The sequence below is a fragment of the Pontibacillus salicampi genome (assembly GCF_042434395.1).
GTDB lineage: Bacteria > Bacillota > Bacilli > Bacillales > BH030062 > Pontibacillus > Pontibacillus salicampi.
Genome location: NZ_JBHLTP010000012.1, coordinates 1 through 57671, shown reverse-complemented (window position 1 = coordinate 57671; position 57671 = coordinate 1). Strand labels below are relative to the sequence as shown.

At 39.6% G+C, this 57671-nt stretch carries 49 protein-coding genes (1 of these 49 running past the window's edge); 15 read left to right on the top strand and 34 right to left on the bottom strand.

The genetic code is table 11. The features are described 5' to 3' along the window. The 5 genes from ACFFGV_RS15010 to ACFFGV_RS14995 all read right to left on the bottom strand — a co-directional run. Positions 1-1813, bottom strand: the 5' portion of a protein-coding gene (locus ACFFGV_RS15010; RefSeq protein ID WP_377349438.1) for a tetratricopeptide repeat protein. The gene continues 887 nt to the left of window position 1, outside the view; only the first 1813 of its 2700 coding nucleotides appear in the window; it begins with the start codon at positions 1811-1813; its stop codon lies off the left edge, out of view. Between the two features lie 303 nt (positions 1814-2116). Beyond that, positions 2117-2305 carry a hypothetical protein gene (locus ACFFGV_RS20880; protein WP_512700588.1) on the bottom strand — a complete coding sequence of 63 codons (189 nt, stop codon included), beginning with the start codon at positions 2303-2305 and terminating at the stop codon, positions 2117-2119. Between the two features lie 157 nt (positions 2306-2462). Next, entirely contained in the window at positions 2463-2714 is a 252-nt protein-coding gene (locus ACFFGV_RS15005) for a TM2 domain-containing protein (RefSeq protein ID WP_377349436.1), read from the bottom strand. A 270-nt stretch (positions 2715-2984) separates the two neighbouring features. Then, positions 2985-3890: a VanW family protein gene (locus tag ACFFGV_RS15000; protein WP_377349434.1), complete on the bottom strand. Its 906-nt coding sequence runs from the start codon at positions 3888-3890 to the stop codon at positions 2985-2987. Positions 3891-3957: 67 nt separating this feature from the next. Continuing rightward, entirely contained in the window at positions 3958-5325 is a 1368-nt protein-coding gene (locus tag ACFFGV_RS14995; RefSeq protein ID WP_377349762.1) for an FAD-binding oxidoreductase, read from the bottom strand. A gap of 392 nt (positions 5326-5717) precedes the next feature. Here ACFFGV_RS14995 and ACFFGV_RS14990 point away from each other — a divergent pair, with 392 nt between their 5' ends. After that, entirely contained in the window at positions 5718-6419 is a 702-nt protein-coding gene (locus tag ACFFGV_RS14990; protein ID WP_377349432.1) for a class I SAM-dependent methyltransferase, read from the top strand. A 198-nt stretch (positions 6420-6617) separates the two neighbouring features. On the opposite strand, the gene ACFFGV_RS14985 is transcribed toward ACFFGV_RS14990, so the two are convergent. Further along, positions 6618-7457: a DUF2268 domain-containing putative Zn-dependent protease gene (locus ACFFGV_RS14985; RefSeq protein WP_377349430.1), complete on the bottom strand. Its 840-nt coding sequence runs from the start codon at positions 7455-7457 to the stop codon at positions 6618-6620. Positions 7458-7603: 146 nt separating this feature from the next. On the opposite strand from ACFFGV_RS14985, the gene ACFFGV_RS14980 reads away from it, so the two are divergent. The 4 genes from ACFFGV_RS14980 to ACFFGV_RS14965 all read left to right on the top strand — a co-directional run bounded on the left by ACFFGV_RS14980 (position 7604) and on the right by ACFFGV_RS14965 (position 11094). Beyond that, positions 7604-7855 carry a hypothetical protein gene (locus tag ACFFGV_RS14980; RefSeq protein ID WP_377349427.1) on the top strand — a complete coding sequence of 84 codons (252 nt, stop codon included), beginning with the start codon at positions 7604-7606 and terminating at the stop codon, positions 7853-7855. Positions 7856-7985: 130 nt separating this feature from the next. Beyond that, on the top strand, positions 7986-8087 hold the full coding sequence (locus tag ACFFGV_RS14975) for a YjcZ family sporulation protein (RefSeq protein ID WP_377349424.1): 102 nt from the start codon (positions 7986-7988) through the stop codon (positions 8085-8087). 380 nt (positions 8088-8467) lie between these two features. Beyond that, a complete protein-coding gene (locus tag ACFFGV_RS14970; RefSeq protein ID WP_377349422.1) occupies positions 8468-10630 on the top strand; it encodes a peptidoglycan D,D-transpeptidase FtsI family protein in 2163 nt (720 codons plus the stop codon). A 179-nt stretch (positions 10631-10809) separates the two neighbouring features. Further along, the gene (locus ACFFGV_RS14965) at positions 10810-11094 is read left to right on the top strand and encodes a phospholipase (protein ID WP_377349420.1); all 285 of its coding nucleotides are present in this window, start codon (positions 10810-10812) and stop codon (positions 11092-11094) included. Between the two features lie 34 nt (positions 11095-11128). Here ACFFGV_RS14965 and ACFFGV_RS14960 read toward each other — a convergent pair whose 3' ends face one another. Beyond that, positions 11129-12151: a DUF3179 domain-containing (seleno)protein gene (locus ACFFGV_RS14960; RefSeq protein WP_377349418.1), complete on the bottom strand. Its 1023-nt coding sequence runs from the start codon at positions 12149-12151 to the stop codon at positions 11129-11131. A 124-nt stretch (positions 12152-12275) separates the two neighbouring features. On the opposite strand from ACFFGV_RS14960, the gene ACFFGV_RS14955 reads away from it, so the two are divergent. Together ACFFGV_RS14955 and ACFFGV_RS14950 are read left to right on the top strand one after the other, a co-directional pair. Then, a complete protein-coding gene (locus ACFFGV_RS14955; RefSeq protein ID WP_377349415.1) occupies positions 12276-13346 on the top strand; it encodes a DUF3900 domain-containing protein in 1071 nt (356 codons plus the stop codon). A gap of 113 nt (positions 13347-13459) precedes the next feature. After that, complete coding sequence (locus ACFFGV_RS14950) at positions 13460-13894, top strand: DMT family transporter (protein ID WP_377349412.1); 435 nt, start codon at positions 13460-13462, stop codon at positions 13892-13894. Between the two features lie 36 nt (positions 13895-13930). Here ACFFGV_RS14950 and ACFFGV_RS14945 read toward each other — a convergent pair whose 3' ends face one another. The 6 genes from ACFFGV_RS14945 to ACFFGV_RS14920 are packed head-to-tail and all read right to left on the bottom strand — an operon-like array spanning position 13931 to position 19821. Then, positions 13931-14902: a Gfo/Idh/MocA family protein gene (locus ACFFGV_RS14945; RefSeq protein ID WP_377349410.1), complete on the bottom strand. Its 972-nt coding sequence runs from the start codon at positions 14900-14902 to the stop codon at positions 13931-13933. Beyond that, positions 14902-15669 (bottom strand): IolE/MocC family protein, encoded by a 768-nt coding sequence (locus ACFFGV_RS14940; RefSeq protein WP_377349408.1) that lies wholly within the window; start codon positions 15667-15669, stop codon positions 14902-14904. The genes ACFFGV_RS14945 and ACFFGV_RS14940 overlap by 1 nt, the downstream gene beginning before the upstream one ends. An 11-nt stretch (positions 15670-15680) precedes the next feature. Beyond that, positions 15681-16571, bottom strand: a complete 891-nt coding sequence (locus ACFFGV_RS14935) for a helix-turn-helix domain-containing protein (protein WP_377349406.1) — start codon at positions 16569-16571, stop codon at positions 15681-15683. A 41-nt stretch (positions 16572-16612) separates the two neighbouring features. Further along, entirely contained in the window at positions 16613-17440 is an 828-nt protein-coding gene (locus tag ACFFGV_RS14930) for a carbohydrate ABC transporter permease (RefSeq protein WP_377349404.1), read from the bottom strand. A gap of 26 nt (positions 17441-17466) precedes the next feature. Further along, positions 17467-18432 carry a carbohydrate ABC transporter permease gene (locus ACFFGV_RS14925; RefSeq protein ID WP_377349402.1) on the bottom strand — a complete coding sequence of 322 codons (966 nt, stop codon included), beginning with the start codon at positions 18430-18432 and terminating at the stop codon, positions 17467-17469. Positions 18433-18468: 36 nt separating this feature from the next. Next, complete coding sequence (locus tag ACFFGV_RS14920) at positions 18469-19821, bottom strand: ABC transporter substrate-binding protein (RefSeq protein WP_377349400.1); 1353 nt, start codon at positions 19819-19821, stop codon at positions 18469-18471. A gap of 165 nt (positions 19822-19986) precedes the next feature. Between ACFFGV_RS14920 and ACFFGV_RS14915 the strand changes: the two genes are divergently transcribed. Both ACFFGV_RS14915 and ACFFGV_RS14910 read left to right on the top strand, forming a co-directional pair. Then, a complete protein-coding gene (locus ACFFGV_RS14915) occupies positions 19987-21828 on the top strand; it encodes a sensor histidine kinase (protein WP_377349398.1) in 1842 nt (613 codons plus the stop codon). Between the two features lie 5 nt (positions 21829-21833). Continuing rightward, positions 21834-22886, top strand: coding sequence for a response regulator transcription factor (locus tag ACFFGV_RS14910; RefSeq protein ID WP_377349396.1), 1053 nt, complete (start codon positions 21834-21836; stop codon positions 22884-22886). Between the two features lie 918 nt (positions 22887-23804). Here ACFFGV_RS14910 and ACFFGV_RS14905 read toward each other — a convergent pair. From ACFFGV_RS14905 to shc, 4 genes are all read right to left on the bottom strand, one after another. Then, positions 23805-26564 carry a CBM96 family carbohydrate-binding protein gene (locus ACFFGV_RS14905; RefSeq protein WP_377349394.1) on the bottom strand — a complete coding sequence of 920 codons (2760 nt, stop codon included), beginning with the start codon at positions 26562-26564 and terminating at the stop codon, positions 23805-23807. A 124-nt stretch (positions 26565-26688) separates the two neighbouring features. After that, positions 26689-28713, bottom strand: coding sequence for an alginate lyase family protein (locus tag ACFFGV_RS14900; RefSeq protein WP_377349392.1), 2025 nt, complete (start codon positions 28711-28713; stop codon positions 26689-26691). A gap of 148 nt (positions 28714-28861) precedes the next feature. Beyond that, a complete protein-coding gene (locus tag ACFFGV_RS14895) occupies positions 28862-29059 on the bottom strand; it encodes a hypothetical protein (protein ID WP_377349389.1) in 198 nt (65 codons plus the stop codon). A 53-nt stretch (positions 29060-29112) separates the two neighbouring features. Next, on the bottom strand, positions 29113-31002 hold the full coding sequence (shc, locus tag ACFFGV_RS14890) for a squalene--hopene cyclase (protein ID WP_377349387.1): 1890 nt from the start codon (positions 31000-31002) through the stop codon (positions 29113-29115). Positions 31003-31137: 135 nt separating this feature from the next. Between shc and ACFFGV_RS14885 the strand changes: the two genes are divergently transcribed. Further along, positions 31138-31572: a YaiI/YqxD family protein gene (locus tag ACFFGV_RS14885; protein ID WP_377349385.1), complete on the top strand. Its 435-nt coding sequence runs from the start codon at positions 31138-31140 to the stop codon at positions 31570-31572. Between the two features lie 91 nt (positions 31573-31663). Here the strand turns inward: ACFFGV_RS14885 and ACFFGV_RS14880 are convergent, their stop codons facing one another. Beyond that, the gene (locus ACFFGV_RS14880; RefSeq protein WP_377349383.1) at positions 31664-33148 is read right to left on the bottom strand and encodes a glutamate synthase subunit beta; all 1485 of its coding nucleotides are present in this window, start codon (positions 33146-33148) and stop codon (positions 31664-31666) included. A gap of 17 nt (positions 33149-33165) precedes the next feature. Further along, positions 33166-37725: a glutamate synthase large subunit gene (gene gltB / locus ACFFGV_RS14875; RefSeq protein ID WP_377349381.1), complete on the bottom strand. Its 4560-nt coding sequence runs from the start codon at positions 37723-37725 to the stop codon at positions 33166-33168. A 140-nt stretch (positions 37726-37865) separates the two neighbouring features. Here gltB and gltC point away from each other — a divergent pair, with 140 nt between their 5' ends. Then, positions 37866-38768, top strand: coding sequence for a glutamate biosynthesis transcriptional regulator GltC (gltC, locus tag ACFFGV_RS14870; RefSeq protein ID WP_377349379.1), 903 nt, complete (start codon positions 37866-37868; stop codon positions 38766-38768). Positions 38769-39151: 383 nt separating this feature from the next. Here gltC and ACFFGV_RS14865 read toward each other — a convergent pair whose 3' ends face one another. Continuing rightward, a complete protein-coding gene (locus ACFFGV_RS14865) occupies positions 39152-40054 on the bottom strand; it encodes a formate/nitrite transporter family protein (RefSeq protein WP_377349377.1) in 903 nt (300 codons plus the stop codon). An 83-nt stretch (positions 40055-40137) separates the two neighbouring features. Continuing rightward, the gene (uvsE, locus tag ACFFGV_RS14860) at positions 40138-41103 is read right to left on the bottom strand and encodes a UV DNA damage repair endonuclease UvsE (protein WP_377349761.1); all 966 of its coding nucleotides are present in this window, start codon (positions 41101-41103) and stop codon (positions 40138-40140) included. A gap of 149 nt (positions 41104-41252) precedes the next feature. On the opposite strand from uvsE, the gene ACFFGV_RS14855 reads away from it, so the two are divergent. Further along, positions 41253-42320 (top strand): nitric oxide synthase oxygenase, encoded by a 1068-nt coding sequence (locus tag ACFFGV_RS14855; protein ID WP_377349759.1) that lies wholly within the window; start codon positions 41253-41255, stop codon positions 42318-42320. Positions 42321-42411: 91 nt separating this feature from the next. On the opposite strand, the gene ACFFGV_RS14850 is transcribed toward ACFFGV_RS14855, so the two are convergent. The 3 genes from ACFFGV_RS14850 to ACFFGV_RS14840 all read right to left on the bottom strand — a co-directional run bounded on the left by ACFFGV_RS14850 (position 42412) and on the right by ACFFGV_RS14840 (position 44045). Next, positions 42412-42996 carry a hypothetical protein gene (locus ACFFGV_RS14850; protein ID WP_377349375.1) on the bottom strand — a complete coding sequence of 195 codons (585 nt, stop codon included), beginning with the start codon at positions 42994-42996 and terminating at the stop codon, positions 42412-42414. 216 nt (positions 42997-43212) lie between these two features. After that, positions 43213-43740 (bottom strand): type 1 glutamine amidotransferase domain-containing protein, encoded by a 528-nt coding sequence (locus tag ACFFGV_RS14845; protein ID WP_377349372.1) that lies wholly within the window; start codon positions 43738-43740, stop codon positions 43213-43215. Positions 43741-43895: 155 nt separating this feature from the next. Continuing rightward, on the bottom strand, positions 43896-44045 hold the full coding sequence (locus ACFFGV_RS14840) for a hypothetical protein (protein ID WP_377349369.1): 150 nt from the start codon (positions 44043-44045) through the stop codon (positions 43896-43898). Positions 44046-44301: 256 nt separating this feature from the next. Between ACFFGV_RS14840 and exaC the strand changes: the two genes are divergently transcribed. Continuing rightward, entirely contained in the window at positions 44302-45822 is a 1521-nt protein-coding gene (exaC, locus tag ACFFGV_RS14835; RefSeq protein ID WP_377349367.1) for an acetaldehyde dehydrogenase ExaC, read from the top strand. 1 nt (position 45823) lies between these two features. Next, complete coding sequence (locus ACFFGV_RS14830) at positions 45824-46162, top strand: DUF779 domain-containing protein (RefSeq protein WP_377349365.1); 339 nt, start codon at positions 45824-45826, stop codon at positions 46160-46162. Between the two features lie 75 nt (positions 46163-46237). On the opposite strand, the gene ACFFGV_RS14825 is transcribed toward ACFFGV_RS14830, so the two are convergent. The 10 genes from ACFFGV_RS14825 to ACFFGV_RS14780 all read right to left on the bottom strand — a co-directional run bounded on the left by ACFFGV_RS14825 (position 46238) and on the right by ACFFGV_RS14780 (position 56087). Continuing rightward, the gene (locus tag ACFFGV_RS14825; RefSeq protein WP_377349363.1) at positions 46238-46429 is read right to left on the bottom strand and encodes a YfhD family protein; all 192 of its coding nucleotides are present in this window, start codon (positions 46427-46429) and stop codon (positions 46238-46240) included. Positions 46430-46547: 118 nt separating this feature from the next. Next, positions 46548-47531, bottom strand: a complete 984-nt coding sequence (locus ACFFGV_RS14820; RefSeq protein WP_377349361.1) for a LysM peptidoglycan-binding and 3D domain-containing protein — start codon at positions 47529-47531, stop codon at positions 46548-46550. A 205-nt stretch (positions 47532-47736) separates the two neighbouring features. Continuing rightward, positions 47737-49170 (bottom strand): sodium/pantothenate symporter, encoded by a 1434-nt coding sequence (panF, locus tag ACFFGV_RS14815; protein WP_377349359.1) that lies wholly within the window; start codon positions 49168-49170, stop codon positions 47737-47739. Beyond that, a complete protein-coding gene (locus ACFFGV_RS14810; RefSeq protein WP_377349357.1) occupies positions 49167-49439 on the bottom strand; it encodes a YhdT family protein in 273 nt (90 codons plus the stop codon). The genes panF and ACFFGV_RS14810 overlap by 4 nt, the downstream gene beginning before the upstream one ends. Before the next feature lie 148 nt (positions 49440-49587). Continuing rightward, entirely contained in the window at positions 49588-51384 is a 1797-nt protein-coding gene (locus ACFFGV_RS14805; RefSeq protein ID WP_377349354.1) for an ATP-binding protein, read from the bottom strand. A gap of 215 nt (positions 51385-51599) precedes the next feature. Beyond that, a complete protein-coding gene (locus ACFFGV_RS14800) occupies positions 51600-52451 on the bottom strand; it encodes a DUF1206 domain-containing protein (RefSeq protein ID WP_377349351.1) in 852 nt (283 codons plus the stop codon). A 241-nt stretch (positions 52452-52692) separates the two neighbouring features. After that, entirely contained in the window at positions 52693-54312 is a 1620-nt protein-coding gene (locus ACFFGV_RS14795; RefSeq protein ID WP_377349349.1) for an ABC-F family ATP-binding cassette domain-containing protein, read from the bottom strand. A gap of 165 nt (positions 54313-54477) precedes the next feature. After that, entirely contained in the window at positions 54478-55266 is a 789-nt protein-coding gene (locus ACFFGV_RS14790; RefSeq protein ID WP_377349346.1) for a sulfite exporter TauE/SafE family protein, read from the bottom strand. A 59-nt stretch (positions 55267-55325) separates the two neighbouring features. Next, positions 55326-55805, bottom strand: a complete 480-nt coding sequence (locus ACFFGV_RS14785; RefSeq protein ID WP_377349344.1) for a DsrE/DsrF/DrsH-like family protein — start codon at positions 55803-55805, stop codon at positions 55326-55328. A 54-nt stretch (positions 55806-55859) separates the two neighbouring features. Continuing rightward, positions 55860-56087 carry a sulfurtransferase TusA family protein gene (locus ACFFGV_RS14780; RefSeq protein ID WP_377349342.1) on the bottom strand — a complete coding sequence of 76 codons (228 nt, stop codon included), beginning with the start codon at positions 56085-56087 and terminating at the stop codon, positions 55860-55862. A gap of 263 nt (positions 56088-56350) precedes the next feature. Between ACFFGV_RS14780 and ACFFGV_RS14775 the strand changes: the two genes are divergently transcribed. Beyond that, entirely contained in the window at positions 56351-57442 is a 1092-nt protein-coding gene (locus ACFFGV_RS14775; protein WP_377349340.1) for an FAD-dependent oxidoreductase, read from the top strand. The last annotated feature ends 229 nt before the right edge of the window (positions 57443-57671 follow it).

Genomic DNA, 57671 nt, shown 5'->3' with positions numbered 1-57671 from the left:
GGACACTCGCTTCTTCTAACTCCATCGCTCCATAAGTCGAGAATAGATGTAATGCGTTCTGAAAGTAAGTAAGAGCTTGCTCGTATTGACTTTGATGGACCATTAATTCTCCTAGAAGAACACGTACCGAGGCATAAGATCCAATTGTCCCTTCCGTTTTTTGTAAAATGTCTATCGATTTAGAGTACAGTGTCTCTGCGGTATGATATTCCCCAACTAGAGCAAAAGTTTCTCCGAACAGTTTATATACCTCTCCGTAAATAGAAGAAGCAATGTCATTCGTAAGGTATTCCTCGATAATCGGAAAAGCTTCTACCAGTACAAGAAGATCTCCGTTATTTTTAAGATTTGTTCCTTCTCGTAGGGTCCATTGAACAGCTTGTTCTATAGGTTGATTCTGAAAAGCATGGAACATTCCTTCCTGAAAAGGGATACTCTTGTGCTCCACTGTACGTAGTTGATTTTCGTAGTACTGAAGCAGAAAATCATGCACTTTCTGATATAATATAGGCTGGTGTTGTTGAAGAGATTTCCGTAAGCTTTCCCTCATTATCGTATGCATAGACCAGGCTTGATTTTCCCTTTCTGAAATGAAGGAGAAACGAAATAATTCAGTATAAGAAGTAATGGGATAACCTGTATTAAATGTATTGACTAGGGACTGAAATAGATCTAAATCCCAGAAACGTGGCAGTGCGAGGAGCTTTAAGGTTTCCTGTTCTGACTTACTAAGATATTGGAGTAATCGTTGTGTCATTTGTGCTCTTGTGGCAGTTAATTCATTTTTAGTGGGGGTATGAGTGGCTTTTAGGACAAAAAACGTATCAATTAATACATCAAGGTAATAAGGAAGTCCCTTACTCGTATCCATTATAGTATTCCGAATGGCTGGATCCTCAATCCCGCAGGAAAGCAGAAACTGTTCACTGTCTACTTTAGATAATTCTCCAATTAAATGCTGTTCAATGTACTCTTCCCATTCCTCGTCTAAACGCCCCCATTGGATTTTATCCCTTCCACATATGACCCATAATACTTCCGGCAGCTGCAACACTAATTGCCTTATCCACTCATCCTTGTCTAAAAAATGACCCTGTTGATTAGTGTTGTCCAAAAGAGCTTCATAGGTGTCAATAAATAGCACAGCGGGCTTAGGTTTTTGCTGAAGGTAATCCTTGAGGTCTAAAGCCCAATATAAGCTTAATCGTTCTTCTATCTCTCCAGGAAGCATTTCCTCTAATTGCTCCAGTACTTGTTTTCCCCTCCCAAACCACCAATTTATGCTTTCTTTATACTTCGACAAGCCATGTATAAGCTTTAACGTCTTTGGTAGCCAATGGGCAAGTGGTATATTCTCTAATTGATTGATCAAATCCCCAACAAAGCTTCCTTCTTCAATAAATGGGAGCTCTTTAGATTGGGATTTCAGACTCATTTCAGGATGAAGCTTCTTCCAGTACACAGCATAAGCTAGGTCGAATGTTGGAAACGTTACTCGATGAGATGTCTTCAATTGCTCTCTTAAATGAATTAATGATCTAGAAAGAGAATGATGGCTAACTTCTTTAAAGTCCAGAAAAGCATTCATACTATTAGGATAATACTGTTGTGATTGCTGTTTTAATTCCTTAAGCAGTCGACTCTTCCCTATGCCACCTATCCCATAGTAAACGAGCACACGAGGGTTATCATCCTTCTCTTGCATTGCTCTTTTAAATGTGCGCTGCGGCTCTTCACGGTCTGTGAATTGCCGAACGGCAATATTTTTGTTTAGTTTTAATGTATGCAAAGAATGCTTTGGTTTTAATGTCACTTGCGTATCCCCCTTTGTAGGAAAAATGACACTTCTTTTCTTCCTTTATACCATATTTTTCAAAGGAATAGTTGCATGATCTTTTAGAGGATTGATAATATTTGTGAGTAAGAGAATCTACAAACGATTTCTTGCCTGCACACAAGGATGATATTAACACCTGACACATAAGCAGCATTTCTCGAATAGGAACATCCCTACCAAAGAAAGCTCCCCTCCCTCTGGAAAAAGTTGGGGAACTTTCTTTTGATAATGGGAGTTTCTTGAACAATCGAAGAGGATAAACAACCTCCTCTTTCCTTCCTAATAATAATAAGGATAATTATAGTATGGGTACGGTGGTGGATATGGGTAATACGGATAGGGATAATTTTGACTCCCAATTGATGCACCAACTAATCCCCCTGCAAAACCACCCAGAAATGGATAACCTGGTCTAGGACGTGGTCGGGGGCGCGGTCTAGGTCGAACCACTACAGGCCTCCTTACCATATTCATGCTTTGTCCCTCCTTGTATGACTTTTCATTTCCATCATTAGAGCAAATGCCTACCATTCATCCTATTCAATTGATTATTTTTGGTTATTCATAACAAAAAAGAAACCTGTATGTAGTAACAGGTTTCTCAAAGCAGCATTTATGTATATGATTAAAAGCGAAATTGACTTTTTCCTTTTCTAGCCTGTATGATGGCATGCATAACGCTAATGAGCCAAATGATAACAGCGGCTATACCAAATACACCATTTATAGTCAGTTCAATTTGTGGGAGTCCGCTCATAACTAAACATGCTATGTACCCAATAAGAAAAATAATGCCTAGAGCAGTTTTTCCTAAGTAGAATTGACCCAGACCAGGAAGTAGAATGGATAAAAAACCAGATATCCAAGGATTTTTCATGATGATACTCCTCTCTTTCCACATTTCTTTTTATTAATCATAACAGGAATTGCCCATTAAACTAAATCGTAATCCCTATATTGGTAATATTTGTTTGTTATTTTCGCTACCGATAACGATAGCAAAGGATTTGTACGATTGTACTAGAATGTGTGGGAAATTATCCTAAGTGCAGTAAGTATAATAAACATAGGTGTCCTTTGATGTACCGTTTAGGTACACATAAAAAAAGGAACCAGCTGCTCTAAAATAGTTCCTTTTTTCACCTTTTTAACGAACGTTTAGTTCCTTCGGCAATCCAGTCTTTGCTTTAGGAATCTCCCTCGATTTAACGTTAATACCATTGGCAGAATGAATCGTTATCATTAATTGGCCACCCTTTACTTTAGAACGAAGCAAAAGAGGATGATTATACGGATTGGTGAAGGTAAAGTCAGGGCCATACCAGCTAACCGTTGCATCCCTTCCCTCAGGAACATATGGTACTCGCTTACTATGTGAGTATCGCTGCCCAATATCCACTCCAGCGTTGTCTACAGCATTAAACAGAGTAGATGATACTTGGCAAATTCCTCCTCCGATGCCTTCTGTTACCTCTCCTTTCACAATGACAGGTGCAGGCATATATCCCTTTTGCTTGGTTCTCTTCCCTACAACTTCATTGAATGAGAAGGTTTCCTTTGGAAATAAGACGTAGCTGTCGATCGCTTTGGAGGCGAGGTGAATATTGTGCGATCGCTCCTTATTACGATGGTTGAAATAGGTAACATAATGTCCTATCTGATGGGAACGAACACTTGCTAGCAATTCACTATCAACCTTTGGATACACTTTCATTTTGGGAACTTCTATAGTCTTGGAACGCTGCTCGAATAAATATTCGTATAAACTCGTTCGAAACTTTTCTTGAGACAGTTTATACCCTACTTTTCCTGGAACAATTTCTTCTCGTTTATTAATCCTAGCATTTTCGGGTGATTGTAGTACTTTTTCGGAAAGCTTCTCCATAAATAGCTCTACTTTATCTCCTTTTACGACTGGCTTTCCAAGGAATGGGTCCATTAAATCGTTTCTGTTGATACTGGCAATTGTCTCCCCATTTTCCTGTATAAATAAATTGTCATTTGTAATATTTGGATAAATCATGAAACATATTGACAAGATAATCGGTAACATACTAAGACCTCCCGAGCTTAGTATGAGTTACAGGCGCTTATTACATGATGGTAATTAGAGGGAATGCTCACATCGTAATTAATTTATTCGGATTCATAATTCCTTTGGGGTCGATAGCTTTTTTTATTTGTCTCATTACTTGAGTTGCTTCCCCGTGCTCCAATTCCTGGTATTTCATTTTCCCTTTTCCTACCCCGTGCTCTCCAGTGCAAGTCCCACCACAATTAATAGCATATGTGACAATTTCTTCATTGAATAGCTCAGCTCGAGACAACTCTCCTTCCTTCTCCATGTCAATCATCAATAAAGCATGGTAATTGCCATCTCCTACATGGCCTAAGATTCCACCATTTAATTGATGAAAGTTCAATCTTTCCCGCGCGTGCTGAATAGCACCAGCAAGCGAAGATATAGGAACGCATACATCGGTCACCATTAGCTTTCTTCCAGGGTTTCCGTGTACATATGCATAGGCCAGATTATGTCTAGCTTCCCATAGCTGAACCATGGCAGTATGGTCCTCTTCAAAATACATCTCTTCACATAAATGGTCCGAAACAATTTCCTTCGTAAAATCAATATCATGACGCAAGCCAGGCTCATTACCATGAAATTCTAGAAATAAAGTTGGCTTTTCCCTATAGGTTCGATGATGAAAGGAATTCACTTGTCTAATTGATTCTTCGTCTACAAGCTCTACTCGTGCAATTGGGATACCAGCCTGAAGAATAGATACTACAGCATCAACAGCATCAGTAATGGTTGGAAAAGATGCTCTGGCAGCCATAGAATACTCTGGTATGCCATAAACCTTAAGGGTTAGCTCTGTTATACAGCCAAGCGTACCCTCTGAGCCAACATATAAGCCATTCAGGTTATATCCAGATGATGATTTCTGAGCCAGGTTCCCCGTATGTATTATTTCTCCTGAAGGAGTTACTACTTCTAAGCTCCTTACCTGATCCCGCATAATCCCATATTTTACAGATGTGGTTCCACTAGCATTCGTTGCAGCCATACCGCCAAGTGTGGCATCAGCACCAGGGTCCACAGAGAAAAAGAGGCCATGCTTCTTCAACTCTTTATTTAATCTAGACCGAGTTACACCAGGTTGTACTTTAACGAGAAAATCTTCATTCCGAACTTCAATAATCGTGTCCATAAGGGAGAAATCAATTGTAATTCCTGAATCATAAGGGATAACATGCCCCTCTAAACTAGTACCAAGACCATAGGGGATAATGGGGATAGAATGCTGGCACGCAGCTTTTACAATCGCTTGAACCTCCGTTGTTTTGTTGGGATACACTACAACAAAAGGAGGAAATACACTATGATAGGACTCATCATGACTATGCTGATCAAGTGCTGTTTCATTTTGGCTAACCTGATCTGGGTGTAAAAAGGAGGTCAGCTCCTCTATTACTGCCCCCATTAATTCATCTGTAACCCTCACCTTATCATCTCCTTTGATTTTTCGTAATCACGTTACAGGAAATTATACATACAAATCAGAAAATTACAATAAATCATAAAAAAAAGAGTCCAATATAATGTTAAATAGACACTCGTAAACCAATATTAAGTGTTCATTTCTTTCGACAGTAAATGGATCTATTCTGGAAGTTTTGAACTGAAACGTTAAGTGGTAATTCTGACATAGCTTTACCTCCCACTTTGTTTCTTTAATTATATATGCTGCTCCTTTATAAATCGAACCATATGAGCCTCTTATAAAGACAAGGACATCAACTCGTTCGAGTACTTTCTTGTGCGAACGTACATATATTAGAAAAGGAATGGAAGCAACAAGAAAGGAGTAATTGCATGAAACCAACGTATTTGGATGTGCTTGCATCATTCGGTATTGGAGGCGCTCACCCAGGAGGGTTTGATTTAACGAAAAAAATCATAAATTCCTTCCAGTTAGAAAAGCATCATTCTGTCTTGGATATTGGATGTGGCACAGGTCAAACAGCGTCTTATATACATGAACGTTATGGAAGTGACGTGATTGGGATAGATAATCACGAAATTATGTGTGATAAAGCTCTTCATCGAATTCAGCAGCTTGGTTACCCGGTAGAAATTATTCAAGGTAAGGCAGAGCAACTTCCCATCGAGGATGAGATGGTTGATTTCGTCATAGCTGAATCCGTTTTGACATTTACAGAAGTTCCAAAATCCCTTAGAGAATGTAAAAGGGTATTAGCCCCCAATGGGACTCTTTATATGGTTGAGATGACTATGAACCTTCCGTTAACTGAAGGAGAGAAAAAGTCTATGGAGCATATCTATGGTATTGATGCAGTTTTGTCAGAATGGGAGTGGAAAGATCAGCTGCTTCAAGCGGGATTTCAGCATGTAGTGATTCAGGATCCTTCCATCGCTGGCTTAACTCCATCTGCTATAAACGATATGCTGCCATCTCATGACATCTCAAAAGAAATGTATGATGTAATGGATGAGCATGTTGCTTTTACGCAATCTACTTCATCCCTTGGGTATAGAGTATTCATATGTACCTAAACCTTAAATTTCTAGAACAAAGGGCCGTGTCACATAAATGTGATTCGGCCCCTAGTTATGTAAATGGACTCTTAGCCTTGTGCACACAATCATTTCCTTAAGGAAGGAAAATCTCTACCTCTTTATTAAGCACAGCAAGTGATTAGTAGTAACGTAAATCACTCCGTTTCTACTTGTCGCTATGCTCTTAAGTTTTCATTACAAGGAAAAAGCAGAATGCTCCACAATATACTTTGAGTCCAGACTGAATAACTCTGTCCAGCTAAAGGAGTGCTGATTAAGGAAGCTTGTGATAATCGAAAAACCAATTGCATAACCTGCATGTTCAGGTATGTTCCGTGTGCCGCCTCCAAACATATATTCCAGCTGTTCCTCCTCCCTTTTTATTCCAAGATGGTCAATGTAATGGTCTGTCCACAAAGCTTGGAGCTCGTTATCACTATACATATGAATCCAGCCAGCATTCCATTTAGATCCATATCGTTTACCAACAGCATACTCTGCCATGCCTTCTAGCAGTATAACGTCTAACAAAGACATATCATGCCGATGGTTCTGCGTATGAAACAGTCTGCAGGAATGGTTGTATTCATGAGCTAATACCGCAAACACTTCTTGCTTTAATATAAACGGTGAAACGAATAAGAAAATACCCTCCTCTAATGAAACGCCATTCTTCTCTGTAGGTTTTTGACAGGAAGGTTGATTGGAAAGGGTTATTGGAAATATAAATACAGGCACAGAAGGACCCCTCCACTCTTTCTGTAAGTGTCTATATTCCATGTTTAGAGCATTCCATATCCCAAACTGGTCTAATGCGTGGACACTATCACAAATATCCTGTGTATCTTCTGTCGGGTGAAATAAACCATATTGGAGTAATGCAAAGTGTAATTCTTCAGCTGACATATCTCTTATATAAGATTCTATAGGAAAGCATAACGTCTCACATTGGATTCTATAATTATCCAGTGAGGCTTTTTTTTGATAGGTTTTACAGTAATTTCGAAGCCAGCTCTTCGTATCAACCACCGTCATATTCATTCTCCTTTATTGAGTGAGTAATTCGGGTTAAACTTTTGCCTATTATCCTCTTCTCTATGCTACTGTCTATTTCGAAACCCTTATATTCGCATATAGTAATAGTACATCCCGTCATGATAATGACAAAAAGGAGGATATATATGTCTGGTCCGGATATGTATCACGTTTGCCGAAGATATGTGGGGCGCCCTGTACGTTTAACGTTACGTGGTGGAAGATCGCATGTAGGTGAAGTGACAAGAGTTTCAAGAAGTCACGTGTGGGTCCGTCCTCTTGGTAACCAAAGAGGATTTAACTATGGGTTTTATGGATATCCATATGGTGGATTTGGAGTACCATTTGCTTTAGGTGCCATTACTGGAGTAGCTTTAGCTGCAGCATTCTTCTGGTAATAAAGAAAGAGATTCTCATCACAAAGAATTCTATGATTCACCCATCATTTTTAGAACAGCTTTCACTCCTTGGCATATGGTAATAAGAAAGGTTTACCCTTTCTTTTTAATTGGAAAGGAGGTGAACTGGATGTCTAAAGGTTATGGTGGCGGATTCGCCTTGATCGTTGTATTGTTCATTCTTTTAATTATTGTTGGTGCTGGTGCACTTGGTGGCTACGGCGGTTATTAAAAGTCCAGAGTAAGAGGTCTCCCCTCTTGCTCTCCTTTTTGTTAAATCGAGATTGTTCATGAGCAAGACAGATGGATCCTTTTAGAGGGATAGGATGAAGCGTTACCCCTTTTGACATGAGCTTAGAAAGATAGAAAAGAATGAGAGTAAATGCAGCCAATCCTTCTCTCCCTTTACATAAAGATTTAACTAGATTAGGCCGCAAAACGTAAAATAGCAATAGGTACAAAGCAAGCTAATAACAATACTACATATGTTTATCGTGTACTAAGTTAAAATCTAGTAAAGGTAGTCATTTATGGTAGTGAGCTTTTTGGAATGATGGTATAATCTGGGTTGTAATCATTTTTTAAACATTTCGTCATATAAGGGGGAGGATTATGGGGAAAAAGAAAAAGCATAAGAAATCACATCTTCCCTTCCGGTTAAATGTGTTGTTTTTTGTTATCTTCCTGCTGTTTGCTGGACTCATACTGCAGCTAGGTGTAGTGCAGATTTTGTTTGGGGCAGATGCTCAAGAGGAAATTGATAAGACAACGAATCAGACAGTAAGTGCACCAGTGCCGCGAGGGAAAATGTATGATCGGTTTGGAAATGTCCTGGCAGATACCAAGCCACTATATTCTATTACATATACACCAATGCAAACTCCGTCTCAGGACTTTCACTTACAGTTGGCAGAAAAATTAGCCAAGTTAATTGATATGAGTGAAGATGATATGGATAGCATTACGTTAAGGGATAAGAAGGATTATTGGATTTTGAAGCATCCAGATGCATATCAGGACCGTTTGACAGAAGAACAATTAACCAATAATCCAGAAGAAAATTCAGACGAAAAAAGCCCGTATGAATTACTGCTGGATACTATTTCGGAAGAAGATTTATCCTTTGGAGATAAGGATAAAGAAATAATGGCCATTAAGCGCAAGCTAGATCGCGCAACTGCCTTTACCCCTCATGTAATTAAAAACGAAAATGTAACACAGGAGGAATATGCTCGTGTTGCAGAACACCAGCATAACTTAAAGGGTATAAATGCCTCCACAGACTGGGAACGAACTTACCCAGAGGGGTCCCTTTTTAAAGATTATCTCGGTAAGGTCAGTAACGATGGAATCCCGAAGGAAGATATAGAATTTTATCTAACGAGAAATTACAAACCTAATGATCGAGTTGGTACAAGTGGTATTGAACAAGAGTATGAAAACCTTCTAAAAGGTGAAAAGAAGAAAATTCAATACACCACGGACAGAAGCGGAGAAATAGTTGATGAATCGGTTGTCCACGAAGGTAGTCAAGGGAAGAATCTGGTTTTATCTTTCGATACGGAATTTCAGAAAGCAATGGAGAAATCACTGCGCAATCATTTAGGTAAGGCACGAGCTAAATACCCTTATCCAAACCGATTTATGGACGAGGCTATGGCTGTAGCTATGGATCCGAATACTGGGGAAGTTCTAGGGATTGCTGCTCAAAAATGGGATAATGAGGAACAGGAATTTGTGGATCGTAGCATTCATGCTGTTACAGCACCAGTAGCACCTGGCTCTGCCGTCAAGGGAGCCACGCTCCTTGCCGGATATGATTTTGGTGCTGTAGGAATTGGTTCTGGCTTCAATGACCAGCCGATTAAATTGGCAGGTACCCCACAAAAGGCTTCCTATAGAAATCTAGATTATGTTAATGATATTGAAGCATTACAAAAATCATCTAACGTGTACATGTTCCATATTGGCATGAGAATAGCTGGCGACCCTTCCTATCAGCCTGGAGAAAAGCTATCCTATGAGCCGGGAAGGTTTCAGATGTTCCGTAACTACTATGCTCAATTCGGCTTAGGAACTAAAACTGGTATTGATATTCCAAGTGAAACAGAAAGCACGGGATTAAAGAGTGACAACTATAAAGCTGGTAACATGCTCGACTTGGCCATTGGCCAGTATGATACTTATACGACCATGCAGCTGGCTCAATATGTATCTACCATTGCTAATGACGGCTACCGGGTACAGCCGAGACTTGTAAAGGAAGTGCGCGAACCAAGTGTACAGAAGGAGCAAGAAGAGCAGCTTGGTCCTGTTATGGAATCTTATAGCACAAATGTATTGAATCGAATTACGATGGGTCAAAAATACATTGATCGAGTCCAGCAGGGCTTTTACCAAGTATTTAATACGACTGGTGGCACAGCAGATGATGAATTTGCAGATAAGTCGTACACAGCTGCCGGAAAAACTGGAACAGCACAAATTAACTACTATGAGCCTATCCGAAATAATGGAGAAACGGTACGCTATGAGCCACGTCCTACTGAAAATTTAACGCTTGTCGGCTACGCTCCTTATAATAACCCGGAAATCGCCTTTGCTGTAGCTGTTCCTTATGGAGCAACAGGTGAGCAAATTTCCAATCAATACCCAATTAACAAAGAAATTGGCGGCGATATTCTTGATACGTATTTTGATTTGAAAGAGAAGCGTGCGAAACAAGAAAAAGATGAAAAAGATAATGATAACAAGTCTGAACAGAAAAACAATTAAAATAGAAAGGGTGCAGCCGAATGCTGCACCCTTTCTTGTATGGTAATGGAGGATGAAACTCCACCTCTCACCTGATCTGTCAACACTAGTTTTGTTGAATAGCTAGGCTTCTATATATTACTCTCCTCATGACTACTGCATATTATAATAGTAACTTATAAAAAGGATGTGTGATGTGTATGCGTAGCCACCCTACCAACCCATCCATTCGCCCCCGCTTATGTATTTTTCCAGGATATCGTTGGTGCGGTCCTGGCTGTACTGGACCAGGTGCTCCTATCAATGCAGTAGATGCTGCATGTCGAGCTCATGATCTATGCTATCGGAATGAAGGACCAAGCTGTAGATGCGATCTCCTCTTTATACATCGACTGGAAAGATTGGTGAATGAGCCTGGTAAAGAAGGCAGTCATGCCAGAGTCATCTATCATTATATGAAATTACAAACTTCCTTCAAATGCTAAGAGAAAAGCAAGGCCCCTCAACTTAGTTAGCAAGTTATACTTTAAATAAGATACCATCTGGATGGAATTGAAGCCATGGTTCTTGAAAATGCGGATAACAGGGTAATGCCTCAAGCTTCTTTCCCTGTAAATATCCTTTTATACAGAATCCATCCCTATTCCAAAAGCTTTTCGTTTCCAAGTCAACTATCTCCCCCTCCTCGTTAATCATAAAATGGAGATTAAACTTGTCCACTTGTCGTTTAAATATAGAGGCTTGTCCTCTCATCCCCACTGGTTCAATCCCCATTTCCTTCATTTGATCGTTAAACATTATAACGAGACCTTCCTTCTCCGTTTCAACCTCTACTATTTTTTCTTGTTTAGCCTTATGAAAAGAAATTGCTATCGGTTGATTATGAACGATAGTAGCAAATACCTTTTCTGTATTTACCATCTTTGGACCACGTTTTTTAAAATCTCCTGTTTGATGGGAAGGTGGAATAGGATCCTGTTCGGTTTTTTGAAGAACGTAACTGTTAGGGAATTGTTTCTGGACAAAGGAAAAGCTCTTAAGCTGGCTGGGGATTACGTCTAAAGCGCTGCCTGTTGCTTCTCCCATGATGGCTTCCCCCGTAAATTGCTGCCACCAGGAATAGGTTTCATCGTCCCACATAATTAAATCGTTATGACGAAGCATACCGCTTACCCCTAATCGAATTGTCTTGCCTTTATACACTCTTTTATACACTATGGCACTGTTACATAAAGGACAAAATGTGATAGCGATTGGTACATCTGCTATCGTGTCATTAACAATTTCGTGGAGCATAACATCATCCACCCTATAGGCTTTGGCGTGTTCCTTTATAGAAACCACTATCATGGCTTCCTCATTCTCAAAGGCAGCCTCGTTTGCTTGGACAAAATGGGGCGAATCCAGCGGTGGGATTCCATCTTTTTCTACCCCCGGAGATTGAAGAGTCTCCCATAGATTCTCAACATGCTTTGTAAAATCAGATTGCTTCCATTTTTCCTTTACCTCTTCTTTATTATATACTCCTTTAGGAAATGGCATAGGGTCCCTCCTTTTTCTACCATTCTATCATGGGAATAACTAAATATATTCATCATTCATAGATTGACGTAATTAGTCCTCTTCTCTATACTGATATCACTAAAACAATGTTTAGGGTGAGTATATGGATTTTACTATTAGTTATCTATCCTTCTTTGTCATTCACGTGGATGGCAAAGGGGAGCAATTGAACAAGCATTATCAGCATTTCCAGACTATAGATCAAGCAGAGTATGAAGAGAACGCGCTGAAGGACTTCTTGGATGGGGAATTAAAGAAAATTGTAAACCGCAAAGTAGAACGACATCCAAAAGCAGAGCAGGTTCCGACCAAGCTTGGATATTTTATTGTGGAATCAGGCTATGATTTAGATTCGAATCCAAACTATAATGTGTTTAGACAAGCACAGCTAACGAGAAATAAAGAAGAATTCCAGCAAATCAGTGAAATGTTTGTAGAAGCGTATGTCGATGCTAGCGCCATAAGAGGCGGCGCATTTGTTGTAGTATCGGCTACTTTGCCAAAATACTTTGACGAGCCATTTATATTCCTATTGAAATGTGATTTTGAACCAAAGGTAGCTTCTATCTCGGATGAAAATACGCTGATTCAAACAGTTGAAATGGCCATAACGACAAAAAATATGAAGTCTATCCAATTTCCACATATGCCTGAAAAGGGGGAGTTGGATTATGAGGAAGTAAAAATACATCAAGCTTCACACGCACGTTATTTTGAGGATTTTCTAAAGTTTGTTGGATATGGAAAGCCTATGCCAGAGATTCAAAAGAATCAGGTTAAAACGATGGTGGAGGAGCAAGTGCAGGAAGTGATGGAAGAGGATAGTGAAGAATGGGAACAATTTGCTGAGGAAATGGAGATTTGGGAGACTAGTGAAAAAAGGGAGTTAAAGGAACATCTATCCACAGAACAAGTGATAGAGGCAACCAATCAAATGGTGGAAGAAACTCCTGACTTGGAGCTGACTATGAAAATGGGAGAAACGTCCATTAAAGGAAGACTAGCAGACTATGGAGAACACATTCATTTAGCAAAAGTAAACGGAAAATACGTTTTGTTGTTAGAATCTGATTTTATTGAATTTGATAAAGGTGTTTCCCCTATTGAATTTCACAAGCCTGGGGATATAGAGGAAGTTATACAACAGATTCAATCGAGAGAGGATAAAAATTAATCACAAGGCTCATTTAGGGTTGGTTCATTCTGAATGAGTCTTATGCGTATTTCCACACTTTTACTTAGAAATGCGTTATTTTAGAAGAGTAGAATGGATGAAGGAGGTACACCATGCAGTGGATTATGATGGTTTTAGTGTTCATTGGCGGAATAGCGGTAGCAATTCAATCGTCCGTCAATGGCAAACTAGGTCAAAAAATCGGGGTGTTTGAAGGGGCATTCACTTCTTTTCTCGTTGGAACCGTCACCTTGTTTCTTGTTATGTTATTTTTTGGGAGAGGAAACCTTGGATACATATTCGAAGTACCGAAATGGCAGTTGATTGGTGGAGTATTAGGAGCTTTTTTTGTTTCGACAATGGTCTTGTCTGTACCTAGAATTGGTGTTGGAGCGGCTATCTTCACGCTAATTTCCGCTCAATTAATTATGAGTTCGCTTATCGATCACTTTGGTTGGCTAGGAATGAAACAAATTCCTCTAGATGGTCAACGGCTCCTCGGAATGGGATTAATGATAGTCGCTATTTTCCTCTATACGAAAAACTAATAGCTAGAACCAAAGGAGCCATCCTTTGGTTCTCTATTACACCAAAATGGTAGCTTTACGATGATGAGATTCATAAATCTTCTCGATTACATTAATAATGGAAGCGGCATACTCCCCTGTGCATTCTAGTGGCTTCTCCTTATAGATGGCCTTTACTAAATCAGAAAGCTGGCCTTGAAATAAGGAAGACTGGCTGGGAAGTACATACGATTTGTATTGATTCCCTTCACTGATCCATATCCCCTTCCCTACCTCCATTTTCATCATTCCATTCGAAAAGATAAATTCCGTTTCGTGTCTAGGCACCCCTTCATATCCTGATATGGTTATGCAAATGGGGATATTTTTGGTTGTAGTACACCAAATCATCCCACTTCCCTCAATATCAAAATCAGGAGGATATGTTAGATGAGCCGTAACAGAAGTGATGTTACTATTGGTAATCCACTGTATTTTATCAATGCAGTGAGACCCGAGGTTCATCATAATTCCGCCCCCAGCCTTCTGATTTTCTAAAAACCAAGAAGGCCGATCCTCCGTAAAGTAAGGTAAATGTCTTGTCTCGTTAATACTTAACAATTTCCCTAGTCTTTCGGAAGCAACTATCTCACGGGCTGCTTGATTTTCAATAAAATAGTGCTGGGTATGTCCGACCATAAGCTCTATGTTGTTCTCATTGCGAGCTGACAGGATAGTGCGGCATTCTTTTTCATTTATACCCATAGGCTTCTCTAATAGGATGTGAGCATTGTGTTTAGCACAAAAAAGTGCTGCGTCTTTATGAAGATGATGCGGTAAGGTAATGACGACAATGTCGGGTTTTTCCACTAATACCATTTCCTCATAGAACGTGTACCCTCTTATTTCATATTGCTCACATGTCTGTATTCTTCTGCTATTATGAATTTCTGCAATGGCAAGCACCTCTAATTCATCCATCTGCATCGCTGCTTTAAGGTGTTCTTGTGCAATAATACCTGCCCCAATAACGCAAACAGTTAATGGCATTATACGTCCTCCATATCCTTCCATCGTGATTCCAAATATGCTTTATCCTCAATAGCATTGGTATATAGTCCAATAATAGATTCGGAGGCTGTGGCCACCCCTTCTGTAAATTCCAATGAGAAAGTGCCTTGAAATCCAAAGCGAGATAATTGATTTAGACGTTCCTGTATTAAGGAAGGCTTATCAGCTAACTTATAAAACTCCCCTTTCATAAATAAACTTACATGTGCATGAGTTATGCTATCACTTGTATGTTCAAACCATTCAGATAATGAGGTGCTGGCATGAAAAGGGTGGATAATGACAGAACATGGTACAGAAAGCTCCTCCAATATAGCTCTAGCCTGTGCCGGTTCCTCCATAATAGTGCCTGGATGACATTCACATAAAAGAGTACAGCCATCTGGAAGGTTAGCGTGAAATTCAGTAAGATTTTTTATATACTCCTCTTTTCGTTGGATATCTCCGCCCATATTGAATTTAACCGAGGAAGGCTGTAGTAGTTGGATAATTTCTAAAGCATTTTGCCGCTGTTCTAAAGCATTATTCTCTAAGGAAATATAGGAATTGTATATTGTAATGGGAAGAGGCGCATTCTTAATTGCTTCTATTTCGTTTTTACCAGCCATTGCTGCATGATTTTCCCATAGTTCAATACCTGTAAAGCCATCCTTATGAAATTGATTTACCCATTCACTGACTGCAAAGGAAGGGATCCTTCCTTGATTCCATCTATTTCTTTCCAGTAATACAGTATTGATCAGCACATTACTCCTCCTTACGAGTGAATCATATGTTTAGATAATGATGAAGCGGATTGGGTGGCTAAGGAGAAGTCTAAGCGATATACATATCTAGGTCTTCCTCTTTCCTTAACCTGTTCTTCTCCTGTTATAGTAGCTAACTGATGGGTTTCCAACGTTGTAAGTATTCTGCGAGCGCTTCGAAGTGTAATAGAAAAGTGGTTAGCAAGCTCTGCTGCAGTTATTGTCTCCCTGCCAAGCATCTGACATAGACGATATAATCGCTGCATTGTAGTAAGACTTATACCTTCCTTTTTCGTGTGGGGGAAAGTCAGCCCCCTCGGTTGGGTATTCGTTGGTGGACTGGATGGTAAAGACACTTGTTCTATGAGCATGGTAGATAATACTTCCTTCATACAGGTAATGGTTGGTTTTAAAACAGATACTGGAACTTTTAGCTCAAGCAGAGAGCGGTACACTTCTTTCAAAGATGTAGCGATATGGATATGTTTATTGGTTGAGTAATTGATATAATGCTTCTCCACAAGTTCCTGTATGGATGTATCTGAATCATATAAATGAATGTGCCCCTGAGGAACCTCATCTCCCTGTATGTGAGTTGAAACAGCTGTGGCATTAGGAATGTCTAGACTCCATTGTCCACCATGGCCAAGTAATCTTTGTTTGAGCAATAAGGAATAAACAGCTGCAGCAGTTGGGTTCACAACATATTCTGCTTTATTATAGGTAGCTCTAGCACTGAGCGGTTTTGATGAAGGGCTAGAGTAGATAATAGCCGTTGTGTGTTTTGGTGGAACAAAAGAGCAATCCTGATAATATAGTTCACAGGATGGGATCCTCTCTGCGAGTTGTTTCATTTGGTGAAAGGAATCCCTATCACCAATAACCAAAGCATTTATTGTCATACAGTTCATCCTTTCTTGAAAAGGAATAGCCCTCCTGGGAATTATTTAAGACCAGAAGAGCTCGCTCCTTTAACAAAGAATCTTTCTGTAAATAGAAATACTATTAGAATTGGGACGAGCGTCAGTAATGCTGCTGCAATGAGATATTGTTCTTGCCCAAACCAGGCTCCCTGTAGTGATAATACACCAATCGGCAACGTAAATTTCTCTTCTGAAGATAGGTAAATTACAGGTGCCATTATTTCATTCCATTTCGTCATAAAGGTGAATATCGTTAACGTGGCAAGCTGTGGTTTACACATAGGTAAAAAAATTCTCCAATAGGTTTGAAATGGACTGCATCCATCCAGTTTTGCTGCTTCTTCGTATTCCTTAGGTATTGATAAGAATGCTTGTCGCATCAGGAAAATTCCGAATGGCTGGGCAAGCCATTCCAAAATCCACAAAGGAACGAGTGTATCTAAAAACCCCATGTGCTTGAATATGATAAATTGAGGAATGATCATCACGACAGGAGGAATCATTAGCGTTCCAAGTACCATGAGAAATAACGAATTCTTAAAAGGAAATTCCAAGCGAGCAAAGGCATATGCAACCATGGAGCATGACAATAGCGCTCCTAACACAGACAGCACCGTTACGATAAGACTGTTAATTCCATATTGTCCAAGGTCTGTAAGCTTCCATACCTCTAAATAATTTTCCCATTTAAATGGATTAGGTATCCATTCTACAGGTATCGCTGTATATTGTTTATAGGTTTTCAGAGAGTTCAATGCTGCCGTAACAAAAGGAGTAAGCATAATGATAGAGCTTAAGATAATAATGACATAACTGACAACTTTGCGTTTTTTATTTGGATTTCTCATATTTAACACCTCTTACCAGAGTTGCACTACTTCTCATAGTGGACCCACTTGTTTTGTAGTTTTACCTGGATAAGCGTAATCACAAATAGGATAATGAATAACACCCAAGCAATTGCAGAAGCATATCCCATCTTCAAGAAGGCAAATCCTTGTTGGAATAAATAGAGCATTAATACCATACTAGAATTATCCGGGCCACCTGCAGCAGTGATATCTCCCCCATTTCCAGTCATAACGTAAATTTGTTCAAATGCCTGGAAGGTTGTGATAGTAGAAAGAACAAGAACTAAAAATGTAGTTCCGGATATCAATGGTATGGTCACATGTCTAAATTTCTTCAGTACGCCTGCGCCTTCAATTTCTGCTGCTTCGTAGAGATCCTCTGGAACGTTTTGTAATCCTGCAAGGAAAATGACCATCATGTACCCTATTCCTTTCCAAACAGCAACAACTACTAAAACAGGAATAACAAGCATTTCATCGTTCAGCCATTGTTGTGACGACATCCCAATTTTGGTTAAAATAGCGTTGGCTAAACCAAAACGGGGGTTGAAAATTGCATCAGCAACGTATAACACAACTGTCCAGGATGATATTACTGGGATAAAGTGGGCCATACGATATAGCTTTAATCCTTTTAGCTGCTGATTTAATGCTACAGCGAGGATTAATGCTAAAACGGTTTGTGCAGGTACAAACAATACAGTGAAATATACAGTATTCCATAATGACTTCCAGAATACTTGATCGTTTACCAGTTTGGTATAATTCTCTATCCCGATAAATTGGGGTGCATTCAACATGTCATATTTTGATAAGCTGAAGTAAAAAGAAGCCAGTAAGGTGAACGCGATAAAAACAATAAAGTGAATAAGGTAAGGGGAAATCATAATGAGTCCCCATTTCCCCTCGTGAGATAATCCCTTATTCCGCTTTCGCTTAGATTGAATTCGCGCTGGCTGATATTGTTCTACTTTCGAGTTATTTGCCATATTAGCCACACACTTTCTTTTCTAATTATCTAGCGATTATTTATCGTAAAATTCATCTAGTACTTTTTGCACTTCTTGGTCCGCATCTTCCAACGCTTCATCCACACTGGTCTCGCCAAGGAAAGCTCGGTTTACATTATCACCGAATACCTTAACCCATTCGGACCAAACAGCATTTACATCGAGCGTACCAGCGAATTCAAAGCTATCAAGGAAAGCCTGTTTATTAATGTCCTGTCCCTCAGAATCCAAGAATAGATCTGAGTTAGCTACAGATTTTTTGACAGGTACTGCTTCTCCAAGTTCTGCCCATTCTTTTTGTACTTCATCTTCTGTTACCCAGTACTTCACCCATTCCCAGGCAGCTTTTGCTTTTGCATCACTAGCACTCTCACTAATAATCCAGGAGTTAGCAATAACAGGAGAGAACCGTTTGCCATCTGGACCTTTTGGTAATACTGTCACGTCATAATTCACACCAGTTTCATTGGCTGCTAGGACACGAGCATAGATTCCAATTCGCATAGCTGCAGTCTGACTCGGGAACGGAGACATTGGACTTTGGAATGCTTGTAAATCAGATGGATCTGTTAGAATTCCTCTTTCCATTCCATCTACAATCCAATTCATGGCTTCTTTATTTTCTGGAGAATCTACAATAGAGGATTTTACATCTTCACTAAGGACTCCGCCTCCGTAAGATTTAAGAACAGGCATCCAGCCTTCTGTAATATTGAAGAACGTAAGTCCATATTGCTTAACTGTACTAGGGTCGAAGGAAGAATCAGCTGGCTTGTTATCACTTGCATCAAGTGTCAGCTTTTCCCCTGCTTCTTTCAAATCATCCCACGTCCAGCTTTCATCAGGATAATCTACTCCAGCTTTATCAAACATATCTTTATTGTAGAATAAAGCACCAATCTGAATTCCTTGTGGTACAGCCCAGTACTTTCCATCACTATCCTTATTGAAATCAAGTCCATAATAATCATCTTTGTTTAAGTCCTGATTAATCCAATCAGAAAGGTCTTTTGCTGCCCCTCGTTCAGCGTATTTTTGAACAAACACTCCGTCTGATAACCATACATCTGGAGCAGTACCTCCAGCAATTTGTGTGTCAAGTTTCTGGAAGAATTGGGAATATGGTGCATTTTGAGTTTTGATGGTAATATTAGGATTATCCTCTTCAAACTTGTCGATCAGCTCTTCCATTTTCTGATCTGCACTACCAGAAGAATAGTATCCTAGAGTAATCTCTACCTTTTCATCTGAGTCTTCGCCATCGGTTTGTTCAGCTTCCCCCTCTGTTTCATTGGAGCAAGCTGCGAGCATAAGAGCTATAAGTACAAAAAGCGACAACATCCAACGGGACCAATGGACCTTGGTCATGATAAAACTCCCCCTTTAGAAATAGTAAATAAGTATTGTTAACGCTTACAGGTTTAGCTTAATATGTAATAAGAAAATGGAAAATGTAAATTCATTTGATTGTTTGTGTTTTTTTCAATAAAATGAAAATTAATAATATTCTGTTATTTTTGTTGGAGGAGTAATATGAGGATTCCATTATTGCGTAGAACATCTATTAAATCGAAATTAGCATTCATTATCCTTTTTTTTGTTTGTACTCCACTCATCGTTTTCGGTTATTTTTGGTACGAAAAAACGACAACTTCCATTGAGACAAATGCTATTGCATATAGTCAGCTGCTGCTAAAGCAAACTAACCAATATTTAGATTTCTATCTTGCGGACTTAGAGCAAGCCACTGCACCTATTCAATCCAATCCCCTTGTCCAACGATATATGAGCCTGGAACCTCAGCCAACGGAAAAATATAAACAATTTCAGCTTTCCAAACAAATTCAAGAAGAGGAATTTTCCAATATTCTTAATGGCCGATCGGATATTTTCGGAATATCCCTTATTAACAAAAACGCTATGCAGGTAAATAATTATTCAAAAGTAAATAAGTTTCTTGATATGAATCAAGTGAGACAACGAACGAATGAGCTTTGGAGAGAGGTAGACCAATTAGACACCTATAAGGTTATGGGTGTAGAGTTTGTCCAAAACACCCCTGTATTAACAGTGGTAAGAAAGCTATACGATAACACAACCTATGAAACATCTGGTCTATTAGTCATACACCTCCAATTAAATCAAATTGCTAAGATAATGAATGATATTACGTTAAGCCATTTTAAGGATGTATGGATTGTCGACAAGGAAAATAAGATTATATACCACCCTGAAGATAGTCGTTTAGGTACCACTTACACTTCTGATGTGTTTTTAAATAATCAGGAGGAGCCGTTCTATATAGACAAGGAAGAGAGTCAAAGTATGCTAATGGTGCAGCACACTCTTCCAAGCGAAGAAATGGACTGGAGAATCATTGCAGGTGTGCCGATGAGCTCCATTATGGAAAATCTAATTCATCTCCGCAATTCGACTATTTGGATAGGGCTTATATTAATCGGAGCTGCTCTGTTCTTTGTAGGAGGATTTTCATACTCCTTAACCTACTCTCTGGAAAACCTGCAAAAGCTCATGAAAAGAGCCGAGAAAGGTAACTTAAACATAGAAAGAAAGAAACCATTCCCCCTGTATCAAAATGATGAAGTTAGTGATTTATACGACAGCTTTTACTCTATGACGCACAAATTGGATCATCTCATTGAGGAAGTTCACCTTTCCAAATTAAAGGAAAAGGAAATGGAATTGAAAACAAGAGAATCAGAGCTCTTGGCTATGCAGTCCCAAATAAACCCTCATTTCCTCTATAATACGTTAGAAATTATTAACTCTCACGCCATTATCGAAAATCAGATGATGATAAGTAATATGACTACCTCCCTTGCAGACATGTTCCGATACAATGTCAGCAATACCAAAAAAGTTGTCCCTCTTCAGGAGGAAATAGCACATATTAAAGCATACTTAGCTATTCAAAAAGAAAGATTTGAAGAGTTGCAGGTTATATTAGACATACCAGAATCCGATAGCAAGGATGTTTGGACTGCCCGTATTACCCTTCAGCCTATTCTCGAGAATGCATTTGTCCATGGCTATGAAGAGCATTCGTTATCCCCTCAATTTATTGGGATATATGGGAAGAAAACCAAGCATTATTATCAAATATATGTAGTGGATCGAGGAATGGGAATGGACCCAGATGTGAAGGAAGAATTCAACTATGCCTTTATGCATAATGTGGATGTAAAATCTACGTCTAAATCAACGAGGAGAATTGGCCTGTTAAATGTCCATAAACGCTTAAATGCTCACTTCGGTTCTCCTTACGGCTTAAACATTTATCAATCTAGTGAGCTCGGCACGGTCATTCAAATCAGCTTACCATATCACGTAGAAGAGCAGAAAAAGGAGGCGTAAAAACTATGTATAGAGCCATTATTGTCGATGATGAGACGCTTATTAAAAAAAGTATAACTGCCATTGTGCAAAAGGAGTTTAGTGATTTTTCTATTGTTGGCCAAGCAAAGGATGGTGTTGAGGCTTTGCAGCTATGTAAGAAGCATGCCCCCCATCTTATTATTACCGATATTAGAATGCCTAAAATGAATGGTCTTCACTTTATTGAGAAAGTAAGAGAAACGAATCAGCATGTGAAGTTTATTATTATTTCAGGATATGATGAATTTGAATACGCTCAGCGTGCCCTTCGTAATGGTGTGGTCGATTTTCTATTAAAGCCAATTAAGCCATCCCAGCTCGTTACTACCATGAAGAAAGTAAGGGCTTTGCTCATCGCAGAACAATCTACTAGTGATCAAAGGACAGAATGGCTCTATGAGGTTAAATCCTACGCGGAAATGATTGCTGAGCATATATGGATGCTGGAGGAGGATAAAGTAGACTTCATACTGGAGGATATACATCAATCATGGATGGGGCAGCTGGAGAACGAAGAAATGAGGAAGCGATTATACAAGGATTTTCTAACTTATGTTGACAGAGAACTGAAGATGAAAGCCCAGCATCTTTCCGTTCTCCTTTTGGAAGGATTAGAATTCCCTTCCAATACACAGTATATTAAAGACTATATAAAAAAGACGATACATGACGTAATGAATGTCATTAAACAAACGAGAAATTACGGACACCACCAAAACATATTAACCGCTGTCGCTTATATTAATGAGCATTTTATGAAGGAAAACATTTCCTTACAGGAGGTTTCCGGTACAGTAGGCATGTCCCCTTCTTACTTCAGTACGGAATTCAAAGGAGAAATGGGAGTAAGCTTTAAACATTACATTACTTCCATGCGAATGCAAAAAGCAAAGGATTTATTACATAATCCTATCTACAAGACATATGAAGTTGCCCATTCTGTGGGCTATCCTGATTATCCACACTTTACCAAGACATTTAAAAAGCATGCAGGGATGACCCCCACTCAATATCGAAAACGGCTTGGTGTAAACTAATAAAGGCAGTAATAGTTGAATGCATTCTATATATCATTAATGAGATGGTTGGCAGCTTGTAGACAAATATATCTTACTTTTGCACAATGTAAACTGACTTTTCTCCTTGGTGCATAATGGTAATGCTGAGTAATATTTTTTGATAAGCGCTCATATGTGGAAGACTTGGATTCGAGATAATGTTGGTCCGTTGGTGAAAGGCGAGTTGATTGATCAGAAATAGCTCCGCTTTCCTGCGGCCCCACACGACGTGGGGTCGTTCACCGTTGCTACAGGATTTAGCGCTTTTAGGTGAACTTCCTTACTTGCGGCTGAGCCTCCTAGGACAGCAAAAGACGTTTTCTGCGGGGGCTAGGCTCATCCATTTTTCAGACCACACCTTTGCCGTATTGGGAGAAACGGACTTCTCAACTTTCTTGATTCCATTATGATTTTTTGTCAATATATCAACCATACTGAGGAGGCTCAGCCGTTCGTCCGTAGGAAAGCGGAGTGATGCCAGCCCAATCAACTACTCTTTCTATACTCCTTCCAAATTATCTCGAAATCAAGTCTTCCACTATCTCCCCATATTATGGAACAACCGTACATCATTATTGTTCAATATCTGTTTTGTAATAGTCGTTTAGCTTAATATTAATATTATCTCTGTTGATAGAGCTATAGTAATTTGCTTAGTTTTTATTTACCTGTGCCTATAGGTACAATGCCAAACAAAGGGAGTAATCTTCGAATAGCCTCAACTCTTCAAGTTATAGGGTAACTTCTTATTAAATGTTAGGCTAATTCAGTTTAGAGAGAAACTTATCCAAACTATAGTGTACTTAATTCAATAACCAGCAAAAAAGCCGTCTGTTATTTAGACGGCTTTTTGGAGTATTACAACAGCTGTTTCCATTACCTAACATCAGTAAATTTTTACTGTATTTCCAAGAAGCTGCTCGATTGATTCTCTTTGCTATGGACTTTTACACTTCGATCTGTACCTGTGGTGTCAGAAAGTTTGATTGTTACTATTTTATCTTGGAGCTGCTCCCTTACAAATGGAGTGACATCGATTGAATACCAACCTTTACTCGTAACATGAATGTTGCCGATGATGGTGTCCCCTTCTCCATCTGGTTTATCTGCGTAGGTAATATCCTCTTCGGTCCAGTTGTCATTATCTACTCCTGAAATCGTAATGGGAACGTTGGAAACGGTACTATCGGTTACGGTACGATCCACATAAATATGGAGTAAAGCTCTTTGGACTGAACTGGTTTTTACAGTCGAAAGGTCGTACTTCACATAGGAAAGGCGGTCATATTGCGTGCTCTTGGAATCCTCTACATCTTTAATTTCGAGTAATGGGCTGCTGCCATAGTTCTCATTCTGGTAGCTTCCGCTTCTTACGTGAGCATCCTCCAATACTTGGATTACTTGCTTACTCCACTCAGTTTCGAGTGTGGCATAGCTATCGTAAGCAGAGGCCCAATAATATCCTGCTGCATTGATACTATTCACTTTAAAGCCAAGCTGACCCTTTTCGTTAGATAGATTCTCAGAACTAAAAGTAGTGATGCCTTTTTCATTTGTTGAAGTGTTGATATATTTACCACTTAGCTTCGTAAATCTGCCTCCAAGGGATGTGCTAAGTCCTTCATTTGTTTCCTTGTCTACGACCTTGATAGAAACATTTCCTTTAGTACCATCATACGAAATCGAAGCCTCATTAATTATGAGCGGCTTTAATGTTGTGTTTGCAGTTGTGGCAGAAGCTACCGTTGATACTTCTCCAATATTACCTGAAACATCGACAGGTGCTACTTGATAATAATAGGTGGTTTTTGGTAATAATCCTTGGTCAGAGTAGTCCAGTCTTCTAGAATGACCAACGAAGGTGCTTTCATCAGCTTCAAAATCTTTCTCAGTACTACGATAAATGTTGTACCCCTCAATTTCTTGATTATCAAACGCACGACCGTATGTTAAATAAATGGTCTGATAATTGAAGGAATGAGCGGTCAGTTTTTTACTTATGCCAGTAGGTGCTTTTTCATCCATAGGTGGCTGCCAATAAACGGCATCAGGACTCCACTCGGTTGGAAGATAGCGGATAGTATCATAGTGGTGCAAGGCAATACCACCATAGGAAGAATCATCAACGAAAGCGTTTTCAACTTTATCTAATTCCTCCTCCATATAGGTACGACCCTCTTCACGGAAGGAAATGACTTCTGGGTCTCCACCATCCGCAATATCCTTCGTCTCGACACCGATTACAACAGAATTTGGTTTACCAATCTGCTTAGCATAATCGATTTCTCCTTGTGCTTGTGCAATAATTCCTGCTGATCCATCTGCTTGATCTCGATAATCCATAATGGAAATATAGTCTAGAATGTCTTGAACATGTTGAGACAACCACTTTGTTTCTTTTGGCTCTCCTTCTGGACCCCATGTTATATTTTCTGCATATGGAGATGAGTCATACCATCTTGGTATTGCCGCACCTACATATATTCCAGAGCCTGCTGCTTCTTTTCTATCCATAAAAATTTGCAGCAAGTCTAAATATTGTAATTGTAAAGAAGGTTTATCTGTCTTGAAGTCCGGTGCAATATAAGGCTCAATATCTATATTTACTCCATCAAATTGTTCTGTTCTGTCAGACGAGAGGTTGTAATTTAAAATATTTTCAAATTCACGAATAGCCTTGTCATGGTGCTGCTCATAGGCACCGAAATATGGAGGTCTAGTTCCTCCTGCAATTAATGCATGAACCTTGTATCCGTTGTCATGTGCCCATGATACAAAATCCCTTACCTTTTTCCGTTCATCTTCTAGCATATCCACACCAAAATATTCATCCACCCCGAAATATAGTGTTGTTATCTCCTCCTGTTGAAAGGTAGTAGTATCCTTTGCCATGGCATCAAGAGTGTTTCTCGATCCTTCGTTATATAGTAAATTATAGGAGGCATTTTCCCAAATCCACATTGCTCTATCCTGTTTCACAAACTGTGTTTCTTCATTGAATCCATTCCCTATATCAGCATAGGTGGTGGAACTATAGCCTGTGTTTCCATATTTATCTTTTGCTCTTGCTTCAATACTAACCGTTTGGTCCTCCATTTTATTATGTTTGATTTTCCACTTAAACTCGTAGGAGCCTTTCTTGCTTTTGGCATCGATCCACTGTGATCCATTGATTCTAACTTCAACGGCTTGGATATGGTTAGTTGCTTCCACATCAATTTCCATTTTGACATTATTCTTGTCTATTTGTTCACCATCAACCGGGCTGACAATGGTTACAACAGGAATATTTGCTTTAGGATTTTGAACAGTTGCTACCACTTTATTGGACCATACTGTGTATCGATTAACTGCATTAGATCCTGTGGCGACAAGTTCGATCTCTCCGCTATATTCCGAGGTATCCAAATCATAATACCATGTGCCTTGATCATTATTGGCCGTGTCTGTTTTAACTGGCACTTTTTCTTTTGCATCAATCAACAAATGAATATCATTTACCTCTTGATAGCTACCAGTGACACGAACGACATCTTCTGTTAATGCTTCCCCTTCTTTTGGTGAATTAATGGTTATGCCAGCCTCTGCCTGAACACGTTGAGTGAAGGACAATAGCAAAATTGGCAGCAATAAAGCCCATACGAAATACAAACTCATCTTTGTTTTTCCCCTCATACCTATCACACCCTTATATTTGTTTTAATCTTTATCACCTTTCTTTTCATACATGAAAATACTATTTTATAAAAGGAATCATCACACAGCGTGATGATTCCTCTTGTTAGACTTTAATAATAAACTCTGTTAATTCTTCAAAATCCTTAATAAACAATACTTCACCAGTTAATTGATAGCCTCCCATTTGAAAGCTGTTAGGACCATGGTGAGAAAAGAGAAGGGTGTCCTTCCCTTCCGGCGTATCAACCTGTAGTGCTGTTACATCGTCTTTAGAGAAAAGGTTATTTCTCGTATCAAATACATCCACATCCTTTATCGTCCAATCCTTATCCATGCCACCAGGAAAGAAGAATGTGATAAAGGTAGTAAGTCCAGAGCCTCTCGTATGCGATACAACTTTCGTAGAAGGATTCTTTTCATTGTAATGACGAGAAACCCAGCAAGTTTCTGTTGACCATTTGTTATTTGTAACTGAAACCATGTCAAGGCAAGCTCCATTACTAGCCCTTGCTTGAATATGTCCTTCATCATGTACCGTAACAAGATTGTCTTCGCTAAAATGGAAGTGTTGATGAAAATCATGTGCATCTTTTGATTTGCACGTATCTACAATGACCCAATAATGGGGCTTGCGATATAGAATTTTTCTAGATATATCAACAGGATCATCTAGCCTGTGATACCCATTGTGACTACCTTCTACATAGTCAAAAGAATTAGTTGATTTCCAATAGGAATGAACGGGCTTTGCCACGTCTTGCCACGTCCATGAATCTACATAGGTTGAAATAGTCTGATTATCTACACTAATTGTGTTATGGTTGATGGATTCTTTGAAGTAACGACGCTCTTCATTTTCTTTATAAGTGAACCGTCCGGTGTCTATGAGAAAATCAGCTCCAAGCGCATGAAGGTCCACATGCAGAAAATCATCATGACCATGGGCACGGACGATATCCATATGCCCCCCATCAAATAAAAGGTAATGCCCATCACTGTCCCACGAATTACGCATGATGGCATAGCCAGATTGTTCGTAGTATAACGATTGATACGAAGGCTCAGAGGCTTTTATGTGATTATAGGCAGTAAAGCCTTGTTCACCAAAATACCAAATCCCTTCAAAGTCTAGAGTTGTGTATCCTTGATGCTTCAAATCTCCTCTTTCAAGCAGCACAGCTCCTCTTGTTAAAACATCTCGAATATTCGTATCATCGCTATCGCTAAGCATTGGCTGACGACCGTTAGGCTTTATCATTCCTAGTGATGCAGATAGCAATTTATCCAATGAGGAGGTTAAGGATTCAGGCAAGGTTATTTCATTCTTTCGCGCTAATGCCACAGGCTCAAACAAACAATGTAATACCTCGTGATGATACATTGGGCTCTGTTCGTTATGCATACCATCATTGAATACTTGGAGAGAACACATTTTCTCTAATCGGTTTATTGCAGTTTGAAGCCATGTTGATGAGTTGGATAGATTAGGAAATAGTAACCCGATTTGAAATAAACCATTAGTTTCTAGAAACCCCCAATTACTCTGTTTATCATGAGGAAGGTAAGCGATATGTAAGTACATACCGTGCAGGGATAATGCTTTTTGGAAAAGGGATTCCTCTTCTTTTCCCCACCGAACTGATTCCCGGACACAATAATATCCTTTTATCCAATTGGTTATGCGAATCCCGCTATCCAGCTTTCTCCATGTATCTTTTACATTGTAATGTCTTGCTTCACTGTCATGAATCTCTTGCTCCGTAAGAGGGTTCTGTTCCATCCAATCCTTCATTAATTTAATAAATGCTTCTGCGTACTTTTCCTTATCCGTTAGCCAGTATGCCTGACCTAATTCCGCCATGAAACGCCCTCTATTCAGGTTCACAGTCCATTCAAAATCATTTTGGTACTGATATGTCCAATCCACTTTGTCCGGGAAGGAAACAGGTGTCTCACAGCGTTCCATATCCCATCTATGGGTAAAAATGAAGGTTTGATCTGTCGCTAGATCTGCGCGGTATATAACCTCTCGCATTTCTTCCTCCCAATGGACTTTACAGAGGTGCCGGATGGATTGTTTCGACGAATTGGTATAAAAAAAGGTTGGAGATTTCACTCCTATATTCATGTTTATCCTCCTTCCATTTTCAGTATATTCTATAAGTAAAAGTGTACACAGATACAGTCCTATCTGCCACGACCTTTTCATGTCCTTTAATGCAAACCTACTGCAATTGCCGAAAAAAAAGACCCGAGTGTTTACTCGAGTCCTGGTTCTAATCCAATATTCCTATTGCTTTTAAAATAACTACGCCAAATGCTGCTGAAATACCGCCTGCACTAAAGGTTAAGAAGAAGAACAGCCAGCTTGATTGTTCTTTCTTCTTAACATATATGGCATATATGAGTGCGAATACGATACCTATTACCATAGCACCTGTGGTTGTAGTTGGGGATAATATTTCTAGATTCATTACTCACTTCTCCTCTACCTGCTTTCAAAGGGTATTGTAACATGAATCTTCTACTAGGAGGAACGTTTACCTCCCTTCCCTTTTACATATTTAGCTTGATAATGGGCCAATGTCTTTAGGGGCCAAATTTTATTGTAGCTATGATAATAAATATAGAAAAAACCAGGTAGACCAGCACCTGTTGGGTACGTATGAGTCCAATCTGGGTGCTGTAAGGATGTAAGAAGTGATGACATTCCCTTATCAATTGGTGAGGAAGCTCTTCGTTCAATAGAAATTAGAGCATCAAGAGCCCAGGATGTATGAGAAGGAGTGCTGGCATGTAACGGAGTATATAATTTATTTACATCGCTATAGCATGACTCGCCCCATCCGTTATCAAGGTTTTGAATAGATAAGAGCCAGTCCTTGGCTCGTTGTATAGTAGGATCAGTTGGAGAAAGTTTACTAGCCATAAGTCCTGTTATCGCTGCCCAAGTACCATATATATAACAGACTCCCCATCTCCCATACCAGGAACCATCTTGTCGTTGATGTTCCCGTAACCAACGGATTGCTTTTTGTATGGAGGGATGCTCTTTTGGCAGGTTTGCGTAGGCCGACAAGAAATATAATGTCCTCCCGGTTAAATCTGCTGTGGAAGGGTCAATAGCGGCTGCTTCTGCTCCGTCCATCGGGACAAGAGTTAATAGTTGCTTATCTGTATTTTTTTCAAAAGCAGGCCAGCCTCCATCCCTGTTCTGCATAGATAGTACCCATTTCAGCCCTCTGTTCCATGCCTCCTTCCTTTTCGGGTTGTTAGATATAGTTGGGTAAAGGGCAATAAGGGATGCAGTTGTATCATCAATATCTGGCTGCATCGTGTTAATATCGGAAAAACCAAACCCACCAGGTAATGTTGAAGGATTATGGAGAGACCAATCACCGTATCGGAAGTGCTGCCTGGATTGTAAATATTGTTGGGCATTATCGATTGCTTCTTTAGCAGCTTCTACATCAGCCTCTATTAATGCAGAAGTCAACAAAGCGGTGTCCCATACCGTAGAAGAAGAATTCTGAACATGTATGGACTTTTCTGAAGAGTGGCAGAGCAAGGTCACTATCCCTTGTAAAGCGTTAGTAATAATGGAATCCTTCTTCGAGTACCCCTTTGCTAACAAGGCCAATATCATAAAGAAGCTACAGCTAAAATAGCTATATAGCAATCCGTTTGGTTCTATCCGAGCCAGCATGTATGCTTCAGCTTTGTCAAAAGCACGCTGTTCCAATTCTTCCGGAAGCTCTTTTAGGTGTCCAATCGCATCTTTTACCATATTTAACACTCGGTAATCCTCACCTGAATTTTGGGTTCGAATTGTAATGAGGTCTGATAAATCTGGTGTGGTTCCGTGCTTTAGTACATATTGCGTGTTACGTAATAAAAGCATGGGAGCGAGGTGAACCCTTGCATACCCACTAAAGTCATAAAAGCTAATTGGAAAGCTATTCGGTATTAGTATTGCTTCTATTGGCGCAAAGGGTAATGAAGACCAGGGAAGCTGACCAGTAGACGCGAGCATTACTTTCGTCATTGTCCCAGCAGCATCTAGTCCACCATTCTCTTTAATGAATGAGGCAGCCTTCTGCATGGATGGATCATCTTTTGAGCATATACCGGCATATATTAACGCATAGTAGGCTTCCACCGTTGCAGACAAATTTCCCTTCTGTTCATCTTTAAATAGTCTCCAAGCTCCATTTTTTTGCTGTTTATCCTTAATTCTTCTGCCTAATATACCAACTAAAGTGTTATCTTTAATTTGGAGAGCCTTCCACAAGATAATGGTATAAGCGTCTGTCATTAGGCTGTTTTCAAAGCAAAATCTATAGGATCCATCCTCTTCTTGATCCGAGATGATATCGGTAATGAGACTGCTCATTTCATTTCTAAACGATAAGCCCATTCTTTCCTTCCCCCCTATTTAAAGGATACTTTACAATATACGGGAGTTGCAGGGGGACTATGAACTAACTAACCGTTATATTGACTGGAGTTCAAGAAACCTATATGCTACCATCGAATGGAAAAGAGGTGACGTATGAAGATATATGTAGATGCGGATGCATGTCCCGTAAAGGAAATTATTATTGAAGAAGCCCAATCATCTAACGTATCGGTCTTTCTTGTTAAAAGTATTTCTCATTATAGCTCCACGAAAGATCCAGAGGGGGTAGAATCGATTTATGTAGACACGGGTGCAGATGCTGCTGATTATCGGATAATGAAAATGGTTTCCAAAGGCGATTTAGTTGTAACGCAGGATTATGGGTTGGCAGCACTCGCCCTTAGTAAAGGCTGTGTAGTGCTGCATCATAAAGGTTTTCAATTTACCCAACAAAATATAGACGGACTGCTGCAAAATAGACATTTAAGTGCTCAAGCAAGGAAAGCGGGTAAGAAAACAAAAGGACCTAAAGCAATGAGTATGGAGGATCGAGCTACCTTTCGTGAATTGCTTCAATCCTTCCTCTAGCCATCAAGCCTACATAGTATCGTTGCTGGAAACATAACTAATCAGGCTGTTGAGATGACTCAACAGCCTGAAAGGAAGGGTTTTAAACTATTTATGGTAACACTGTGGCTCCCATTAGATATTGATCTACTTCTCTAGCTACTTCTCGACCTTCATTAATAGCCCAAACAATTAAACTTTGTCCTCTTCTAGCATCCCCTGCAGCAAACACGCCTTCCAGATTAGTTGTGTACTCTCCATATTTCGCTTCTACACAGCCTCTGTTCGTAGTATTCACCCCAAATTCTCGTAAAATTGGCTGTTCAGAACCTTCAAAGCCAATAGCAATCATAACGTGCTGTACTGGCCACACTTGTTCAGTACCTGGTACCTCACGATAGGTATAGCTTCCGTTTTCATCCCGTACCTTTTCGGTTTGAATAGTGTGCAGCTCCTGTAGGTTGCCATTTGTATCGGATACAAATTTTGTCGTTTGAATGGAGTAACGACGTGGGTCCTGCCCTTTCGTTTCAGCTGCTTCTTTGTATGCATAATCTAACGTAAATACATCAGGCGGTTCTGGCCACATATTATCATCTGGACGCGTTTTGGGTTGTTTAGGATGTTTCCCAAACTGGGTTACGCTCTTACAATTTTGTCTTAGAGCAGTCGCTACACAATCTGCGCCAGTATCTCCTCCTCCTATAACTATTACATCCTTGCCCTCAACATTAATATATTCGTCCTGTTCAAGCTTTTCATCTAATAGCTTCTTAGTAGAAGCTGTTAGATAGTCCATAGCATAATGAATTCCTTTGGCTTCTCTTCCTTCAATGGTTAAGTTTCGTTGTTTCTGGGCTCCTGTGCACAAAATAACCGCATCATATTGTTCCCTCAGCTGGTCAGCGGAAATATCCTTGCCAACCTCTGTGTTTGTAATGAAATCAATACCCTCTTGCTTTAATAGATTAATACGGCGTTCAACAATATATTTTTCGAGTTTCATATTAGGAATACCATAGGTTAATAATCCACCTGGCTTATCTGCACGTTCGTAGACAGCTACCGTATGACCGGCCTGATTCAGCTGATCTGCACTTGCAAGTCCGGCTGGTCCAGAACCAACTATAGCAATCTTTCTACCGGAACGCTGGTCAGGAATCCTTGGTTGTATCCATCCGTTTTCAAAACCTTTGTCGATAATGGTTCGCTCAATATCTTTAATAGCGACAGCAGGATCAGAAATTGCAACAGTGCATGCTCCTTCACATGGCGCCGGGCAAACTCTCCCTGTAAATTCAGGGAAATTATTAGTCTTCTCTAACCTTTCTAGTGCTTCTTTCCATTTACCCCGATAGACTAGGTCGTTCCACTCTGGAATAAGATTATTGATGGGACAGCCTGATGCTGTCCCTTTAATTTCAATACCTGTATGGCAAAATGGTATGCCGCAGTCCATACACCTTGCCCCTTGCCTTTTTAGCTCTTCCTCCGAGAAAGGAGCAGTATATTCATTCCAATCTTTTACTCTTGTTTGCGGTGATCTTTCTGATGCTTCTTCACGATTTATATACATAAACCCAGTGGATTTATCCATCACAACTCTCTCCTTTCTTATTCGGCTGCTACTTGAGGTGCTTTGGAGTAATCTGCCATACGTTGCTCTGATGCAGTAGGAAGACCTTTAAATGCGTTCATAGCAGCCTCCTCCTCTGATACCCCTTCAGCAAGGTGGGCATCTAGGCGCTTAAGCATTTGTTTATAATCCTTTGGAATTACTTTGACAAAGGAGTCTGCAGCAGATGGCCAATTCTCCAGCATATTACCTGCTTTAAGACTACCTGTATAGCTGTAATGATTCTCAATCATTTTACGAACCTCTTGCTTTTCCTCTATATCTTCTAATCCTTCTAATTCAACCATTCCTTTATTGCAAAGAGAAGTAAAGGTATGTTTATCTTCTGCATGCACATAAGCTACTCCACCAGACATCCCTGCCGCAAAGTTAGGTCCGACTTCTCCTAAAACAACTACACGGCCACCGGTCATATATTCACATCCGTGATTACCGACGCCTTCAACAACGACGTCTGCTCCACTATTCCTAACGGCAAATCGCTCCCCAGCTACCCCATTGATGTAAGCTTCTCCTTTAGATGCACCGTAAAACGCTACATTTCCAATAATGACATCCTCACTTGCACCTGGACTATTATTAGGTTTAGCGACGACTAGCTTTCCACCTGATAGCCCTTTACCTACATAGTCATTGGCGTCTCCCTTAAGATAAAGGGATAAACCTTTCGGTACAAAGGCACCGAAGCTTTGACCAGCTGAACCTTGGAAGTGAAGCTGGATAGTGTCTTCTGGTAAACCATCCTCCCCATAAAGCTTTGAAATTTCGCTTCCCACTATCGTTCCTACTACTCGGTTTGTGTTGCGAATTGGATAAGAAAGTTGAATTGGCTTCTTGGTCAGAATAGATGATTTAACAGCTGGAAGAATGGTAGTTACGTCTAAGGATTGTTCAATCTTATGATTTTGCTTCTTCTGACAAGTACGAGTACCCTTCGGTTGATACACAAGGTTGGTTAAGTCTAAGGAACTGGCTTTCCAATGTGACTTTGTACGGTCGCTAATTTCTAGCACGTCTGTACGGCCAACCATTTCTTCTACTGTACGGAATCCTAGCTCTGCCATTATTTCTCTTAATTCTTGAGCAACGAAGGTCATGTAATGAACGATATGATCTGCATTGCCTGTAAATTTCTTTCTTAACTCTGGATTTTGCGTAGCAATACCGACAGGACACGTATCCTTGTGGCAGACTCGCATCATGACACAACCTAATACTACAAGTGGTGCTGTAGCAAATCCGTATTCTTCTGCGCCTAGTAAGGCGGCCATCGCTACATCTCTTCCTGTCATCAGCTTTCCGTCGGTCTCTAGTACCACACGATCTCTTAAGTTATTTAGCATTAAGGTTTGATGTGTTTCTGCAAGACCAAGCTCCCAAGGTAGCCCTGTATGCTTAATACTGGTTTTAGGCGATGCACCTGTACCGCCATCATAGCCACTCACAGCAATAACATCAGCTGCACCTTTCGCAACACCAGCAGCAATGGTACCGATACCAGACTTAGCTACCAATTTCACGCTAATTCGAGCGCCCCTGTTGACGTTTTTCAAATCATGGATAAGCTGTGCTAAATCTTCAATGGAATAAATATCGTGGTGTGGAGGTGGTGAAATTAGTCCAACTCCTGTGGTAGATCCTCTGACATTCGCAACCCATGGGTACACCTTCTTACCTGGCAGCTGACCACCTTCTCCTGGCTTGGCACCTTGCGCAACTTTAATTTGTAATTCATCAGCATTTACTAAATAGTGACTTGTAACCCCAAACCGTCCGGACGCCACTTGTTTGATGGCACTTCTACGGAGGTCCCCATTTTCATCTGCGTGATATCTATTAGGGTCTTCTCCACCTTCACCGCTATTACTCTTCCCTCCAATACGATTCATAGCAATAGCTAACGTTTCATGTGCTTCCTGACTTAATGAGCCAAATGACATTGCTCCTGTTTTAAACCGTTTAACAATAGACTCTACAGATTCTACTTCTTCTATATTAATGGAGTGTCCCTTTTTAAATGAAAACAGATTGCGTAAAAATCCAATTCGTTCTTTATTAGCCGCTTCTGAAAAATCTTTAAACAGACTGTAATCATTTTGACGACACGCCCACTGAAGAGTATGGACAGTTTTCGGATTAAAGGCGTGATGTTCCCCGCCTTTTCTCCATTGAAAATCACTGCCAGGCTCTAATGAATTATGGAACGTATCTCGATAAGCTTTGTCGTGAAGAATACTCGCTTCCTTGGCAATAGTATTTAAATCGATTCCACCTAGCTGCGAAACAGTTCCTGTAAAATATTGATTAATCACTTCTTTACTTATGCCTACTGCCTCAAATATTTGCGCACCTCTATAGCTTTGAATAGTGGAGATACCCATCTTGGACATTACTTTCACAATACCCGTTGTTACCGTATCACGGTATTTGGCGATTGCTTGAGAAGCTTCCATTTCCAGGTCGCCATTTGCAATGACCTGGTTAAATGTTTCATAGGCAAGGTAAGGGTATATGGCCTCTGCACCATAACCTATTAAGGCAGCAAAGTGGTGTACTTCACGAACCTCTCCGCTTTCTACAATGATACTAGCTTTCTTGCGGTTTCCTTCTTGCACTAGAAATTGATGTAAAGCGCTTGTAGCCAATAAAGGAGGTATAGCTACGTGACTAGCATCCATATTTCTGTCAGATAGAATGAGGATACTGTACCCTTCCTCTATAGCATTCAAGGCGTCTTGACATAACGTTTGTACTGCCTGTTCCAAGTTTCCTGTAAACACAGCATCTAATACTTTACTTTGAAAGAAATCACGATCTTGATGGCGCAATTCCTTCATTTGGTTAGCAGTCAAAACCGGGGAATCAATTTGTATCCGGTGGCTGTTCGTTTCGTCAGGATGCAGTATATTTCCTTCCGCTCCTAATAGAGTTGTAGTCGATGTAACCATTTGCTCTCGTATGGAATCGATTGCTGGATTCGTTACTTGAGCAAATAGCTGTTTGAAATATAAGAATAAGGATTGTGGATTTTCAGAAAGAACAGCTAACGGTGTATCAAATCCCATTGCACCTACTGGATCTTTACCTTCTGAGACCAATGGAATTAAATACTTGTGAATATCTTCATAGGTGTAGCTAAATGTTCGTTGGCGAACAAATGCATCTGAAATCGGTTCTTCATCTATTTCCTCTGGTTTGGCTTCTAGTTTCCATAGATTTGTATCAAGCCATTCTTTGTACGGGTTTTCTTGAGCCATTTCTTGCTTAATCTCTTCGTCTGATATTATGCGGTGTTCATCTAAGTCGATAAGAAGCATCTTACCAGGACTCAGTCTGCTCTTATATAGAATATTCTCTTCCTCTACATCCACAACTCCTACTTCAGATGAATAGATCAGCATATCGTCTTTTGTTACATAGTATCTTGCTGGTCTTAATCCATTTCTATCTAATATCGCTCCAATTTGATGTCCATCGGTAAACGTAATCGAAGTTGGACCATCCCAAGCCTCCATCAACGTACTATGATACTCATAAAATGCCTTCTTCTCTGGAGTGATATGCTCATTCTCACTCCATGGTTCAGGAATAAGCATCATCGCAGCATGTGCCGGCTTTCTGCCTGCCATTACGAAGAATTCTAAAGCATTATCCAAGGCAGCAGAATCACTGCCTGCGTCATCAATAATCGGCAGAATCTTCTCTAAATCATCTCCAAAAGCCTCTGACGCCATTTGCTTTTCTCGAGCGCGCATCCAATTTACGTTTCCTCGTAATGTGTTAATTTCACCGTTATGGATTAAATACCGATTAGGGTGTGCTCTTTCCCAGCTCGGGAACGTATTTGTACTAAAGCGGGAATGTACTAAAGCAAAGGCAGAAACAAATTCTTCATCCCCTAAATCATCATAAAATGTATCAACCTGTTCAGGTGTTAACAGCCCTTTATACACAATGGTCTGACTAGAGAAACTTGCAAAATAAAACTGTCTGCTATTCTCATAGCCCCAATGCTCTGCCTGCTTACGAATGACATATAATTTCCGTTCGAAATCTGTTTGATCCCGGAGCTCATTATTTGCTTCTACAAAGACTTGACGAATAATAGGACAGCTGTTTTGTGCATCTTTTCCGATTTTTCTGACATTTACAGGTACACTTCTCCAGCCAATGACACGCTGACCTTCTTGTTCTATCAATGTGGAAATATAATCCTCTTCTTGCTTCCGTTCTTCCTCATCGGAGAAAAACAGCATTCCCACTCCATATCGTCCGTTTTCTGGTAAATCAAAATCAGGACATTCTTTTCTAAAGAACTTATCAGGTATTTGCATTAGAATGCCAGAACCGTCTCCGGTATGTGGGTCACTACCTTGACCGCCTCTATGATCTAATTGACAAAGCATGTGCAATGCTTCTTGAACTATTTCATGTGTTTTAATCCCTTTTAGTGATGCATAAAGCCCAATACCGCATGCATCATGTTCTAATTGAGGGTGATAAAGACCCTGGGGGTTTGGAATTTGGTTGTATTTCATCTGTTACATCCCCTTCTTTTTACAAAATAGAATCCGTTTTCCTGTTATTTCTATTGTAAGTTTTCAAATTGTTTCAAACAATATATAATTTAGATAGAATTAATCTAATATTGATATGAATTGATCATGGGGGACTGAACATGGAGCTTAGACAACTATATTATTTTATGGAAGTAGCTGAACGAGAACATATTTCTGAAGCAGCAGTTCATTTACATGTTGCGCAATCGGCTATTAGTAGACAAATTGCGAACTTGGAGGATGAATTAGGAGTGAAGCTGTTTATTAGGGAAGGTAGAAATATAAAACTTACTCCAATAGGAAAGATATTCAGAACACATACCCAAACAGCATTAAAGGCTATAGAACATGCAACAAAGCAGGTGGAGGAATATTTGGACCCAGATCGCGGCTTAATCAAAATTGGCTTTCCAACCAGCTTAGCAAGCCATTTATTACCTACAGTCATATCATCGTTTAAACACAATCATCCAAACGTTGGTTTTCAGCTTCGACAAGGTTCGTATAGATATTTAATTGATGCTGTAAAAAAGAGAGAAATTGATTTAGCGTTCCTAGGTCCAGTCCCTAAGGAGGATGTGGAAGTAGAAAGTCATATTTTATTTACGGAGCAAATTTCGGCTTTATTACCTGTTCAGCATGCATTGGCAGAAAAAGAAGATATTCTGCTTAGTGACTTAAAACGGGACTCCTTTATTCTGTTTCCAGAAGGATACGTGCTGCATGACATTGTAGTAGATGCTTGTAAGCAGGCAGGATTCACACCACATATCTCATCACAGGGAGAAGATTTAGACGCTATTAAGGGACTGGTTTCTGCTGGAATCGGGGTAACACTTTTACCTGATAGCACATTTTATAATTCTATTCCCCGATTAACAGTGAAGAAACCCATTACCATTCCACAGGTAAAACGGACAGTTGGCATTATCACCCCTACAGATAGAGAACTCGCTCCTTCTGAAAAGGTATTCTATAACTTTGTAAAGAATTTCTTCTCTATGCTGGAACGCTACCAATAATATAAAGAATAGCCACTGCAATTTAGCTAGTGGCTTTTATGGAGAAAAAACTCTGTTATACAGCAAAGTCAGGACCATTACCACAGATTATAGCAAGGAATTCCTAGGGAACTAACTAGCAGCAATAACACAAACTCCATATGAAGATACATATGCAATAGCAGTCATGTAGCGTAAGCCTCCCCCACTCTTTGAGGTTTAATGGGGACGTTGTCAAAGCGTGTAGGGCCGTTTCAAGGGTATATGCAATTCCATGCATGGTAGTAAGCTGTTTTCTATGTTAAGGAAGAATCATTGAAAAAGCTCCCATTCCTCTATAGGAAAGAGAGCTTTATACATGGAACATTCTATACAGTCTTTAGCCACACTAGCGATGGTATTCATTATTTCTTATCTAAGGCAGATTGTATGTCATCCTTATAAGCATAGGAGAATAGTAAAGAAACAAGTATACCTCCTCCAATGATATTACCTATACTTGCAGGTAATAAGTTAAAAAACAGAAATTCATACCATGCATATGGGGTGTCTGTTAGGATACCTAGACTGAAATAGCCCATGTTTGCGGCACTGTGTTGAAAGTTCCCCGCAACAAATAGTACTACCGGTAATATCGTACCCAGAAACTTACCAGTAATATCTCTGGCAGCGGTGGTTAAAAATGCTGCCATACCAATTAACCAGTTCGCTAGAATTCCAGATAGGATTATTTGAAACCACCCTTTTACGCCGTTATCCATAAACTTCATCTTATGATCGATATAGGTGGATAATTCGGTATAAAACGATGGATTAACAGAACCCGAGTATTTCACGAATACAGCAACAAACAACGCCCCGATTATATTCCCGATATAGGCTGACAGCCAAAACTTAAATATGTTTCGTTGCAAGAATGAGGTTGAATTAAATAAGTAGGTTGGTAAGAGTACATTTACTTCTGTAAACAGAACGGATCCTGAAATAAAAACCATCGCATAACCAGTTGCGAATCCAATTCCGGATAAGAGGTAATATAATCCTTTAGCATCAATGCCGATTGCAAGTAGAATGGAAAACGTTGCCCCAAAGGTCATAAAGCCTCCAGCTGTCAATGCCAATAAAAATTGAGCCGGAAATCGTTTAACTAAGTGATCTCTTCCTTTATGGGCAAACTCGCTTACAATTTGGGATGGGATATAAAACTGTCTCCCTGGTCGGTCTGGATTTTCTCTGGATTCTATAGTTGTGCCGTATTTTTGGTCCTTTGTTTCATTTCCATATTGGTCCTTATTATACTCTGCCATATATCATCCCTCCACTTTCCTCCCTATTCCCTAACCGAAAATAGTGTAATCACTAGGAAAGCGAATACTTTATATCAATTGTATTACAATACCTTTATTTCTGTAGGAGTGACGAGTTCTATTCCCTCTCGTTGTTGTAGGTCATGGACAAGCTGGAAAAGTGCATCATCCTTTTGTTTGGCTTCAATCATGCAATCCACTTGAGGAACACTTTGATTGACCTGCTTCATAAAGGAATAGAACGTTTCATCCTCTACGTAATCAGCATGACTGTTAAAATCATGTTTACTCCTTGGGCTTGAAAGATGTACTTTGATTGGGAAGGGGCTGTTTTTCCATGTGGCAATGGCTCTTTCCCAATGCTGTAGCCAATTAGGATGGTAATGATTAGCATGATGATGGTGAAGGTCGAATACGAAAGGAATACTTAATTTTTCGCATATGTACAAGCAATCTTCCATTGTGTACAGCGTGTCATCGTTTTCCAATAAGACCATGCTTTGTATGGGTGTGGGGATGTAAGCCCAATTTTCAATAAATCTTTCTAAGGATGCCTCCTTATCTTGATAGGCCCCTCCTAAATGCAATACACACCGATGAGCAGGGTTTAATCCCATAGAGGTTAGAAGCCGATAATGATAACGAAGTATATGTAAAGAGGATTTTAACTTTTCTTTATGTGGTGTGTTTAACACAACATAATGATCCGGATGGAAATCTATTCTCATATTGTTTTGTATTGCAAAATGCCCTATCTCTTGCAGCTCCTCCTTCACATTTTTTATATAATTCCAATGTGCAAGCTCCTCGTGTGTAGCTAGTGGAATTAATTTCGAGCTTAAGCGATAGAAGGAAATTTTGTTTGCTTTGTTATGCTTTAGTAATCTTAACGTATTGTGAAGGTTGGTAGATGCAATCCTTTCTAATTTCGCAATTGCAGCTTCTCTATCCTCTATTTGCTTGAATTGCTGATAGGTCATCATTCTAGAGGGAGAAGCATTGGACACATGCTTACTCATCGCAACGTAGCCAAGCCGAAAGATGGTCATTTCATCACTCCATTTCTGACACATAGGATTTATGCTCCATTTCCCTTCTATTATGTACATACTTATGTCACATATAACATGATGCAATTGTGTTACAATAACTGAAGTGTAATAAATGGAGGTTCGGTATCGTGACAACTACTGAGATAATGCAGCAAGCAGAGCAATTTATAACAACTTGTTATGAGGAATTAGGTAAATCGTCCGAAGAATTGACTGCCAGATTAACTGAAATTGCAGCCGAGATTGAGCAATATGGCTTTTATGAACATACATTTGAAGAGATAGATCATGGAGCGAAGATGGCTTGGAGGAACAGTAATAAATGTATCGGAAGGCTGTTTTGGAATAGTTTAAAGGTTTTCGATAAACGAGGTCTGCAAACCGTTGATGAAGTGCGCGATGCATTAGAAGCCCACGTTCGATATGCAACTAATGGTGGTAAAATTCGTTCTACCATCACGGTATTTCATCCTGTACATAATAAGGAAAATGCAGTTCGAATATGGAATCATCAATTAATCCGTTATGCCGGATACGAAACCGAAGACGGTGTTCTTGGTGACCCAGCCTCTATTGCCTTCACGAAAAAGTGTACAGAACTTGGGTGGGTTGGGGAAGGAACTCATTACGATATATTACCGTGGGTTATTCAAATTGGAGACGAATCACCAGTTTGGTTTGAGGTCCCCAATGATATTGTGCTAGAGATACCTTTACGTCATCCACATTATGATTGGTTTTCTGACCTGCACTTAAAATGGTATGCTGTTCCCATTCTTTCTGATATGAAATTAGAAATTGGTGGAATAGAATATGTAGGAGCTCCATTTAATGGATGGTATATGGAAACAGAAATTGGAGCACGGAATTTAGCGGATGAATGTCGATATAACATGCTGCCAAAGGTCGCTTCCTTTATGGGATTAGACATTAAAAGGAATCAATCCCTATGGAAAGACAGAGCACTACTAGAACTAAATGCAGCCGTTATACATTCTTATAAGGAAGATGGGGTTAATATCGTGGACCATCATACTGCTGCCCAGCAATTTCACTCGTTTGAAATGAAAGAGCACCACCATGGAAGAAAGGTAACAGGAGACTGGGTTTGGTTAAACCCGCCCCTTTCTCCAGCAACTACCCATATGTTTCATAAGGAATATGATAATACAATTCATTCACCAAATTATTACTATCAAGATCAACCATATTAATTCATAAAAGAGGGCTGCTAGATGGCAGCCCTCTTTTATGTGATATTAAGCTACAACAAGGAATCCTTTACGATAAAGAGCATTGTGTTTACTATCTAGCAATACCTCTTCTCATCATAAACATCCCACTACCAAGGGCAAGCATTACAAGCCCGCTTATCATCATAATAGGATAGCTGCTTGCTGTATCTGGCATTGGACCACCATTTTCAAGACCAACGCGATTCATTCTATCTGCCATGACCCACTTTCCTGCTTCGTACTTGTAATGAATAGTTAGTGTATAATTCCCTCGAAGTTGATTACTTCCTTGTTGCGTTACTTTGTAATGATGGTCGCTTAATTTTTCCAAATTATAATCATTCTGAAAATTTATCTTCGTGGGACCTTCCGTAGGTATAATGTACACATTATTATTTTTTTCCTCGAAGTAATGATCTAGATAATAATCTGCAAGAGGCCATACCATGATATTTTTGAATTCTTCTTCTAAGCGATCCTTGGAATCATATTTTTTTACTTTGAAGTTCTCATTCGTTTCTAACGTAGTCAGCTCTTTTAGGCGGTATTCTAATTCCTTTACAGGTGGTTTTCCAACGTTTTCTGCCATAACTGGACTACCCGCACCCATAACTACAATTAATCCAGTTATAATGGAAATTAATTTTTTTAACATATTAACAACCTCCCTAGTAATAGTTGGCTGTTAATGCATTAACAGAGTTTCAGATATATCTACTTCTTCTGACGGATAGGTAACGGAGGTGGTTTCAAAGAATCAAAAAAAAGACATCATGATACGAATAAAATATCAAAACGATTGGAATATTGCTTCTCTATAGGCAAAAAAATTGTAGGGAAGCCATGGCTTCCCTACAAAAAGAGGGTTTGGTTAGGATTGCTTTTCTAATACCGATATGAATTCTCTCATATAATCAGGCAAGTCTGGTGGACGACGGCTGGAGATTATGTTTCCATCCACAGTTACTGGTTCGTTCACCCAGGTGGAGCCAGCATTAATCATATCGTCTTTAATACCAGGTGTACTGGTTACTCTTTTCCCTTTTAATATATCAGCTGATATCAGCACCCAGCCTGCATGGCATACTTGGCCAATCGCTTTATTCTGTTCATTCATTTTACGAACCATTGTTATTATAGAATCGTATCTTCTGAGCTTATCGGGAGACCATCCACCAGGAACGAGAATTGCATCATAGTCGTCTGGATTAATGGTATCAAATGCTTTGTCAGATGTAACAGGTACGCCGTATTTACCTACGTACTCTTCCTCTGCCTTTTCGCCGACAATGTCCACAATAGCTCCTTCCTCTCGAAGGCGCATTACTGGATACCATAGTTCTAAATCTTCGAAATCATTGCTTACGAGTTGAATAATTTTTTTATTTTTTAGTCGCATAACATTCCCCTCCTTTTTCTTCATCATCCACTATAAATCATTACAATCACACACACAAACAATACCACTAAAGAATGAAAAACAAAAAGCAAAGGCAGAAACTAAACCTTTGCTTTTTGTTTCACTATAAAAATGTTCTAACAGACTAGCTATTCCTATTTATTGTCCTTTTTAGCTTTCATTGCTTTTGCTTCTGCATTGCGTTCTTGCTTCTCATAGTCGCGTGCATCTAACTCCTGACCGAATTCCTGATCACGCTTTTGCTTTTCTGGTTTGTTATTTTTTTCTTGGTTACGTTTAGCCATGTGTAACAGCTCCTTTAGATTGAGTAAGGTGGTACGTTTATACGATGTCCTATAATTCGAAATTTATTCATATGTGTTGAGGTCATCTTGCTTGATAATTATATTCAGAATATTTACACTTAACAGTAAGTTCTATTCTTTTTCTAGACTGCTATGTATGAGGTCTTCCCTTTACAAATAAGGAAAGTATTTACTTTTAAGAAAGCGTTTACATAAAAAGAATAGAAGACTGCCTAAATACTAAAGGAGGATTTACATGATCTATGCTAATCCAGGAGAAGCAAATTCTAAGGTGAGTTTTAAGAAACGGTATGATAATTTTATTGGTGGCGAATGGGTTGCACCAGTGGATGGAGAATACTTTGAAAACGTAAGCCCTGTCAATGGACAGGTTTTCTGTGAAGTAGCAAGATCCAAGGCAGCAGATGTGGATTTAGCCATAGATGCTGGCTATAGTGCAAAAAACGATTGGGCGCAAACATCCCCTGCCGAAAGAGCAAACATTCTCAATAAGATTGCTGATCGAATAGAAAATAACTTAGAAATGCTAGCTGTTGCAGAAACGTGGGATAATGGTAAAGCGGTTCGAGAAACGCTAGCAGCGGACCTGCCTTTGGCTGTAGATCACTTCCGATATTTTGCAGGCTGTATCCGTGCAGAAGAAGGTTCAATTGGTCAAATTGATAACGAAACAGTTGCCTATCATTTTAAAGAACCACTAGGTGTTGTAGGACAAATCATTCCTTGGAACTTCCCAATATTAATGGCTACGTGGAAGCTAGCTCCTGCCTTGGCTGCTGGGAACTGTGTAGTTTTAAAGCCTGCTGAACAAACACCAGCCTCTATTATGGTCCTAACCGAGCTCATCGAGGATTTGCTGCCAGCTGGAGTTCTCAATATTGTAAATGGTTTTGGAGTAGAAGCTGGAAAACCGTTGGCCTCTAATGATCGCATTGCAAAAGTGGCTTTTACTGGGGAAACTACTACCGGAAGAATGATTATGCAATATGCCTCCCAAAATATTATTCCCGTTACGCTTGAATTAGGAGGCAAATCTCCGAACATTTTCTTCCCGGATATTGCCGATCATGATGATGAATTTTTTGATAAAGCGGTTGAAGGTTTTGTGATGTTTGCCTTAAACCAAGGTGAGGTTTGTACATGCCCATCCCGCGCACTTATTCACGAGTCTATCTATGACAAATTTATGGACCGGGCTTTGGAAAGAGTAAAACAAATCAAGCAAGGCAATCCATTAGATACAGAGACAATGATGGGGGCACAAGCATCGAATGAACAATTGGAAAAGATACTGTCATATTTGGAGATAGGTAAAGAAGAAGGCGCTGAATGTTTAATTGGCGGTGACCGTAATGTCCAAACTGGTGAATTGAGTGGAGGCTATTACGTTAATCCAACTATCTTCAAAGGCTCCAATGACATGCGTGTTTTTCAAGAAGAAATTTTCGGACCAGTTGTCTCGGTTACCACATTTAGTTCAGAAGAAGAAGCGTTAGAAATCGCTAACGATACCCTGTATGGACTAGGTGCTGGAATATGGACAAGAAATATTAATACTGCCTATACTTTTGGTCGAAATATAGAAGCAGGACGGGTATGGACGAATTGCTATCACTCCTATCCTGCTCATGCAGCATTTGGCGGCTACAAAATGTCTGGTATTGGAAGAGAAAACCACAAAATGATGCTTTCTCATTATCAACAAACAAAAAATATGCTTGTAAGCTACAGCCCTCAAAAGTTAGGATTTTATTAATATGGATAAGGTTACCGCTACACCACAAGCTATTGACTTAATCGAGAAGCTAAAAGCTAAACATGGCTCTCTTATGTTTCATCAATCAGGAGGATGTTGTGATGGCAGTTCACCTATGTGCTTTGCAGACGGTGACTTCATGATTGGAGATTCTGATGTGAAGCTGGGTGAAATTGGCGGTTGTCCGTTTTATATTGATAAGCGGCAATATGAATACTGGAAGCATACCCAACTTATCATTGATGTTGTAGAAGGTAGAGGGGGGATGTTCTCTTTAGAAGGGCCAGAAGGGTTACGATTTTTAACACGATCTAAAGTCTTCCCTACATCAGAAACGTAATACTTCGAGGTCTAAAGATAAAAAACAGAAGGCCGTCTATGCTCTAGTTCATAGACGGCCTTCTGTATTCTTCATTTAATGTTGTTTGTGCTGTTTTGCTCTTTCATCCGCAGCATTGGCTCTTTTCTGTGCCTCTCTATATTCCTGATCTGCGAATTCAGATGCAAACTCCACATCTCTGCCATCTTCTACGATATCTTTTGCTGGAGTTTGAGAAAGCTTTGCGTCATTCTTTTCCTTATGTTTCTTGCTTTGTCCTCTAGTCATAACATCTCTCCTTCTATCTGTTTTTTAGTAATACACTACTATCGTGGCTTAGAAGGGAGAAAAATATGTTGCGATATACAAAAAAAGCTGCCACTTGAGAAGGCAGCTTACGTTATTATTAATCCAATACTTTTACTTTTACTGTTTTCCGTCCCCATTGATATGCCTGACTCTTATTTGGGAAGAATACATCAATTTTATTTCCTTTTATCGCACCGCCTGTATCACCAGCAATCGCGTATCCATAGCCTTCCACATGAACTTTAGTACCTAATGGGATGACACTTGGATCCACAGCTATTACCTTCTGGTTTGGATTGGCTTTTAAGTTAATACCCGTTGATGTTATTCCAGAGCAGCCATTACAGTAGGCCGTATAAGCAGTGGAGGACATATTTAATGTCTTAACCGCTTGATTATCAGAACGAGATGGCTGCTGGTTAGAAGATGTATTATTTTGGCTAGTGTTTTGCTGGTTCTGGGTTGGAGCAGACGCCTGTGCTGTTTGCTTTGCAGGACCATCAAGTTTTAAGGATTGGCCAACATAAATGGTATTTGAACTTAAATGGTTCCATGCTTTTACATTACTAACAGAAACTCCATTGGCACTAGCTATCCCCCATAATGTATCACCCGGCTGAACCGTGTGAGTGGATTTAGTAGTAGCTTCCGTTTGCTTTGATTTAGCAGAAGTATTGTTTGTCTGCTGATTTGATCCCTTTAGCTGTAACTTCTGACCAGGATGAATAATGTCAGAAGTCAATTTATTTTTGGATTTTAAACCGCTCACAGATAGTCCATTTTCGTTAGCAATACCCCAAAGTGTGTCACCAGATTGAACGGTGTAAGTATTTGTATGATTAACATTTACCTTCTTCGGTTCATTAGATGCTCCGGACACCTCTAATGAAGATCCTGCGTAAATGATATGATTAGATAAATTATTCCAGTCTTGTAAATCTTGTACGGTTACATTATGTGCTTGGGAAATACCCCAAAGCGTATCACCTTTCTTCACCTGTACCTCTTCTGCATGTGCAGTACTTGCAAAAACACCAGAAACACCCGCGACAGCAGCAATAGTCATAATTGCTTTTTTCATATGGTAACTCCCCCTGTTTTGTTTTTGCGTTAAGCAATTAACCTAGGTAATACTATAACAGACAACCTAGATATACAAAGAACAAGGAGGTAACAATGTTGTTGCATCTATAACAAGTACATGACAGTAATATTACATATAATCTTCCAATTCATGAAAATACTTCATCCTAGGTGTAGGATGAAGTATTTATCACGTGACGCAATTAACCTAGTTTATTAGCGGTTTGAGTACTAAAGCTGACAACGACATATACGACAAATGATAATACGACTGGAACGGTTACTGGATGAACAGAAATCATGTCACTAAACATTTTATCTACAATGATGTAGGAGCCTATACCCGTTAACATGGAAGCCAGCGCGCCATACTGATTCCCTTTAGACCAATACAACCCTAACACCACGGGCCATATAAAGGCTGCCTCTAGCCCGCCAAAGGCGTATAGATTTAGCCAAATTAGTAGTTCAGGGGGCTGTATTGCTAACAAGAAAACAATAATGCCAAGAATCGCAGTAACGGTAAAGCTAAGTTTCCTAACACGATCATTGCTTGCTTTAGGATTTATATAGTTAATATAAACATCTTTCACAATAGCGGAGCTAACTAATAATAGCAAGGAGTCTACTGTAGACATAATGGCTGCCATCGGTGCCGAAAGGACAATACCTGCTACCCAGGGCGGCAGTACTTCTTGAGCTATCGCTGGCATAACCATGTCAGGATTTTCAATGGTTGGCAAAATCGGTTTAGCAAGTACCCCTATGAGGTGCATGTTTAACATGATGACACCAACTACGACAGTTCCTATAATAATAGCTCTATGCATTGCTTTAGATGATTTATAGGACATTGCTCGAACGGTGACATGGGGCAGTCCAACTACTCCTACACCAACAAGAATCCAAAAGGAGGATACATAAGAAGGAGTCAGGTCAGCATTTGCCCCGAAAGGAGTAACCAAGTTAGGATTCTGATCAACGAGATCAGACATAATCGAGGACATACCTCCTCCTGCAATGATCGTCGCAACAAGTAATGTTAGTGTCCCAAGAAACATGACCACGCCTTGTACAGTGTCTGTCAGTGCTACTGCTCGGAAACCGCCTATGATGACATATACGAGAACGGATAGCGCAAAAATGAAAAGTGCGCTAGTATAGGATAGCCCTGTGACGGATTCAATTAGTCTGGCACCTCCAACCCATTGAGATGCCATTGCACTAAATAAGAAGATAACGATACTAAGAGCTCCAGTAATAACCACCCATTTATTCTCATATCGTTTTCGCAGGAAATCAATTAATGTAACCGCCTGATATTGTCTTGCCACGATTGCAAATCGTTTCCCAAGGACCATTAAGACAAAATAACCTGTTACTAACTGAGACATGGCCAGGAGAACCCATCCAAGTCCTTGATTATAAGCAAGCCCTGGCCCCCCAATGAAACTGCTTGCACTTCCGTAGGTTGCTGTCATAGTCATAGCGAGTATGAAACCACCTAATTGTCTCCCGCCTAGAAAATAATCCTGTAGGAAGGAATCTGAAGAGCGTAAATGTCTGCTAGACCAAAATCCAATGATAAAAATAATTAGCAGGAAGATAATTAATGAGATAAGTACTGATAAATTCATGTTTCCTCCCCTTCTTCATCTTCTAAGGGCACCTCTGTAAACATAAAACGTACCACTAAGATGACGAGTACGGCCATAATGAGGAAACCTAAAACACAGCTATAAAAAAACCAAGCAGGTAAACCAAAAATATAAGTATAGGATTCTGGGTTTTTGCTTCCCAGCCCATAAGCAAAGCCATACCACCAGATGAAATTGATAATAGCAAGGATAACGCCAATGAGAGCTTCTCTATTGGCTATGGCAAAGCGTTTATCTTTATGATGCAAAGAATCACCCTTTCTTAAGTATATAAAGCATATCTACTATACCTTTTGTGTCACTTCTTCATCAATCATTTCATTCCTATCATACTAAAGAGTTCCCCTAAGGTGTAATGGGAAACTACTATACCAAAAGAAAAGATTACTGCTTAGTCTAATGTGCAGTAATCTTTTCTGTTACAGATGAAGGTAATGTAATAATAAACGATGTGCCTATTTCTTTCTCACTTTCTACTCGAACACTGCCATGATGACTTTCTATTATTTTAAAGCTTGTCATTAATCCAAGTCCATTACCACTCTGCTTGGTTGTATAAAATGGCTCCCCTAATTTCTTTATTTCCTCAGAGGAGATACCCTTTCCAGTATCCTTCACCCTAATAATAATATCCTGATTGTCTACATGTAGCTCGACCGTCACATCTCCGCCTCGTGGTGTTGCTTCTATCCCATTCTTTACAAGATTAATAAACACTTGCTTTAATCGATCTGCATCGCATAATAATTGAACCTCTTCTACCTCAGCCTCCAAATGGAGGTTTACCTTATATTTCCGGGCAGTATATGACAGCAAGGAAAGTACATTTCGTAAAATGGGTACTATGTTTTCATGAGATAGCTCCACTTCCTTTGGTTTAGCCAGCATCATAAAGTCTTCTACGATGGTATTCACACGCTCTATCTCATCTACAATAATGTCTAAGTATTCTCTTCTTTCATGATCTACTTCGTCCAGTTGTAAAAATTCAGCATAGCCCCTCATAGATGTAAGAGGATTACGAATTTCATGAGCAACTCCCGCTGCTAGTTGTCCAACTGCTGCTAATTTATCCTGACGATGCAGCACCTCTTCGGTTTTCTTTCTTTCCGTAATGTCATTTCGAATAGCCAGGTATTGATACGGCTTCCCTTTCTCATTTAAGAATGGCACAATGGTGGTGTCCACCCAATAATAGGTGCCGTCTTTTGCTCTATTGCGAATCTCTCCACGCCACACATTTCCAGTCCCTATCGTCCTCCATAAATCTTTGAAATACTCCTTCGGATGGTAGCCAGAGTTCAATATTCGATGATCCTGACCAATGAGCTCATCTTCCTGAAATTTGGATATTTCTAGAAACTTATCGTTTACATATGTTATGATGCCTCTTTGATTTGTAATGGCAATGATGGATGAAGCATCCAAAGCAAATTCAATATCACTTAGATAAGTATCACTCGTCGTAAGTCTGTTATTTACTAAAGTACTAGACCAAAGAATGCCTGCTGTAATAAGAATAGTAATAAACAGTACTAAATATAAAACAAATGCTTCCTGTGATTCTCCTGAAGTAGGAGCAGCAACCTCTTCAGGCAATGAAAGAGAAGCCTTTGTCAACAGAAAGTAGCCTTCTACAATAGCAGCTGTAATAATAATTGAACTTAAAGGCTTTAACCATATGTTAGATACATGTATGGTATTACGGTAGCTGAACATAACCCATAAGGAGAACAAAAATGATCCGTAAATTAATAGCAACGATGGAATTAACACTAACCAATGATATTGTATATGAATCGTCAAAGTGTACATGCCCGTAACGTGTGCTGAAAATACGGCAAGGGTTAAAAATAAACTTGCCAGCAACAGTTTTTGAAACGGGATAACTTTATTAGCTAATACATACAATGCCATTCCAGAAAAAGAAATACTCAATATCATAGAGAGTATAGTGAAAGGGATTTGATTTCCAATTAAACTATAGGTGTCCATGGCCAGCATTGTAAGAAAATTCATCACCCAAATACCAATGCCCATAGATGAAATGCCACCCAGAAATAGAAATCTGCTTCCCTTTTTTGCATTTCTAAGTAATGTAAATAAATCTAGTGCTGTATATGTAGTCATTAATGTTAATAGGATAGCAATAATGATTAATATAGGACTATAGGATTCGATAACAGCCCCCATGATTTCCCCCCTAGTTTTTTTCCTCTGCCCTTATTTTACTGAATAATAGAGTATTAGGAAACCAGAATTTACATGTATTCCTTTCATTAATCACCAAAGCTCTGTTGAAGACCAATATTGATGGTAAGATAATATATTAAAAAAGGGGATAGTGGAAGGCTTTGTTTCAAGCACCACTTAAAAAGGCTCATAAAAAATGAGCGGTCTCCCGCTCATTATGATACCTTTACGTGTCTGTTTTTAGCTTTTAGTATTTGGAATATGCCAAATAGGACAAGACCCACAGAGACGATCCCAAGAAGCCATTGTCCAAAAGGCTGCTCTGCTAGTTTAGATAGTGCACCATCTATACCGATTTGCTGACTCTTATTGGAAGAGGATGTTATTGCAATTTGAATGAAGAAATAACCAATAATTCCAAATACAATTCCTCTAGCTGTTAATCCGATTTTCCCTGTTTTATTGACTGCCGATTTTTCGGAGGAATTCATTTCACCATATTTGAATTGTTTTTTATATTTTTCTGTAATCCCCCTGTATAATTCAGACATTCCATAGATAATTACGCCAATCCCAATCGATGCTATGACCCACTTGCCAAACGGCTGGCTTAGAACTTTAGCTGTCAGGGTTTGCTTTGAACCATCGCTTGAGGAATTACCAGACCCAGATCCTAATACGATGGAGAAGGCTTTAATAGCTAATGAAGAGTATAAAATACCACTAATAAAAAAGCCAATTCTAGGCATAACTCCTTTGTGTTCAGGGTTTTTAATAATTTGGATTACTCTCCATAGCACATAACCGACTAGTCCGATACCGGCGATCCAAATGAGTATATTACCAAAGGGTTTTTGTGCTAATGCAGCAAAAGCACCCTTTGTGCCCGTTGTCTTTCCTCCTACTCCAATAGCAGCCATGAAGGATAATATCCCAAGCAGCATATATACGGATCCCTTGGCAGCATATCCAAACCTTGCAGATGCTCTTATCCATGGCTTTACATCCTGACTAGCTTGTTTTCCGCTCCTTTTAGCTCGTTGTTTCGTGCTGACTACACTATCCATTACTGCTCACTCCCTTATTTTCTTTACCTATAAAGGAAATCCCCGAAACAATACGAAAGCAAACCTTTTTTTATATAATTTATGTAAAACCAGTTACAGGCTTTCTCTGTAGGCACATTTAGTATTGTAATGGTATTTAGATGAATAATTTATACATTATGTATGGGTGGAGAGCAGAAAAAATATTACATTATTAAAGCTTGCCGTGTAATCTTCCACGGCAAGCTTTGTGTTCACTCCATTATGCAGTTAGCTGCTTTCGTTGTCTCATAATTTCTGGGTCATTGACATATTCATCGTATGGCATATATTTATCAATGATACCGTTTGGTGTAATTTCAATAATTCGATTCGCAATTGTTTCAATGAACTGATGGTCATGAGATGCAAAGATGATTGAACCTTTAAAATTAATTAGACCTTCGTTCAATGCTGTAATGGACTCTAAGTCTAGGTGGTTCGTCGGCTCATCTAACAACAGAACATTTGAACCACTTAGCATCATCTTAGAGAGCATACAACGTACTTTCTCACCACCAGATAACACTTTTGCTTTCTTCTTCACTTCTTCACCAGAGAACAGCATGCGACCTAGGAAGCTTCTTAAGAAGGTTTCTGTTTCGTCCTCAGGAGAGTATTGACGCAGCCATTGAACAAGGTTTTGGTCATTGTTTTCGAAGAAAGCTGAGTTATCTTTTGGGAAATAGCTTTGAGAAGTCGTAACTCCCCATTTATACGTGCCAGCGTCTGGCTCCATTTCTCCCATTAATATTTTAAAAAGCGTCGTTTTAGCTAAATCATTATCTCCCACCAGCGCTACCTTATCATCTTTTTCCAATCTGAAAGAGATATTATCTAATACTTTAACGCCGTCAATGGTCTTAGAAAGGTTCTCTACCACTAACAAGTCATTACCAATTTCACGGTCTGGCTTGAATGCGATATAAGGATAGCGACGAGAAGATGGCTGAATATCATCCAGCGTAATTTTATCAAGTAATTTCTTACGAGAAGTAGCTTGTTTTGATTTGGATTTGTTAGCACTAAAGCGCTGAATAAATTCCTTTAGTTCTGCAGCCTTCTGTTCTTTCTTCTTATTCTCTTCTTTAGCAAGCTTTTGAGCAAGCTGGCTGGATTCGTACCAGAAGTCATAGTTACCTACATATACTTGAATTTTACCGAAGTCTAGGTCAGCAATGTGAGTACAAACCGTATTCAGGAAGTGACGGTCGTGGGAAACAACAATAACCGTTCCTTCGAAATTGATTAGGAATTCTTCCAGCCACTGAATAGCATGAATATCCAGGCCGTTTGTAGGCTCATCCAGTAATAGGACATCTGGATTACCGAATAAAGCTTGAGCAAGCAGCACTTTTACTTTTTGAGAATTAAGCAAGTCAGCCATGTTCTTATTATGAAGTTCTTCTGGAATACCTAGGCCTTTTAATAAACGAGCTGCATCAGATTCTGCTTCCCACCCGTTCATTTCAGCAAATTCTGCTTCTAATTCAGCTGCACGCATTCCGTCTTCTTCACTGAACTCTGCTTTTTGGTAAATAGCATCTTTCTCTTGCATTACGTCATAGAGACGTTTATATCCCATAAGCACCGTTTGCAGTACTTCATATTCCTCATATTCGAAGTGGTCCTGCTTCAGTACAGCCATTCTTTGATCCTTCTTCAAGGATACTTCTCCAGTCTGTGCTTCAATTTCGCCTGATAAAATTTTTAGAAAAGTTGATTTACCAGCACCGTTAGCACCAATCAGTCCATAACAGTTACCTGGATTAAACTTTATATTAACGTCTTCAAATAGCTTTTGGTCTCCAAAGCGAAGACTAACGTTAGTTGCTTGCAACATAAGTCATAATCCTCCAATATAATTTGATTACCATACAAGATTATATCATTCCTAAAGTCAAGATGATAGGTCTCATGGGAAAAAGCCCAATTGCATACAAAAGAGAGCCTATACCCTCTCATCACAAAACAGGCTGTTTTGTCATAAGAGAATATACGCTCTATGTTAAAATCCGATAAAATCCAGCCAAATTTTTATGGCGCTGCCTAATATCAACAATGCTAGAATAGCCTGGAGTATAGAAGTATTAATCTTTTTACCAGCACTAGCTCCTAACGGTGAAGCAATGAGGCTTGCTACTATCATAACTGCTGCAGGTCCATATTCCACCTGTCCTGTAGTGACCTTCCCTATTGTTGCACCAATAGATGAAATAAAGGTTATTGCTAAAGAGCTAGCTATAGTCATTCTTGTCGGAATCTTTAATACAACCAGCATAATAGGAACGAGTATAAATGCGCCAGCAGCCCCTACAATCCCTGCTCCAATACCCGTTATAAAAGCAAGAGCAGCAGCAATTGGTTTATGGAAGCTGACTTCCTCGAGCGGCGTATCCTCTCTTCCTTTCTTTGGTACAAACATCATTATGGCCGCAATGGTTGCTAAAACACCGTACACTAGGTTGACAGCGCTGTCTGACATAAGTCTTGAGCCATACCCACCGATGAAACTGCCGATAAGGATGCTGATTCCCATTGTTAGAATAAGTGGTTTATTTAAGTAACCACCTTTACGATACGCCCAAACACCACCAATTGTTGCGAAAAATACTTGAACTGCACTAATTCCCGAAACCTCATGAGCAGTAAAAGCAGTGAATCCGAGTAATGGTGGCACATAAAGGAGCAAAGGGTATTTAATAATAGATCCACCAATACCGACCATTCCAGAAATAAAGGAACCCGCAAAACCGATAACAAATATAGTTAAGAAAAAAAGTATGTTTAGTTCCATGGTAAGCCCCCTTACTAATAAACAGGAAGGATACATGTGTATCCTTCTCTGTAGATCAATTAAATGAACAGGTTCACATTCCCATCTTCAGCATCGCCAAGATAAGCTGCTACACCTGCGTACGTTAGGTCATCCAATAATTCTTCTCTCTTGAATCCGAGTAAGTCCATTGTCATTTGACACGCTACTAAGTTCACACCTTGCATTTGTGCCATTTCGATTAGTTCTGGTACAGTGCTGGTATTATGCTTTTTCATTACCTTCTTAATCATCTTCGGTCCGAGTCCTGCCATGTTCATCTTGGAAAGCCCCATTTTATCAGCGCCTCTTGGCATCATTTTACCAAACATTTTTTCTAGTATATTTTTCTGCGCCTCTACTTTTCCATCTTTCCGTAAAGCATTTAGCCCCCAGAATGTATGAAATATAGTCACTTCATGATCATAAGCTGCTGCCCCATTTGCAATAATATACGCAGCCATAGCTTTATCATAGTCTCCACTGAATAAGACAATGTTGGTTTTTTTAGTCTCTGTCATGACTTTCCTCCTCTCATAATACCAATAGGGGTATTATTTTCTCCAAAAAAAATATTACCCTTTTTTGATCCAAATAGTATATGTTCCTTCATCCTCTTTACTGTCTAGAAACTCATGGCCTGAGGATTTACTCCACATAGACAGATCAGCCTTTGCACCTGCATCAGTAGTAGCAATCTCCATTACCTGACCACTCTCTAAATCAGTAATAGCCTTTTTTGTTTGAATTAGCGGCATTGGACAAGCCAATCCTCTAACATCTAACTGTTTATCTACGTTCATAGATATACCTCCTTGGAAATAAAAATAAATACCTATATGGGTATATTACACCACTAAAGATATTTAGTCAACCCCCGGGGGCATATAGACATTCCCTTACTCAAATTCAATTCTTTTCTATAAGAATGCTTTATACCAAAAACCAACAACATCCATTAAAAGTTACCATCCTTAATAGACCGCAATACTTTCTTAACCCAGTGTGCTTTGCTATGATATCAACAGAAGCAACGTTACTTTAGGACAGGAAAGGAATTACTTCATTGAAACAACTATTACTAGCAGGCGCAGGTCACGCAAATCTTCATATTATAAAAGAATGGAAACAGAACCCCATTCCAGACACAGCCCTTACTGTGGTATCACCTTCTCCCTATCAATATTATTCAGGAATGTTTTCTTCCTTTACCGAAGGAATTTATAACATGGAAGATATTCGTATAGATGTAAAAGCACTAACAGAAGAAGCTGGCGGGACTTTTCTTCAAGAGGCTATTATGAGCGTAGACGGTTCACAGAAAATAGTCCTGACAGATCAAGGAAAGGTGTTCGGATACGACGCGGTATCATTTGACATTGGATCGTTAACTGCCCATACCGAACTTCCAGGTGTAAAAGAGCATGCGAAACGAATTAAACCCAACTACCATTTCCCAGAGATGATCGAAGAGATGAGAAATAGCACCAATCCGGTCATTGTTGGGGGAGGCATTGCGGGTACAGAGATGGCACTTTCCCTACAGGCTTATCGCAGAAGGCATGGCCAAAAGGGGTGGGTTTCGTTAATTACCAGTTCCGATAGACTGCTTGCTCAACAGTCAAATCGCGTTTCGAACAAGATTGAAGAAATAACAGAAGAAGCTGGTATAAATCTTTACGTAGATCAACAGGTAAAAAGTATAGATAAGCAGGCAATATGGACGAATAGGAATGAAGCTATCCCTTATGATGATGTCCTATGGCTCACTGGGCCAAAGGCTCCAGACTTGTTCAGAGTTTCTAACCTCCCAATCGATAAGGATGGATACCTTCAGGTGGAATCAACGCTTCAAGTGAAAGACTACCCTTCTATCTTTGGAGCAGGAGACTGTATAACTCTCTCCAATGCACCAAATCTCCCTAAAAACGGTGTGTTTGCGATTAGAGAGGCTCCGATATTGTGGGAAAACATTAGAGGCTTTCTAACGACAGGTGACGGTAGACATTATAAACCGCAGCAGCGCTATCTCTCTATTATGTCCATTGGAAATTATACTGGATTCTTAATGTACGGAGATATCGTTCTTAAAGGAAAATGGGCATGGAAGTGGAAACATCATATTGATACAACATTTATACAATCGTATCAATTTTAAAAGAGGGTTGGCCCCTCTCCCTTATTTAGTTTACATAATAATATTATGGTTTAATCATAAATCAAAAAAAGGGCACTATCATGAGATCATGATAGTGCCCTTCTCTTAGTGTGCCTGGCATGGGTGCATGCTTTAGGGTTAAAGTCCCGAACGGTGAAGGTCGTTGTAGCCGTTAGCCAAAGGCAAGGGTGTCTGGGGTGACCTAGAATCTGAAGGAAGCCGGAGGCAA

Excerpts from the sequence above, each read along its gene's own strand:
- ACFFGV_RS14990 (WP_377349432.1), top strand. The coding sequence starts at position 5,718 with ATGAAACCAACGTATTTGGATGTGCTTGCATCATTCGGTATTGGAGGC.
- uvsE (WP_377349761.1), bottom strand. The coding sequence starts at position 41,103 with ATGACCATCTTTCGGCTTGGCTACGTTGCGATGAGTAAGCATGTGTCC.
- ACFFGV_RS14800 (WP_377349351.1), bottom strand. The coding sequence starts at position 52,451 with ATGGATAGTGTAGTCAGCACGAAACAACGAGCTAAAAGGAGCGGAAAA.
- gltC (WP_377349379.1), top strand. The coding sequence starts at position 37,866 with ATGGAGCTTAGACAACTATATTATTTTATGGAAGTAGCTGAACGAGAA.
- ACFFGV_RS14985 (WP_377349430.1), bottom strand. The coding sequence starts at position 7,457 with ATGACGGTGGTTGATACGAAGAGCTGGCTTCGAAATTACTGTAAAACC.
- ACFFGV_RS14950 (WP_377349412.1), top strand. The coding sequence starts at position 13,460 with ATGCAGTGGATTATGATGGTTTTAGTGTTCATTGGCGGAATAGCGGTA.
- ACFFGV_RS14785 (WP_377349344.1), bottom strand. The coding sequence starts at position 55,805 with ATGACAGAGACTAAAAAAACCAACATTGTCTTATTCAGTGGAGACTAT.
- ACFFGV_RS14915 (WP_377349398.1), top strand. The coding sequence starts at position 19,987 with ATGAGGATTCCATTATTGCGTAGAACATCTATTAAATCGAAATTAGCA.
- ACFFGV_RS14830 (WP_377349365.1), top strand. The coding sequence starts at position 45,824 with ATGGATAAGGTTACCGCTACACCACAAGCTATTGACTTAATCGAGAAG.
- ACFFGV_RS14895 (WP_377349389.1), bottom strand. The coding sequence starts at position 29,059 with ATGAATCTAGAAATATTATCCCCAACTACAACCACAGGTGCTATGGTA.
- ACFFGV_RS14995 (WP_377349762.1), bottom strand. The coding sequence starts at position 5,325 with ATGGGGGCAGTAATAGAGGAGCTGACCTCCTTTTTACACCCAGATCAG.
- ACFFGV_RS14930 (WP_377349404.1), bottom strand. The coding sequence starts at position 17,440 with ATGAGAAATCCAAATAAAAAACGCAAAGTTGTCAGTTATGTCATTATT.
- ACFFGV_RS14960 (WP_377349418.1), bottom strand. The coding sequence starts at position 12,151 with ATGCCATTTCCTAAAGGAGTATATAATAAAGAAGAGGTAAAGGAAAAA.
- ACFFGV_RS14865 (WP_377349377.1), bottom strand. The coding sequence starts at position 40,054 with ATGGCAGAGTATAATAAGGACCAATATGGAAATGAAACAAAGGACCAA.
- ACFFGV_RS14970 (WP_377349422.1), top strand. The coding sequence starts at position 8,468 with ATGGGGAAAAAGAAAAAGCATAAGAAATCACATCTTCCCTTCCGGTTA.
- gltB (WP_377349381.1), bottom strand. The coding sequence starts at position 37,725 with ATGAAATACAACCAAATTCCAAACCCCCAGGGTCTTTATCACCCTCAA.
- ACFFGV_RS14905 (WP_377349394.1), bottom strand. The coding sequence starts at position 26,564 with ATGAGTTTGTATTTCGTATGGGCTTTATTGCTGCCAATTTTGCTATTG.
- ACFFGV_RS14885 (WP_377349385.1), top strand. The coding sequence starts at position 31,138 with ATGAAGATATATGTAGATGCGGATGCATGTCCCGTAAAGGAAATTATT.
- ACFFGV_RS14945 (WP_377349410.1), bottom strand. The coding sequence starts at position 14,902 with ATGCCATTAACTGTTTGCGTTATTGGGGCAGGTATTATTGCACAAGAA.
- ACFFGV_RS14920 (WP_377349400.1), bottom strand. The coding sequence starts at position 19,821 with ATGACCAAGGTCCATTGGTCCCGTTGGATGTTGTCGCTTTTTGTACTT.
- ACFFGV_RS14855 (WP_377349759.1), top strand. The coding sequence starts at position 41,253 with ATGCAGCAAGCAGAGCAATTTATAACAACTTGTTATGAGGAATTAGGT.
- ACFFGV_RS14925 (WP_377349402.1), bottom strand. The coding sequence starts at position 18,432 with ATGGCAAATAACTCGAAAGTAGAACAATATCAGCCAGCGCGAATTCAA.
- ACFFGV_RS14795 (WP_377349349.1), bottom strand. The coding sequence starts at position 54,312 with ATGTTGCAAGCAACTAACGTTAGTCTTCGCTTTGGAGACCAAAAGCTA.
- ACFFGV_RS14910 (WP_377349396.1), top strand. The coding sequence starts at position 21,834 with ATGTATAGAGCCATTATTGTCGATGATGAGACGCTTATTAAAAAAAGT.
- ACFFGV_RS14955 (WP_377349415.1), top strand. The coding sequence starts at position 12,276 with ATGGATTTTACTATTAGTTATCTATCCTTCTTTGTCATTCACGTGGAT.
- ACFFGV_RS14790 (WP_377349346.1), bottom strand. The coding sequence starts at position 55,266 with ATGGAACTAAACATACTTTTTTTCTTAACTATATTTGTTATCGGTTTT.
- ACFFGV_RS14845 (WP_377349372.1), bottom strand. The coding sequence starts at position 43,740 with ATGCGACTAAAAAATAAAAAAATTATTCAACTCGTAAGCAATGATTTC.
- ACFFGV_RS14965 (WP_377349420.1), top strand. The coding sequence starts at position 10,810 with ATGCGTAGCCACCCTACCAACCCATCCATTCGCCCCCGCTTATGTATT.
- ACFFGV_RS15000 (WP_377349434.1), bottom strand. The coding sequence starts at position 3,890 with ATGTTACCGATTATCTTGTCAATATGTTTCATGATTTATCCAAATATT.
- ACFFGV_RS14840 (WP_377349369.1), bottom strand. The coding sequence starts at position 44,045 with ATGGCTAAACGTAACCAAGAAAAAAATAACAAACCAGAAAAGCAAAAG.
- ACFFGV_RS15005 (WP_377349436.1), bottom strand. The coding sequence starts at position 2,714 with ATGAAAAATCCTTGGATATCTGGTTTTTTATCCATTCTACTTCCTGGT.
- ACFFGV_RS14935 (WP_377349406.1), bottom strand. The coding sequence starts at position 16,571 with ATGACAATAAATGCTTTGGTTATTGGTGATAGGGATTCCTTTCACCAA.
- ACFFGV_RS14880 (WP_377349383.1), bottom strand. The coding sequence starts at position 33,148 with ATGGATAAATCCACTGGGTTTATGTATATAAATCGTGAAGAAGCATCA.
- ACFFGV_RS14825 (WP_377349363.1), bottom strand. The coding sequence starts at position 46,429 with ATGACTAGAGGACAAAGCAAGAAACATAAGGAAAAGAATGACGCAAAG.
- ACFFGV_RS20880 (WP_512700588.1), bottom strand. The coding sequence starts at position 2,305 with ATGGTAAGGAGGCCTGTAGTGGTTCGACCTAGACCGCGCCCCCGACCA.
- shc (WP_377349387.1), bottom strand. The coding sequence starts at position 31,002 with ATGGGCTTATCGTTTAGAAATGAAATGAGCAGTCTCATTACCGATATC.
- ACFFGV_RS14780 (WP_377349342.1), bottom strand. The coding sequence starts at position 56,087 with ATGAACGTAGATAAACAGTTAGATGTTAGAGGATTGGCTTGTCCAATG.
- ACFFGV_RS14820 (WP_377349361.1), bottom strand. The coding sequence starts at position 47,531 with ATGAAAAAAGCAATTATGACTATTGCTGCTGTCGCGGGTGTTTCTGGT.
- ACFFGV_RS14980 (WP_377349427.1), top strand. The coding sequence starts at position 7,604 with ATGTCTGGTCCGGATATGTATCACGTTTGCCGAAGATATGTGGGGCGC.
- exaC (WP_377349367.1), top strand. The coding sequence starts at position 44,302 with ATGATCTATGCTAATCCAGGAGAAGCAAATTCTAAGGTGAGTTTTAAG.
- ACFFGV_RS14975 (WP_377349424.1), top strand. The coding sequence starts at position 7,986 with ATGTCTAAAGGTTATGGTGGCGGATTCGCCTTGATCGTTGTATTGTTC.
- ACFFGV_RS14900 (WP_377349392.1), bottom strand. The coding sequence starts at position 28,713 with ATGAATATAGGAGTGAAATCTCCAACCTTTTTTTATACCAATTCGTCG.
- ACFFGV_RS14805 (WP_377349354.1), bottom strand. The coding sequence starts at position 51,384 with ATGGGGGCTGTTATCGAATCCTATAGTCCTATATTAATCATTATTGCT.
- ACFFGV_RS14850 (WP_377349375.1), bottom strand. The coding sequence starts at position 42,996 with ATGTTAAAAAAATTAATTTCCATTATAACTGGATTAATTGTAGTTATG.
- panF (WP_377349359.1), bottom strand. The coding sequence starts at position 49,170 with ATGAATTTATCAGTACTTATCTCATTAATTATCTTCCTGCTAATTATT.